We start from the raw sequence: 57,671 nt of genomic DNA, 5'->3' as shown, positions 1-57,671 counted from the left end.
AGGTGTGGGCGAGGCAATCATGGAAAGCTCAGAAATCTCATCAACCTCGGCAAAACCAGCAAAACCAGCAAAACCAGCAAAACCAGCAGAACCAGCAGAACCAGCAGAATCAGCAGAATCAGCAATCTCGGGACAACCCACGATCGACCAAGCCCTCCGTTGATCGGCAACACGCGCCCTCTCACTACCACACACCACCCGATACCGAAAGCACGCGGAGCTCAGCATTCATGACTTGATGCAGTCGTTCAGCTGCGGTATCGCTGCGCTGCCTGACGGCGACAGTCCTGATCTGTTTAGACGAGTAAACAATTCACGGAACCATCAACGACGGCTCGACAGATTGCTTGTTTGAACAGCTTTCCACCACTTGTCCGACTTCAATCCCGGATTGTTTAGACGAGTAAACTCAATGACGCTTTGACTCAATAACCCAATAACCCAATAACCCAATAACCCAATGACTCATTGACTCATTGACTCAATGACCCACAAACTCAATGACCATCCAACCAGCCCACCACCTGAACTCAGGCTCACCCCATATCGAGAAATAAACATTCCTCCCGATTTCGCCTATGCTGAATCAAAATCCAGAACGAGAACGCTTCACCATGTCTCGAGCTCAACGTTTGTTGGCACTGATTCAGATTCTCAGAAGCCATCGCTTTCCAGTCAGTGGAGAGCATCTGGCATCGGAGCTGGGTATCAGCCTGCGTACGCTGTACCGGGATATCGCAACACTGCAGGAGCAAGGCGCCAACATTGTCGGCGAAGCCGGAGTTGGATACGTATTGCAAGCAGGCTTCACGTTGCCACCTCTGATGTTCACCGAAGACGAACTCGAGGCCATTGTGTTGGGCTCTCGCTGGGTAGCCAACAGGGCCGATGAACGCCTGGGAGATTCGGCCGCAAGCGCACTGGCCAAGATCGCATCTGTACTACCGACCCCATTACGCAGGGAACTGGATGATTCGGGCTTGCTGATCGGACCTGCCAGACCACCTCACCAAGAGCAGATTGATCTGCAGGCCATTCGACAGTGCATTCGCCAGCAAAGCAAACTTCTTATCCACTACAGCGATCAGCACGATGCACCCAGTCAACGTATCGTCTGGCCGTTTGCGCTCGGATATTTCGAGCAATTCCGCATCATGGTGGGATGGTGCGAACTGCGTGACGGGTATCGCCATTTCCGCACCGATCGCATCACTCGACAGGAGGTTCTTCAGCAAACCTACTCTCGCCCCCGACAGGTCATGCTGAGAGAATGGCGACAACAGAATCACCCCCAGTCGCAAGCAATCACTACTGACAGAAACTGACAGTTCGTATGGGTACACTGTCTCTCGACAACTCTGGCTCCACCAGCAGCAAATTCAGAAAGCCAACTCAGAAAGCCAATACAGAAAGCCAGTCCAAACAGCCAGCCCAAACAACCTTCCAATGGAGAACCCCATGCACCGACCGACCCTTGGACAGACCACCCGTGCCACTTCAGGGCTGCGTTCATGACTGCCCGTGAAGGTGGTTGCGCCTGTGGCCAGATACGATTCAGGATAGATGCCCCCTTGCTCGGCGTCGGTATCTGCCATTGCCGAGATTGCCAGAAGAGCTCTGGAGGCGCACCGAACTATGTCGCCCTTGCGCCAGAAAGCGGATTTCACGTTCTGCAAGGTGAACCGCGCATCTTCAGCAGCAAGTCCGACAGCGGTACGGATGCGAAACGTGCGTTCTGCCCCGATTGCGGCACTCCCCTGTGGAGCCATCCGCCAGATGCACCGTTTGTTCCGGTCAAACTTGGTGCACTGGATGACAGTAGCGATCTACAACCCGGCGTACATATATTCGTCGACTCCGCGCCACCGTGGCATCTGATGCACGATGGCCTGCCGCAGTTTCCCAAGATGCCGCCCGTGGCACCGCCTGAAAATGAAAGCTGATGCTCCCAATCGGAACCGCATCGCGCCCGATTGACCCGCGTTCGCCGAGCACTATTCATGTCAGTGTGAGCTGCCGATCAATACCTATGGCATCGAGAAACCGCTCATCATGCGATACCACCAGTAACGCACCGTCGTAATGCTGCAAGGCAGCTTCAAGCGCTTCCTGTGCGGCCAGGTCCAGATGATTGGTTGGCTCGTCCAGCATCAGCAATCGAGCCGGCCGATCGTTGCCGATGGTGCACCCCAACGCCACCCGCATCAGCTGTCCGCCGCTCAAACCATGCAGAGGCTGCAGAACACTCTCATCACGAAACTGCAAGCGTGACAGCAGGGTCCTGCTCTCGGTAGCATCGGCGCCAGGATTCAGCTGTTGGAAGTTATCCAACACATTAGTGGTTCGATCCAGAATAGCCAGCTGTTGATCGAGCAGCACATTGTCCGGAATGACTTGTATGGTCCCTGACCATGGAGCGAGGTGACCGCTTATCAACGTCAGTAAAGTCGACTTGCCTGTGCCATTGCCGCCCTGGACAGCGATGCGCTCGGGCCCGACAAGCTGCAGATCTAGACCCTCGATAACCGCCGATCCGCCCGGGTAACCACCTGTGAGTTGCTCAAGCTGCACTACGCACTGGCCTCTGGCGAGACCCGTTGACGGCAATGAGACTGACAGAGGCTTGATCATCTCGACACGACTGCGTGCAGCCTGCAGCTGCTCGGCCGCACTTTCCTGACGTTTTTTCGTGATTCGGCTTTGGTTCGCCGAGGTTTCTTCACTCCGACCTGCCATGGCGTTGAGCAGAATTCTTGGCTGCCCACCCTCATGCCGGCGACGACGACCCGATTTGTCTCTTCGGGATTGACGCTCGGCAACCTGCTGCCGATGCGCCGCCAACTCGGCGCTTTGCCTGGATGCTACCGTCAATGCCTGCTCGGCCTGTGACAGTTCTGCAGCCTTTGCTTCTCGATGAAACGTGCCGTTGCCACCATAACGCTTCGCACCAAAAGCACCGAGTTCGACAACAGCGTCCATCGCGTCGAGCACCTCCCTGTCATGACTGGCAACCAGCGCACCGCCTCTCCAGCCATGCAACAGGCTCAGAACCTGGTCACGACCCTCACGATCAAGATGGTTTGTCGGCTCGTCCAACAGAATGAAATCCGGCCGCTGGAACAGCAGGGCCGCCAGTCTGGCACGTGTGCCCTGCCCGCCGGACAAGGATGACAGCGATTGATCCACAGCAACATCCAGCGAAAATCGCTGCAGACACTGCTCCATCCTGACCGGCAATTCCCAATCAGCCTCGGCCAGTTCGTCCAGACTTGCCGTTCCCGCCGCCGCACGCGCCAGTACGGCCAATGCCTCGGTAGCGCCGAACAGATCGGAGATTGTCTCCACCCCGTGCAGATCCTGACGCAATATGGCCACACGACCGTCACGATGAATATGCCCACCAGCAGGCTGCAGTCTCCCGCCTATGAGTTCGAGCAGTGTGGATTTACCTGCGCCGTTGCGACCGACCAGACCGGTGCGGTTGGGCCCCAGCTGCAGGCTCAATGGAACAAATGGCTGGTAACCGTCAGGTGCAAGCCAGAACAGATCGTTGAGAATGATGGATGAGCGCATGAGCCAGGAACTCCTGATAGACAGTGGAAACGGAACGAACTGTCTTTGCCTGATTCATGACTTTGCCTCCTCTCATCCTGCGCACCGGTTCATGCGTGATTGTCGATGCACGCACGCAGTCTATCGCAATGCAGATCCGGGTGACAAGACGATGGCGATGACCGTTTCCGTTCTCGGCACCGTCCAGACACCCGACTGCATCAACTCATCGACGCCTTCGCCATATCCTGAAAGAACGCATCGCGCGTATCCAGCAGACACTCATCCAGCTCTCGCGCATCGGGACCACACAACCAGGCCATGACACTGGCGGGAATGGCAGGCTCAACCAGTTGTTCCTGCGGAATCTTGCTGATGTCATTGAGTCCGGCTTCCCGAATCTCTCCCTGCATCGCAGTATCCGTAGGCGGTATACCGATGAAGAAGCTCTGTACCCCGCGCGGCCCGAGTTCCTTCTGACACATCTGCGTCAGCATTCTGGCTGCCGCCTTGGAACTGCAATAAGCCGTCCAACCTTCCATCGGTGTGGTGGCCGCACCGGTACCGGCATTGACGATCACGCCCTGACTCGCTTCCAGCATCGGCAGGCTTGCCAGAATCATGCGATGCATGCCCACGACATTCACATCGAATACCCGTCCGAAAGCATCACTGTCGATCTTGTCCACATGTCCGATAGGGCTGATGCTGCCGGCATTGTTCACCAGGGCGTCCAGCTTGCCCGCCTGTTCGGTCACGGTCTGAATGGCCGCCGCAATGCTCGACGGCTGCGTGACATCCAGATCCAGCACAGTGACATTGGGAAATTCCTGCGCAATTTCCGTCGGTGAACCATCCTTTACGCCGGCAAAAACCTGAGCACCACTTTTGGACAGCAGCCCCGCCAGCATCAGCCCGATACCGCGCCCCGCACCCGTGACCAGAATCGACTTTCCAGTCAGGTCCGGCAGCGGCACGGCATAAAGATCGAAAATTTTGCTTGCATTCATGTTCGGTTTGCCTCAATAATTGGTCAGGCCAATTAGACAGGTTGTCCACTTGTCTGTCAACACAGTTATTCAGTCGGAGGGTGCACCATCAAGATTTCAACCATAGAACCCATATCCATTGCCTACCCGGATCCGAATGATTTCGACACCATCCGCCGTACGGTACTGGTTCGGGTCGAAACATCAGACGGCGTGGTTGGCTGGGGTGAATGCATCGGCATGTGGCCGGAAGCCTGCAAAGCCATCACCACCATCATCAATGAAGGTTATGCCCCGTTTCTGATCGGTACGCCGGCAGATGACATCGAGGCCAACTGGCTGGCCATGCGACGACATGTGCACTGGTATGGCGAAGGCGGCATTGCCTCTCTGGCCATCTCCGGCATCGACATGGCCCTGTGGGACATCCGGGGCAAGGTTGCGGGCAAGCCACTGTACGAGTTGCTGGGTGGCCTCAAGCACGAACGGCTACCTGCCAATGCGTCGGCCCATGTCAACAAGAAGGGCGAAGCGGCCTGTGTGGCTGAAGTCGTCGGCTTCTTCGAAGCGGGCTTTCGCTCCACCAAGCTCGGTTTTGCCAAGAAGGGCGAGAGCGATATCGGTGGCAATCCGGAAACGGACGTGCACTTCGTCAAGGAACTGCGCGCAGCGCTTGGCGATGATGCCGAGATTCTCATCGACATCGGCAACGGTGTGCGCTGGGATGTCGCGACCGCCATCGATGTCGCCAATCGCATGGGTGAATATCGCATCGGCTGGTATGAAGAGCCGCTCTACTACACCGATGATGCCGGTTATCGCGAGCTGGCTGCCAGCACCGATGTACGCATCGCCAGCGGTGAGCGCGAATTCACGGAAACCGGCTATCGGCGGCAGATGGAATTCGTTCAGGCTGTCGAAGTGTATGGCATCGACCCCGCGCGAGTCGAAGGCATTACCGGCTTTCGCAAGGCCGATGCACTGGCCACGCAGTACGGCAAGACCATCAATGCCCATGCCTGGTCCACGGCGATTACCACCGCAGCCTCTCTGCATCTGAGCCTGGCCTCCCCGAACGCAGAAATCTTCGAATTCAAGCCCTTCCCCGTTGTCGTGCAGGATGAGTTGGTGGCCGAGAAGCTGTGGCATCGAGACGGCTGGGCCTACCCCATCGAAGCGCCAGGTCTCGGCATCGACGTGCAGGAAGATGTCGTGCGGAGGATTGCCGAATGAGTGATACGTCCCACTTCGGTGTCACTCGGCCGCGCGTCGAGGACATTGTCGAGGGAGGTTTCTCCACGCCCTGGGATGCGCCCAGCATTCCACCCTTCCCGTTCCGGTTTCGCAATGCCGAGATCATGACGCTGTACTGGCGTACCGATCCGGAAGCCATGGCCTTCCTGCTACCACCACCGCTTCAGCCTGTCGGTGACGTCGCCTGCGTTCATATCTACAGAATGAACGACACGGACTGGGTAGGCGCTTATGCCGAAGCCAATGTCATGTTCGGGGCCTGTCTGGGGGATCGTGCAGGTGCCTACTCACCCTATCTTGTCCTGTCGTCCGATGGCGGTGTCAGTCAGGGTCGTGAAGTGCACGGTCAGCCAAAGAAATACGGGCAACCGGCCATGGAGTTTCGTGGTGATCTGATGGTCGGTACCGTGGAGCGCAATGGCATCGATGTCATCACCGGCACTCTGCCCTACAAGCAGGTTCCTGTCGATGCCGAGGCACTGGCACCGCACTTCGATTTCGCCACGAACCTCAATCTCAAGGCCATCGATCATATCGACGGCAGACCGGCCATTCGACAGTTGACCAGTCGCAAGCTGACCGATGTCACCGTGCACGAAGCCTGGACCGGCCCCTGTACGGTCGAATTACGGCCCAACGCACAACTTCCCGTTTTCCGCCTGCCAGTACTCGAACCTCTGCAAGGCTTCTACTGGCGCGCCGACTTCACTCTCGTCCCTGGCGAGATCATCCATGATTATCTGGAGGACTCGCAATGAGTACCAGAGTTGCAATTACTGACTATACCTTCCCTGATGTTGCACAGGAGCGAGCAGCGGCAGAATCTGCCAATGCCATTTTTTCCGCGCATCAGGCCAGAACCGATGCCGAAGTGGCCGAAGCGGTCGCCGGTGCCAATGTGGTTGCCGTGCAGTTCGCGCCCTTCGGGCCACTGGCCTGCCAGGCTGTGGCACCAGGTGCCAGCATCATTCGCTATGGCGTGGGCTACGACAACATCGACCTGAATGCTGCCAGGGCCGCTGGTCTGAAAGTCGGCTATGTGCCGGACTACTGTGCCGATGAAGTGGCGGACCATACGGCGGCCGCTGCTCTGACACTGTTGCGCAAGGTCATACCACTGGACAGTTCGGTTCGGGCCGGTGAGTGGGCAGCGGTCAAGCACGCCCGACCATTGAAGCCATTCTCGGAAACCACCTTCGGTTTCTTCGGCATGGGCCAGATCGGCCAGGCCGTACTGTCACGACTCAAGGCCTTCGGTTTTCGCTTCATCGTGGCCGACCCGGGACTGAGTGCAGAAGAGGCCGAGAAGCTCGGTGCCGGTCTGGTCAGTGCAGAGGAACTGCTGGCCACTGCCGACATTCTGTCACTGCATGCCCCGGCCACCGAGCAGACCACCAACCATTTCAATGCCGAGCGTCTGGCATCGATGCAGCCGCACGCCATGCTGGTCAATTCGGCACGCGGTCAGCTGATTGTCGAAGAAGATCTGGCCGATGCCCTGAGCCGCGGAGTCATTGCGGCGGCAGCACTCGATGTCTTTCACGTCGAACCACTGCCGGCGGACTCGCCATTGCGTAACGCACCCAATCTGTTGTTGACGCCACATGCCGCCTGGTATTCCGAAGCGGCCATTGATCGTCTGCAGGGACTGGTTGCCACGGATATCACCCGAGCGCTGAACGGCGAGGATCCACGCAAACCGGTAAGGCTCTAGGCCCGGTCATCGACCACAAGAATCATCCTGTCTTCAACGACAGGCATACCGTCATACCGCTGGTGAAGGACAAGGGGCAACTCTCCGCCAGTCTTACCGCCCCGGTGACTTGTCGTCACTGGGGCACACATCGACAAGACAGACCGATCCTTGTCTTTGATTCACGCCCGACTTTTCACGACGCACAACGTCATCACAACAAGAACCGACTCAGAGAGAGGAAGACATGAAGAAACTCACTGGTATCACCGCCGCTGCAGCCATGCTGCTGGGCACGACAGGATTCGCAGCTGCCGCAGATGGCGCGGTATCGCTGGAGTCAGGCAAGGACATCGACATGGTTCTGCTGCCAAAATTTCTCGGTATTCTGGTATTCGACCAGGCCAACGAAGGCGCTCAGGAAGCTCATGCCGAACTGGAAAATTCGGGCGAGCTGTTGTTCGTCGGCCCGACACCTGAAAACTCCACCGCCGGCCAGATCGAGATCATGACCACTTCTGCCACGCAAGGCCAGGGTGCGGTAATGCTCTCCAACAATGCAGGCGACCAGATCAGCCCGTCCGCCCTGGCGGCACAGAAGGCCGGTACCAAAGTGGTCACTTGGGACAGCCCCATTCCTTCCGGTGAAGGCGAAGACGTTTTCGTGGCGCAGGTGGACTTCGGCTCCATCGGTGTCGTGATGGCCGACATGGCGCACTCCATTCTCGACGGCGCCGGTGAGATGGCGGTCCTCTCGGCGACACCGGATGCGTCCAACCAGAATGCCTGGATTGCGTCCATGAAGGAAGTTCTGGAGAGCGATGAGAAGTACGCCGAGATCAAGCTGGTTGATGTGGTCTACGGTGATGACCAGGCGGAAGTGAGCTACAACCGTGCGCTGGCGCTGGTGGATCAGTACCCGAATCTGGGCGTCATCATGTCCCCCACCACCGTCGGTATCCAGGCGGCTGCCAAGGCCATGCAGGATGAAGGATTGTGCGATCAGGTGCGCGTCTCCGGTCTCGGTCTGCCATCGGAAATGGTCAGCTACACGATGAACGGTTGTGCCCCGGAATTCACTCTGTGGGACTTTCGTGACCTGGGCTACCTGACCTACTACACAGCCTATGGTCTGGCCAGTGGTCAATTGACCGGTGAAGTCGGTGAGACCTTCACTGCCGGTCGCATGGGTGACTACACCATCGAGGAAGATCCGAGCCGTGAGGGCTCCAAGCGTATTCTGATGGGACCTTTCACGGTCTACACCGCCGACAACGTCGAAGCTGCGGCCCAGTAAGTCGCGCAACCACGGGTTGCAAGCACAGCCGGGGATACTCCCTCGGCTGTGATGCAACTCTGGTAAAGCCAGCGGAGCACAGCGCCAGCCCCTGACTGCTGCACTCCGCTACCTCCGCGCGTACATACGCCAGACACTCACGGAATCCTTCTATGTCAAACGAAGTGCTCAGACTGGACCACGTCAGCCGCCTGTTCGGCATGACCGTCGCACTGGCGGACATGTCCATCGTGCTGCACCCGGGAGAAGTTCACGCCATCGTCGGCGAAAACGGTGCCGGCAAGTCCACCATGATCAAGATCATGACCGGCATCCACCAGCCCAGTGGCGGTACCATTTTCGTGGATGGCGAACCTCGACAGATTTCCGGCCCCCAGGCTGCGCGGGAAGCCGGTATTGCCGCCATCTACCAGGAACCCATGGTATTCCCGGACCTGGACGTTACCGAGAACATCTTCATCAGTGATACCTCAGCCGGTACCTGGGTACGCCCGGCCGTTCAGCGCAAGCGTGCGAAGGCCCTGATAGAACGGATCGGCATGACGCTCGACCCGGATCGCATCGCCAGCGGTCTGACCCTCGCCGAGCAACAGGCCGTGGAAATCGCTCGCGCCCTGAGTCAGGATGTGCGGGTATTGATCATGGACGAACCCACCGCCTCACTGTCAGCCCATGAAGCCTCGCAACTGCGCAAGATTGCCACCACGCTGGCCAGTCAAGGTGTCGCGGTGGTCTATATCTCGCACCGTCTGGAAGAGATCTTCGAGATCTCCGACCGAGTCACGGTCATCCGCGACGGCGCTCATATTTCCACCAAACCGATCAGCGAAGTGACCTCGGATGGCATGATCGCGGAGATGGTCGGGCGCGAGGTCGGCAACTACTTTGCCAAGGCCCCCGGCACGGTCACCGACAAGACCGTACTGCAAGTCAGAGACCTGACGCTCGACAGTGTGTTCGAGAATATTTCCTTCGACCTGCACGCCGGTGAAGTGCTGTGCATGGCAGGTCTTGTCGGTGCACGTCGTACAGACATTGCATTGTCGCTGTTCGGCATCACACCAGCGACCTCCGGCAGCATTCTCTACAAGGACAAGGATGTCTGGTTCACGTCGCCCAGAGCGGCCATCGATGCCGGTATTGCCTATGTATCGGAGGATCGCCGCAAACTCGGGCTGGCCATGCCGATGCCGATCAGATCCAATATGTCCCTGGCGACGCTCGACGAATTCCTGTCACCGAAAGGCTTGCTGGATCGCGAACGCGAGATCAGCGTTGCCCACCAGTACCGTGAACGCCTGAATATTCGCACTGGCAGTGTGGAGACCCCGGTCGGCATGCTCTCGGGTGGCAACCAGCAGAAGGTCATGCTGGCCAAGTGGCTGAACATGAAACCCGACCTTCTGATTTTCGATGAACCCACCCGCGGCATCGATATCGGCGCCAAGGCCGAGGTACACGATCTGATTCGCGACTTCGTCGCCCAGGGGGGAGCGGCGCTGGTCATTTCCTCCGACTTGCCCGAAGTACTCGCCATGGGCGATCGCATCCTCGTCATGCGAGAGGGGCGACAGATGGGCATTCTCGACAATGAGGAGGCCACTCAGGAAACCGTCATGAGCATGGCCACCGGACAAATGGAGCAAGCAGTCTGATGTTGAATAGAATCTCGCCCCAGACACTGCGCATACTGGCGCTGCTGGCGGTACTGGCACTGGTACTGCTTTTCTTCTCGACGCAGGTACCCAATTACCTGAATGGTCGCCTGTTCAACCGAATATCCAGCTCGGTGGCCATCATGGCGATCGTCGCCTGCGCACAGACACTGGTCATCCTGACCAGGAACATCGACCTGTCCATCGGCTCGACGCTGGGTTTCGTCGCCTTTGCCACGGGTAGCCTGATTACCAACAATCCCGAACTCGGCCCAGCCCTGCTGCTTGTCTACTCCATCTGCCTGGGCGCCTGCTTCGGTGTTGTCAACGGTCTGCTGGTAGCATATGCCCGTATCCCGTCCATCATCGTGACGCTGGCAACCATGGCCCTGTTCCGCTCGGCACTGGTCGAGTACTCTGGCGCCAAGTCCATCACCACTGGCAATCTGCCTACCTGGCTGGTCGAATTTCCCAACTACAAGATACTGACCTTCGGCAGTTATCAGCTGCGAGCCAGCTTCCTGCTGGCCGTGGTAGTGGTCATCATCGTGCATATCGCGCTGACCCGTCTGCGGGCAGCCCGCAAGATCTATGCGGTGGGGTCGAACCCGGAAGCGGCCGAGATGGCCGGTATCAACTCGAAGCGCGTCGTACTCACCGCCTTCGTGCTGTCGGGGGCTCTGGCAGGTCTGGCAGGCTTCATGTTCCTGGCCCGATTCGGCACCATCACGGTAGTGGCAGGTCTGGGCTTCGAACTCAAATCAGTAGCAGCCTCGGTGGTTGGCGGTGTGAATATCTTCGGTGGATCGGGGTCGGTCATCGGGGCCTTCATCGGCGCCGTTCTGGTCGATCTGATCGACACGAGTCTGGTGCGCTGGCAACTGGTCAGTGAGTTCTGGCGCGAAGCCGTGCTGGGAGCGCTCATCCTGCTGTCCGTTGCAGCTGACGCCACTCTGATGCGCCGCCTGGTAGCCTGGCGTGTTGCCCGAGAGAAAACCGCAACGAAGAAAGAAACGCAGACGAAACCAGCCGGGAGCACCCCATCATGACAAGCACCATGAAGAACGCCATGCAACGTTTACGCAGCTGGGAAGGCTTTCTGCTTTGCGCGCTGATTTTCATCATCCTGCTCAATACAAGCCTGTCAGATCAGTTCCTCAGCTTCTCCAATGTGATCAATCTGTTCCAGTTGTCCATCGAGAAGATCATCGTGGCCTTGATCATGACTTTCATCATCATCAATGCCGAGATCGATCTGTCGGTAGGCTCCATGATGGGACTATCGGCCTGCGCATTCGGTGTGCTGGTACAACAGGGAGTGCCGGGAGGCTGGGCGATACTGATCTGCCTGAGCATCGGTGTACTCGGTGGCGCGCTGAACGGCTGGTTCATCGCCAAGGTGGGTCTGCCGTCGCTGGTCGTCACGCTGGCCACCCTCATCGGGTTCCGCGGTCTGGCACGGGTTCTGGTCGAGGATCGTGGCATCAATGACTTTCCCGACTGGTTCGACGCTCTGGGACAGAAAGGCATCATCGCTGGCATACCGTTTGCCCTGATCGCCTTCGTTGTGCTGTTCATTGCCTTGTATGTCGTCCTGCAACGCAGCGGGTTCGGTCGCAAGACCTATGTCATCGGAACCAACCGCGATGTGGCCGATTTTGCCGGCATCGACACGGCCCGTCACAAGATGATCCTGTTCATCGCCTCCGGTACCGTCTCCGCCTTTGCAGGCTTGCTCTATGCTGCTCGCGTCGGCGCTGTCCGGGGTGATGTCGCTCTGGGGTTCGAGCTGGATATCATCACGATCGTCCTGCTGGGTGGTGCCAGTATCTTTGGCGGCACCGGTACTCTGACAGGTACACTGCTGGCTGTGCTTATCGTACTCAGCTTGCGAAACGGCATGGCCCTGCTGAACATCACCGGACATATACAAACGGGCGTCATCGGCCTCCTGCTGATCGCATCCGTCATCGCTCCGCGAATCGATCTGTCAAGATTCATTCCTGGAGGCGGACAACCGAGGACACAGTCATGAGCAACAAAGTCACCGATCTCGGCTTCGAAGTACCGGTCAAGCGTGAACTGGTGGCGGAAATGGTGGCCCGCCGCATTCTCGACATGGTCTCGTCAAAGGCCCTGAAACCCGGCGATCAGCTGCCGCCAGAGCGTGACCTGGCCAAGCAACTGAACGTGTCCCGGCCATCGGTGCGAGAGGCCATTCGTGGCCTGTCGATCCTCGGGGTCGTGCAATCTCGCCAGGGAGGCGGAGCCTTCATCAGCGAACTGGACGGTGATGCGCTGCTGGGCCCCATTCGTTTCTTCCTGTCACTGGACACGACCAACATTCGCGAGCTGTACGATGCCCGCTCGTTGATCGAAGGTGATGTCGCCCGGCGCGCGGCAATCAACATGACTGACGAGGAGCTTGCCAATCTGGGCGAGATCCTGCGGCTGCAGGTTGATACGCTCGAGGATGCCAGAGCTTTCCGCCTGTCCGACTTCAAGTTTCACGAGGCCATCTGGATCGGCTCCGGCAACAACTTTCTCAAACGCATCGGTGAAAGCCTGAACTCTCTGGGACTGGAATTTCGTCGCCGAGCCTCCGAACGTCCGGATGTTCTGCGCCAGTCACTGCTGGATCACCGCGTACTGTATGAGGCGCTGTTGTCACGCAATCCGGTCACCGCTGCCGCCGCTGCCGAGAAACACATGCAGAACGTCTACAACTCGACCATTGACCAGACAACGGCTGGAGGAGAATCCGAATGACTGCACGTATCGGTATCGTGGGCACAGGCTGGTGGGCCTGTTTCAACCATATTCCAACGATCAACGACTGCCCCGAAGCAACGGTTGTCGCCATCTGCGATCTGGATCAGAGCCGCCTTGACAAGGTCGGTGAGGAATTCGGCATCGACGCCCGCTATACGGATGTGAATGCCATGATGGCTGCGGAGAATCTGGATGGCGTCATGATCTCCACACCCCACACGGCGCATACGAATCCGGCCATTGCCGCCCTGCAAGGTGGTGCTCATGTGCTGGTGGAAAAACCGATGGCCACCCGGGCTGAAGATGGTCGTGCCATTGCACGGGCGGCCGTCGCCGCCGGTCGGGAAGTCATGGTGCCCACCGGTTTGAACTTCACGCGTTTCTCGCAGCAGGCAGCCCAATGGATTGCCGAAGGACGCATTGGCGAGGTACGCCACGCAGTGTGTCAGATGGGCAGCGCCTTGCACGATCTGTTTGCCGGCGAGCCCATGCAGGAAACCGCCGATCACCTGTTCCGGCCACCCGCCTCTACCTGGGCTGATCCGGCCAAGGCTGGCGGCTATGGCTGGGGACAGATGTCGCACTCACTGGGCTGGTTGCTCTACACCACCGATCTGACCTTCGAAAGCGTCTTCTGCATGGATGGCAAATCACCAACCGGTGTGGATTTCTACGATGCGGCAGTGGCGCGTGCCACCAATGGCGCCACCATCTCCATCTCCGGTGCCTCCACGGTGCCCAAGCACAAGGGCATGCACACCGATATACGCATCTATGGCACCGAGGGCATGGTGGTGTTCGACAATGAACGGGCCCGAATGGAGCTGTACCGGATGGACGGCGAGGATGATGCAGCTACGATCACCTCCGAAGAAGCCGTCTATGACGGCACCTTGCCGGTACGCACATTCGCCAGATTGTGCGCTGGTGAATCCGTGATCAACCCGGCCAATGCCGAGAACGGCGCACGCGTCACCGAAGCGCTGGATGCACTGTATCGATCGGCGGCCTCGGGTGAGGTGGTTCGCATATGAGCATGCCACTGTCGCTGACCGCCTGGTCTCTGCCCGCCTGCACGCTGCAGGAAGCAGCTGACATCTCCCGGGCACTGGGCATCGGCGCACTGGATGTAGGCCTGTTCTACCGTTCGGCGCTGGACAAGGCGCAGCTACTGGCAGACCCCGAGGCTGCCGCGGCCCCCCTGTCACAACTGGGTGTTCGTTTGCCGAACTACTATCACCTGTTTGGCGATGGTCTGGCCGAGCGCAATCTGGCACTACCGGGAACGCTGGAGCAGAATCTGGCTGATCTGCGACAGGTACTGCGCTTTGCCGATGCCGCTGGCATCGCCACCGTCTTCATACTGCCAGGGGTCGTGAACCCTGGCCAATCACGCAGTGATGCCTTCAGGGTCTCGGCGGCCAGCCTTGCCGCCATGATGGAACTTGCCAGCGACTTCAGAACGACGCTCTGCATTGAACCGCATGTTCACTCCTTCGCCGAAAGTCCACAGATCGTTGGCGACCTGGTGGATGCCACGGGAGTCAGACTGGCTCTGGACTATGCACACTTCGTCTGCCTGGGCTACCGTCAGGATGAGATCGATCCACTGGCACCACATGCTGCCCATGTCCATCTGCGACAGGCAAGAATGGGGGAGCTGCAGTCCAAGTACGACCAGGGAACACTGAATTTTCCAGCCATGTTCGGCACGCTGCGCGATACCGGCTACCAGGGCGCACTGTCCATCGAACCGGTGCACCAGGCTTACATGAACACCCTGTTCGACGATGTACTGACTGAAATCATCGCGCTTCGCGATGCCTATCTGACATGGCAAGGAGATAAATGATGGCAAATTATGCATGGGTACTGGAAGTGCGCCCCGGCTACGAAGAGGAGTACCTGAAGCGCCATGATGAAATCTGGCCGGACATGCTGGAGACGCTACAGGTCGCCGGCATCCGCAACTACAATATCTTCAGACATGGGCTCACCCTGTTCGGCTATTTCGAAACCGACGACCTGGACAAGGCCAGAGCTCACCTGAAGGACTGTCCGGTGAATGCGCGCTGGGGACAATGGATGGCCCCGATCATGAAGGTGGAAGTGGACCCCACCACCAGCTTCCCGTACCTGCTGCCTCTGCAGTTTCACATGGACTGACAGCTCTGCCCCTGTCGCCTTCCAGTGTGGTCAGGATGCGAATTCGCCGAGAAAGTGGCGAGTACCGGTTCATGTTTTTCTGACACTGTGGCAAAGAACCGTCACTGAGCCACGATTCTTGCTAATCTGGCTCCGTGAGAAACAAGTCCGCCCATCGGTCTGCCAATCGAGCCCGCTCTGCCTGGGTCATGTTGTGGTGCCTGTGTTTTCTGTCGGTATCCGGTCTCACGCCGGTCAACGCAACCATGATGATGTCAGGCGATGCCAGTGTGTCAGAGGTCACTATCGATGCCGATGATGCCCGCAGCGATGACTCACGGCCCTTGCACGGATCAACCGCAGCCACAGTGACGATACCGCATGAAGAAGCTGCCGCCGCGGGCTCTCATTGCGACAATGCGTCCTGTGCGGATAGCGCTCATGATGTCTGCCCGGGTTTCTGCCTGCATTGCAGCAGCTGCAGTTTCTCTCCCGCCAGTGCCATTGCCCTGACGCCACTGACACAGCGATTCAGGCTTGCCAACCGTATTCAGGATCCACCTTCGGAAAACCTGCTGCCCGGCCGCATCTCTCCCCCATTCCGTCCCCCGATCAGTCGTCTCTAGATTGCCGCGCGTCTGCCTGCGGACGCACTGCCTGAGACGCGCAGCGCGGGGTTGACCCCAGCAACGCTGCCCTTTATTCCGGGAATGCCATTCGTGACCGAACCAGGGTTCGATGCGCTGACTCGACCGAAGGACCTTCGGAGAACGATGATGAAAACCACTGCAATGCACCAGCGATCTCAGCCTCTGGCTGTCATCCTCTACTTGCCACTGGCGCTCTACCTCCTGCTGGGCATCACAATGGCCCGGGCATCCACTGGTACGGATGGCATACTGGTTCAACTGCGCGCTGATGACCTGCAGGTCGTGCAGGCTGGCGAAGTGGTGTATCAGCAACATTGCGCTGCCTGTCACGGAGCCCAGCTCGAAGGTCAACCCGACTGGCGTTCGCGTAGCTCGGAGGGCTTGCTACCCGCGCCTCCACATGATGCCAGTGGTCACACCTGGCACCACGCTGATGATCTGCTGTTCGAGATCACCAAGTACGGTGCCAGCGTGGTCATCAACGACCCGGACTATCGTTCCGCGATGCCCGTATACAAGGACATTCTCAGCGATGAGCAGATAATCGCGGTGCTGTCCTTCATCAAGAATTCCTGGCCTGACGAGGAACGCCAGTGGCAGGAAGAAACCAATGCCAATCAGACGGAAGCCCTGTTGCCGAAACGCAAGGGCAGCAGTTTTCTGGAAAGATTCAGCCAATAGGCGTGATTCGTCACGCACTTCCCCCATTCAAGGAGTATCTCCGACATGACTCATACACTCATCCGCTCCGGACTGCTGTTGTCTGCCGTACTGGCCGTCAGCGCATGCTCCCTCGAGAGCACCGTCATCAGCAACGCCAGCGCACAATCATCCACACCCGAGGCCATGCTGCCGCATATGGTGGTTTACAAGAGTCCCACCTGCGGCTGCTGCCAGAGCTGGGTCGACTATGTCGACAAGGCCGGCTTCAGCGTGGAAACCATCGATCTTGAAAACGTCGATCCCATCAAGGTCGCCCACGGCCTGAGCGATCCTCAGCTGAAATCCTGTCATACCGCCATCGTCGACGGCTATGTCATCGAGGGCCATGTACCGGTGAGCGATATCGAACGCCTGTTGGCGGAGCGTCCGGATGTTACCGGTCTGACGGCCCCGGGCATGCCGATGATGTCACCGGGCATGGGCAGTGAAACGCCGAAGAACTACGACGTTCTGGCTTTTGACAAACAAGGCCGTACACGCGTGTATTCCTCCTACTGAGTCGTGGTGCATGCGAGTGTGAACTCGCATCCTCGAAGTTGAAAACCGCTGGCGGAGACCTCCATTCGACCAGGAGAGCGGCCGACTGACATTTCCCGGCAAGGAGGCCGGAGACAGCGGTGTCAAGCGGCACAACAGGCGCGATATATCTGCTCCATGCGCTCCACGCTGTCATTGCGCATGGGCTTGGCCAGGTAACCCTTGATGATCGACAGCTCCTTGGCACGTTCCTGATCTCTGATATTGAGCGATGAGGTATACATCAGAATCAGTGTATTGTCGGGTCGACCACTCTCACGGACAAGCAGTGATAACTCTTCTATCGTCTGGAAGCCGTCTCTGCCCGGCATGTTGATATCCATCAGAATCAGCAGCGGCAGGTTTCCGGTGTAGACCGACGCGACTCCATTGCTGAACTCGTCCAGAAACCTGTCGCCACTGGAAAATTCGATCAACTCCTCGAATTTCCCGGATCTGGCCAATCGTCGCTTCACCAGATAGCGATCCGCTTCTCCGTCATCAACAATCGCGACAGGAATCATGATGCCCTCCTGACATCCTGAAGAGGCAGACTTACGCTGAATGTGGTTTTCACACCCGGCGTACTGTCCACGGAAATACTGCCTTGCAATCGATCGACGTGTTTCTTCACCAGCGCCAGTCCGAGACCATGATCGCTGCGCTCATCGATTCGGCTGAACAGCTCGAATACCTTTGACTGACTGTCTGTGGGTATCCCGATGCCGTTATCGAGCACATCGATGATGATGCTCTCGTCAGTTGCCTGTGAGCTGACTTCGATGATGTGCTGCGACTTGTCCTGGTCCACATAGCGCACGGCATTGGACAACAGGTTCTCGAGAATGACGTGCAAGGTATTCTTCTCCAGAAAAACGGTATTGTCATGATTGATGGAAACCACAAGCCTGGCAGAGACATCCCGATTACCGGTCAGATCCTCCCAGATGTCGTTTACCATCGATTCCAGATCGATCTGTTCAGCGCTGATCGGGCTGCGTTCGACCCGAGCGATTTCCAGAACCCCCTCTACCTTTTCGGCACTTCGCATACCAATCATGAGCGTTCTGTTCAGAACCTCGCGCACACTGTCCAGATCGCCCTCCTCAAGATCTTCCAGACAGAGTTCCAGCAGACCGGTGATGGTCGTCAGCGGTGCTTTCAGATCGTGACTGGCGCTGTAGGCAAACTGCATCAACTCCTCGTTGAGCGATGCCAGCTCCCGGTGTTTCTCTGCCATGGCATTCTCGGCATCCACCCGCTCGCTCAAGTCGATGATGGTACTGACCACCATCTTGCCGTCGTGTGTATCGACGGGTGTCAACGCAATCTCCACAGGAATCTTGCGACCCGTTCGATGCAGGGCGAACAGCGTTCGCTCCTTGGCCATGGGCCGGGGTTTGCTGGCACGCATGAATCCATTACGGTAAACCGGGTGCGCCTGCTTGATGTCATCAGGTACCAGTTGCTCGATGGGTGAATTCAGTAACTGGGATTCATCGTGGCCGAACAACTGCAAGGCCGCCTTGTTGACGAAAACGATGCGCCCTTCATCATTGACCATGATCATGGCGCTCGCCGCCGCATCCATGGCCAGGTTCATGCGCTGCTCATGCAGTTTGCGCTGGCGTATATCCAGAGCCACCACGAGCGCACATAACGAGCCATCGACCATGACCGTATCCAGACCCAACTCCAGCGGAATGGTCTTCCCCGTTCGGGTGACGCCATTCAGATCACGTCCCTGCCCCATGTTGCGTTTGACGGGGTAAGTGAAATACGCGCCGCGCAGTCCGGGGTGGTGTTGTCTGATCGCCTCGGGGACGAGGATTTCCACCTTCTTGCCAATCAGTTCGCCATGCTCGTATTCGAACAATTCGCTCATCAGTTGATTGGTCAGCAATATATCGCCGGCTTCCGAAACGAGCAGCATGGGCACAGGAGAGACCTCGAAAGCAAACTCGTATTGATAGAACTGATGCATTCCGCTCCTCTCGGTCGAAGGTCTTCTGAGAACTTGCCATGCCGGCGGCCTATCTAGCGGCGGAGGAACCCGTCAAGAAAAGTTCTCTTGCCGAGAAATTGCAACTGCTTGCAATTTTGTCGACTGTCACTCGGTAGCATTCGACTCCGAGAAATTCTCCACGAAAATGCAGTCCGGCAACTCATGCAGCCGAGCACGGGATCCATGCGGAGGAATGGGATTGAGTCAAGGAAGGGCTGGTGCGGCTCGGGGCTCGGGGCTCGGGGCTCTGCGGCTCTGCGGCTCTGGGGCATTGAGCCTGCGACTGGCCATGGTCAGTTCTATCGACTGGCGCTCATTTCCAGTGTGAACCGGTAGCGATCTGACCGATAGGCAATGACGGCGTATTCGATGATTCTGTTGCTGGCATTGCAGGAACGGCGTTTTGCAAGACTGTCGCCTCATCACTGAAGCGCGACGGTGACTGGTGGAACGAAGTCGAGACAGAGCGAGTCAGGAAACTGGTGGCGGCCACGCGTCAGGCATCAGATCCTCGCTAACAACTCGCGCTTCTTGGCACTGAATTCTTCATCGTTGAGAATGCCGGCACCGTGCAACTGTGCCAGTTTTTCAATCAGGGCCAGGATGTCACTGCCCGGCCCCGGATGGGTTCCGCCATTGGCAGCTTGCGCGCCACCTTGATCCGCCGGTGACGATGTGGACGCACCGCCGCCGCCACTGATAGTCGGTGTTTCCACGTCAGCTGCAGCGGAGGCTGAGGCTGACGTGGAAGCTGCCTGCTGGCTTCTATCCGATTCGGCATTCGCGGCCTGCTGACCCGTGATCTGTACAGCTGGATGATCCTGCAGGCTTGGCATCTTGGCGGCACTCTGACTTGTCGACGGCCGTGTCTCCGGGGTGGCAGGCGTCTGCGAGGAGGTCGTAGCAGATTCCGGTCCGGAATCGGAATCGGCATTTTCGCCTTCTGCTTCCGCCATCACCGAGACCACCGGCAGACCATCCACTGAAATCGTGCCCAACTGACTACTGAATGTCAGGGAGTTGCTGCCACCCTGCTGTTGGCTGACGCCACCAATGCGATGACCTCGCGTGTCGTATACGGTCACCTTGCCATCGACATCCACGGCCAATCGATCGGAAAATACGGCGTAGCGACTGTTGTTCTGACTGCCGCTGCTCAGCGGACTTCCCAGGCCGTCGGGCCACCACTGGGCATGCGAGGAACCCTTCTCTGCCGATGTGACCGTGAAGACCTGTGTATGGGTCAGCAGCTCGCTCAGGTCGTTGCATAGCCTGTCGACCGTGGACTTGAGAGTGCTGTTGAACATGTCTCCCACCATGGTCATGCCGCCACGCATCCACTGGCCCGACCCACCCAGCTCCGGGCAGTTGAACTGAGCCATGGTGCCAGCGCCATTGTTGACGGCTACCAGCATGTGCTCGACCGTCTCCGGGCTGAGCTGATAGCGAGCGGCCATGTCAGCTACGGCTTTGCGCCCTTCCTGAGTAAACTGTTGCACACGGAACCTCACTTGAATGATGCCTGACAGCCAATGGGGGCGGGCTTCGATCTTGACCGCACCATCGGGGAGCACTCCGGTGGCAACCACCGGATCAGCTCCAGTCTAATGGATTCAGCAAACAGTACGCTCTCAGGGAAATTATGAGCTATTCCCGTTGGTCACGGCACGCTGAAGCGACGCACCCCGATGTACAGCTGTCCACCCTCGCTCAGTCGGTTATTGGCCACCTGATACAGCTCAGGGTCTGAGGTGCGTGCCAGCACCCGGTAGTACCAGGTGCCCCCCGGCAGGGCGTTCTGACTGATGGAGGATTCCACCCTGTCCGGGCTGTCAGCTATTCCACTGGTATCGACAACGATCGTGCTTGCGGAAAAGTCCGGTGTGGACGCTACCTGCAAGTCATACGTGATCGGTGTTCCGGTCACCTCGAAGGCCGGATTCCACCAGAACGTGATCGTGCCGCCACCCTGGATCGGGTTCTTCAGATAATGCGACAGCGGCATGCTCGGTGAACGCCGGATCTGCTGCAGATTACTGTTCACGATGCCCGGTAACGAGGCGACCCTGGCATCCCAGACACCCATGTTCTCAGCGCCACGGATACCGCCAATCTGGCTGACATCAGGCTCACTACCGATGATGGGCCTCACCAGGGGGCTGTAGGCGTCTGTCAATGAGCGTATGGTAGCCGGCGTCAGATAATCCTGATACAGCTCTTCTGCGGCAGCCATCAGAGTCTGGTGCATGCCCGGCATCTGCAGGTATCGGGAAACGAAGAGGTTGTCCGTGTAGCGCGCATAACCCCAGTAGAGGCGGTTGCGCAAGGTGGCAGCGTCGAAGCCCTGGGAAAGCTGCGGCTCGGTACGAAACGAGCCATCGTAATCCCACGGCAGGAAATAGAATTTCTCTGTGCCCAGCGGGTTGTACAGAAAATAGTTCTGCGTCACCGCATCCTGCTGCCCCAACAGAAGATTGACCGTGAGCCAGGTGAGAACGTTGTTGCGATTGAAATAACGATCCAGCACCGACTCGAAGGACTGCTGAGGATCATGCAGCGCCGCCAGCATTTCCACCACCTTGCTGTGATCATCACCTCGCTCGATCTCCAGACGGCTGTTGAAGCGTGCCTCGTCCACCGGTTCTCCATTGGCATCCACCGCCATCTCGCCCAGGTCGGACGAGGAGAACAGGAAGAAATTTGCCTTGTAGATGTTGTCATCCCGGTTACGGCCGCGATTGATCAGATACTCTTTCTTCACAGCCTCCACATGCGTGTACAGTCCCTGGTCGATCGGGCCAGCCCCGTCATCGATCCAGAGATTGACGAACTGGGTGCGCAGGCTGGGCAGATGCGGGATCGTGGACATCAGGTCGAAGCTCAGCTTGTTCAATATGCGGCTCTGGTCGTAGGGGTGCTTGTTCAATTGCACCCGCTCCTCATTGCGCCACAGCTCCGTATCACCCGTCAGACGTACCCGGAAGGACTTCTGTGGGGCCGCGCGTGACGAGGCACCACGCTGTCGCAGTCCGGCATTGCTGAAAAGCCCGTCATCGGGAAAGTCCTCGGCTATGAACTTGACCGGAATATCCACGGTGAAATCGTCATCTCCGTCGATATCGGCCAACACATCATCCAGTGTGCAGCCGCTATCGTCGTCGGGGGTACAGACACCCGGCGTGGTACGGGTCGCTACATCCATTCGCAGCACGCTGACTGTCTCATAGCCGTCCTGCTGGTAGAACGCGGCCGGGTCCGTGATATCGCTGGGGTGCGGCACGAACACCGAGCCCCCCGGAGGAGGCGTGGACTCCGAAACCTCGAAATCACGTCGAACGGCCCACCAGTTTCGGTTGTTCTGCTGGTCCACGGCGCTGGCGTAGAAACGGTAGCTCCCGGCGGGAAGGTTCAGGGAGACCGACCAATCGGCACGACCATCTGCATACGAAGTCAGATTGGCGTCGCGCAGGACGCGCTCGGATTCGACATTGCCGTTGTCATCCACATAGGCGGATACGGACAGATCCTTGATGACATAAAAGACCTGCGCCACACCCGAGCCGTTGCCGTCGTCAGCCAGACCACTGAATACCTGGCCACTGTCCGACAAGACTTCGACACCTGCCGCTGGCTGAAGCAGAGACAAGGCGGGAGGCGTTTCGTCGACCACAACGTCGTCTACCACCGAGAATGTGGTCCGCACGGCCCAGACAAGCGAATTGCCGGCGATATCACGCACACGTGCGTAAAAACGATATTGGCCCTCCGGCAATGTCATTGGATCCGACGACCAGACGCCCGCATCCTGATTGTCCAGTGACAGCTCTGCCGTGCGCAGAACGCGCGGAGACTCCACGGCCCCGGTGGGGCTGATGAATTCACCGGTGCTCAGATCCTTCAACAGGTATCTGACGTCTCGCACGCCCGAGCCGCCAGTATCGGTGACCGACCCCGAGAACGTGAAATCCCGCTGGAGAGTGGCGTTGTCCCCCGATGGCGATTCAAGCAACAGAACCGGCGCCTCGGTATCCTGCGATTGCGCGTGAGCCAGAGAGGCCAGCAGCAACAGGCAGACACTGACGGAGAATCGCAGCAAGCTGCCAGAGCCTGAACGGCGGATGAGGTGCTTTCGGTAATGGCTCGACATGCAATTTCCTTATGGCGATGATGGATACGGGGCTGCAAAATCAGGACTCGGTGTTCCCGATCGTACGTACAGTTCGATCTGAATACCAGCCGGATCGCTGAAAACACAGAGGACTGACTTCCTCATGCTCTCAGGAAGTCACGCTGATACGCGATGATTCCAGATACGCACAGGCCAGGTCAAGCTCCCGCTGAACGCCTTGACGAATCGGAGGTGGTATTCGTCAGAGCCGGAGTAGCATTATGATGGTGTAGTGGCCGAAAGGCGACGCCATTGCCATGGGCAATTCCTGCGTCCATGTGCACTGAGTTGCAGTATCGAATGTCAGGAAGAAATCTGCTTCATCGGGAAATTGCTTGCATGTGGTGCCATGCCATACCATGCCGTGCCGTGCCGTGCCGTGCCGTGCCGTGCCGTGCCATGCCGTGCCGTGCCAACGACCACTGCCGACACTCCCAAGCGCCAGACTCAGCCTGGCATTTGCACCACCATCTCGATTTCAACCAGCAGTTCCGGCGCAGCAAGAGCGGCGACACCCACCCCGGTCAGGCTTGGCTGGGTACCGTCGAGAAAGGCAGCTATCATCGGCATGGCCACGTCCAGAGACTGCGACGTCAGGTCCACCATGTAGATACGCATCTGCGCGATATTGCAGGGGGCAGCATCTATCGCACTCAGCGCCGACTGCAGGTTTTCCAGGACCACTGACATCTGCCCATTCAGGGTATCCGGCACTGCACTGCCATCGGCGGGCCAGGCAACCTGACCTGAAACGAATGCCAGGCGATTGGCATCAGCGATGGAAATCTGTGAATAGCCCACCGTACCGGCATCCGGCATGGTGGTCGGGTTCAGGCGAGCTGGAGTTGCTGACATGTCGTGCTCCTTTCCTTTTTCGGTGATAGCCGTACTATATGTCCCCGCAATGACGAACAGAATTCGCCTCAGTATCGATACTGAGTCTACAAAGGGACGACAGTATGGCCGGCTCGAAAGTGAACGATATTCTGGTATTTCTGGCCGTGGTGGAGGCCGGCAATTTCGTGGCAGCTGGCAAGGCCTTTGGCCTGTCGCGCTCGACCGCTGGCAAATCCATCACTCGGCTCGAGGACAGCTACGGCGTCAGGTTGCTGAATCGAACCACTCGCACGCTCAATCTGACGGAGGAAGGGCGCAAGCTGTACGAACACGGGCAAACGATTCGCTCGGCCATTGAAGCGGCAGACGCCAGCATCAAGGGTGAACCCGGTGCGCCGAGTGGCATGCTTCGGATTGCGGCACCCGACGCTCTGGGACGCAAGCTCTTTCTGCCGATCGTCCAGCAGTATCTGATCAAATGGCCGGAGGTCAGAATCGAGATGAGTTTCTCCGACAACATGAGTCGCCTGGTGGAGGATGGATTCGACTTGGCCATTCGTGTTGGCATGAGTACACCTGACAACGGTCTGGTCGCGCGCACTGTACTCACTGAGGAGCCATGGCTATGCGCTGCACCGGCCTATTTCCAGCATCGTGCGCGCCCTGCATCGGTAGAGCAACTCGACTCGCACGACCTGATCCAGTTTTCCAGTGGCGGCGAGCGACAAGGCTGGAGCCTCACTGACGAGCACGATATTCCGCTCAGTGCCCGGGGACGTGTGCGCCTGAGAATGGACAGCGCCGAGGCTTTGCGGGAGGCCGCGCTGGCAGAGTTCGGGATCGTCATGCTACCAAGGCTTCTCGTTGAAGAGGACATCACCGCAGGTCGCCTGGAGCGTGTATTACCGCAAGTGCGTGGCGAACACATCCCCATCCTGGTGCTCTATCCGCACAAGCGCCTGCTTGAACCGCGGGTCCGGCACTTCATCGATCTGATGGTCGAGCAACTGGGCCAGCGGCGCGGTACGCTTGGTCAGCAGACGACGGGCGAAAGACGAAAGACGATTTCGAAGTAGCAAACGATCGCAGCGAGCGCTGACAGTACGGACGCTTTCCCGGCACTGACAGTACAGACGCTTCTCCGGCACTGACACCTGTACGGCTGATTGCGCTACTCTCGCCCAGCACTCAACCAGAAACAGCAAGCCATGTTCATACGATGCGCATTTTTCAAAGGCAAGGCAAAGGAAGGACGACAGCAAGAGTTCGATGACTACATCGACTCGGTGCTGGTCCCTACCTGGGCCGCGTTTCCCGGGGCGCAGGAAGTTCGCGTGCTGCGTGAAGTGGAGAGTGACAACCCGGACATTCCGCTGGAGCTGGTCATTTCCATCCGCTTCGAATCCCGCGAAGCCATCGAGAAAGCCCTGGCCTCACCGGAGCGTTTCGAAAGTCGGGAGAAGTCTCAAGCACTGATTGCCATGTTCGACGGCGAAGTCTTTCACACCGTGTTCAAGGCAAATCAGGTGCTGTCGGTTTAGGTCGCTATCGTCAGTTCCGCTTCCCCTGTCGGAAGCGGACACCCACGGAAGGTTGGACCACGCCACTACCCCGCTTTGGTACGGCATTTCCGCGATGCTGCAGGTCCGGCCCCAGATGTCTCGGGACGCCGAAGGCCGACACAGCCGAGACATAAAACAGGCAGTCGGCGCCCATCCAGTGATCGAGTACCCCAGCAGCGGTCTTCGCCGAGAGTTACGACACCGCCCGGAAATCGATCTGCGTCTTCATGGCGCAGCTTCGATCGGAGGCAAGTTCGAAACCGGACTCGGCCTCTGCCAACGGCACGGTCTGCGTGATCAGCGGTTTGACATCGATCAAACCCTTGCGCATCAACTCCACCCCCATGAAGAACTCTTCGTGAAAGCGGAAGGAGCCTCGGAACTGCAGCTCCTTGGCCGTCATGGTCTGTACCGGCACCTGCATGTCGCCACCCAGCCCCAGTTGCACGATGACCCCACGTGGACGCATGGCATTGATGCCGCCTGCCAGCGCCGGGGCGGCACCGGTGCATTCGAACAGCACGTCGAAGTAGCCCTTGTCCGCTTCGTAGGCCTTCAGATCATCGGCCGACGTGCCCATGTTGATGACACGATCGGCACCGTTGCTGGCGGCCATCTGCAGGGTGAAGTCCGTCAGGTCGGTAGCAACGATCTCGGCAGCGCCGGCGCGACGGGCAGCCAGGATGCACAACAGGCCGATGGGCCCACAGCCGGTAACCAGCACTCGCTTGCCCAGCATCTCGCCAGCGTGGCGGGTGGCATGCAGGCAGACCGCCAGAGGCTCTGCCATGGCCGCTTCCCCGGCCGTCAGTCCGGTGGCGTCAGCGCACTGCTCGACATCAGCCACCAGGTACTCGCTGAACGCCCCCTGGATATGCGGGAAAGGCATGGCCGAGCCGTAGAAGCGCATGTTCAGACATTGATTGCGCAAACCCTCTACACAGAAGCGACAGTTGCCGCAGGGCCGGGACGGCGATACCGCGACGAGCTGACCAGTGGACAGACTCTCGACACCCTCACCCAGGGATTCGATATGGCCGGCCACTTCATGACCGAGCACCATCGGCTCTTTGAGACGTACCGCACCAAAGCCACCGTGATTGTAGTAATGCAGATCCGACCCGCAGATGCCACCTGCCGACAAGCGCACAAGCACCTGACCGGGACCGGGCTGAGGAATGTCCTGCTCTTCGATGCGCAGATCCTTGGGGGCGTGGATGACGATGCTTTTCATGATTGGGTGTGCTGGTGACAGTGGGCGACGGCGCAGAGAGGAAGCGTTGGGCTGGTCATGCCAGTGCTGCACTCGACTCGCGCCGACTGCACTTGGATGCTCATGCGCGCAGCAGGCGACCGAATCGTGTCAGGTCGAGGAATGACATAGTCCTTGATATTTTATGTTAACGATAACATACTCAATTCTTCCCAGTTTGTCCAACCCCCAACGAAGAGAATTCAATGACGCAAGGAACGGAATTATTCAGCCTTTCGGGTCGCCGCGCCCTCGTGACAGGCTCCAGTCAAGGCATCGGTTTCGCACTGGCCCGCGGTCTGGCTGAAGCCGGTGCATCCCTGGTGCTGAACGGTCGGGACGAGTCCAAGCTCGAAGCTGCCGCCGCTTCCTTGCGTGAGGAAGGTCATGCGGTGGACACCCTGGTATTCGATGCCACGGACCATGACACCGTACGCCAGTCTGTCGATGACTTCGAAGCCGCTACCGGCGCCATCGACATCCTGATCAACAATGCCGGCATGCAGCACCGAACGCCACTGGAAGACTTTCCGGCCGACGCCTTCGAGAAACTGCTGCAGACCAATATCGCCAGTGTGTTCCACGTCGGTCAGGCCTGTGCCCGTCACATGATCGCGCGCGGCCAGGGCAAGATCATCAATATCGCCAGTGTGCAAAGCTCACTCGCCCGCCCTTCCATAGCTCCCTATACCGCCACCAAGGGAGCCGTGGTGAATCTGACCAAGGGCATGGCCACCGACTGGGCCGCTCACGGACTGCAATGCAATGCCATTGCCCCGGGCTATTTCGATACTCCCTTGAATGCCGCCCTTGTCAGCGATGAGGATTTCTCCGCCTGGCTGGCCAAGCGCACACCGGCGGGTCGCTGGGGATTGGTGAAGGAACTGGTTGGCGCGGCAATCTTTCTCTCCTCCGAGGCCTCCAGCTTCGTCAACGGCCATACGCTGTATGTGGACGGCGGCATCACCGCCTCACTCTGATTAAAAGCGGCACAACCAGGAGACAGACCACATGGGACTCAATGTAGCCTTGATCGGTGCCGGTGCCATGGGCGGCGCCATCGGCACACGCCTGTGCGAGACCGGGCACCAGCTCACCGTGTTCGATCTGGATGCAGACAAAGTTGCCGATCTGGTCGCCAAAGGCGCTCAGGCGGCATCCACGGCCAGCGACGCAGCGGCGCAGTCGGACTTTGTCATCACCAGCCTGAATTCGGCGAAGATCGTTGAACTGGCCGTTTTCGGCAAGGACGGCGTTGCCAGCGGAGCCAGGCCCGGCACCCTGATCATCGACATGTCCTCTATCGATCCGGAGACCACGCGGCAACTGGCTGCCAAGGCGACCGAAGCCGGCCTGCGATGGGTGGACAGTCCACTATCCGGCGGCGCACCCAAAGCGCTGATTGGCGAACTGACCCTGATGGCGGGTGGCGAGGCGCAGGACGTGGAAGATGCTCACACCCTGCTGAAGGACGTCTCCGCCCAGTTCACACACATGGGCCCGTCAGGTTCAGGCCAGGCCACCAAGCTGATCAACCAGGTGCTGTGCGCCATCCAGTTTCTGGGCGTGGCCGAAGCCACTGCACTGGCCGAGGACGCTGGTGTGGATGTGGCGAAGATTCCGCAAGCCCTCAAGGGCGGTCGAGCCGACAGCGCCCTGCTGCAGGAATACATGCCGCGCTTCGCCACCCGCGATTATCGGCGTACCGGGCGAATCGACAACATGGTGAAGGACTTGAACGGAGCACAGGATCTGGCTCGCTCCACCAATACAAGCATGCCCCTGACGGCCGTGAGCGCCGAGGTGCATCGCTTGTTGACCCGTATTGGTCTGGGTGGTGAGGATCAGGCGGCGTTGATGGAGTATTTTTCGAGATCGGGGCAAAGCGAATCCTGACAACGGATGTTCACCGTTCCTCCGATGCGTTCAAGGTCGGATCATCGGCCAGCCAATCCTGGCGCAAGACGCGAAAGACATTCACCAGCTGTTCGATGACATCAGTGTCGGTCACGTTCGCAGAGAAACGATATCGGCTCGCAAGAAGCGTGCGACACCTTCAAGCCGATTGCCTGAATGCTGGAAGCAGTTTAGCATTCAGCCTGCCAGCTCAGTATTCGTCAGGATGCGACGAATGACAGACAGCGAACACCCGGTTCTGGACAAGGATTTCTACACCATGCGCATTGCACCAATCACGCTTCTGCTGCCTACGCCTCTACTGTTGTTGTCACTGCTTTCAGCCTGTGGCGGCGGTGGCAGCGGCGGCCCGATTCAGCCTGCCAACGATGGACAGAGCACGGCTACCGGTGAAAACCCATACCCCAATCTATCACTCAATGGCACTGTGACAGGACGCGTCTTCGAGACCGATGACGCCCGCTACATCGACCTGGAAACCGGGGAGATGGTGCGCCTGCCGGTCTCTGCGGTCTACCCCAGCCACGATGGCCAATACCTGGTTGAACACCGCGAAAGCGCCAGATTCATGCCGGATGGCGGTTGCCTGGATTTTGCCAAATGGTTTGACCGCATCAGCATCCGTGACTCCGTCACTGGTCGTGTCACCGACGAATTCGAGCTGTCCGAATCTGTCTACGGTCCTGTCAGGCTCTCACCTGACGGACAGACACTGGCCCTCGTCTGGGACAAATCGCACGTCTGTTACGACACCGATGCAGCGCTGACCATTTTCTCGCCAGAAGGCGAAGAAATAGTCAGAGCATCGGATACAGTCGGCTCCTATGACTGGCTGCCGGATAACCGCCTTGTATTCACGGTGGGTCAGAAGATCGGCATGGAGGTGGAACGCAACAGCTTCCGGTACAGAACGGTAGTCGACATGAGTGATGTACCCGGCTATCCCAGCCGCCTCGATGTCAGCCCGGATGGCAGTCAGATCCTGTTCGAGATGGTCACGCGAACGAGTCTTTGGCTGGCGGGTGTTCACTATCGAGACGCTACCGTGTGGGCTGTCGACGTGGACGGTACGAACCTGCGACAGGTTGCCACCAGCAGTCGAGAAGACGATCCAGACAGTGATTACGACGATCCGCAAGTGAACATGCCGGTCTGGTCTCCGGATGGTCAGTCCATACTGCTGACCGAGGGCTTCACCAGCGGTGGTGCCGTCTGGGTGGACTACAACTACATGGCCAATGTCTTGCCGATCATCGGCGACTCACTCACCTATGTGCTGCCTGCCGACGCGGTCGCTCAAACACTGCCTCCCGCACAGTACACTGCTGATGGCGCGCGCCCCTTGCTCTCTCTGGGCAGTGGCAGCCGCGTGGGTGCCGTCACCGTAGATCCACTCTCCCCGGTGATGTGGGCACCGGCCTACCCCCAGCCGGAGGTCACCAGCGGCTCCCTGCCTGCACTCGATGGCCGTCCCAATCGAGGCCTGCCCGGATCGATGGCCTTCCTGGCAGATAACGATGATGGCACGGTATCACTGGTGTCGGTAGAGCTTGCCACATCGACGCCCCGCACATTGACCACCATCGAGGACAGTGAGCTGGAAATCTCCTCCTACACCGCTGTTGCAGCGGACAATTCCCGCTCGGCGTATTATGTCTACGACTATGGTGACGACTCGCTACGTGTGTATGACAGCGCTGGCGACATGGTCAGGGATGTGGCGCTGATCACCGGCCGCTACGACTACACCCCGGAATCCGCTTTCCATTTTTCACCGGTGAACAATGACCTGATTGCCTGGGTTCATGATGATGGTGATTTCGGAACGGGTGTCATCGTGCTGAACCTGGCAACCATGGCCTTCGTCGCCCGATGGGAAGATCTGGATTACGACGCGATAGCCTGGACAGCCGAGGGCGATCTGCTGTTGTTCGATGAAGGCCGCGCTTACAAGTCCATAGTGGATGGCGCGACGTCGGCAGACTTTGCACCGCTGCAGAATCTGTTCGACTTCGGAGAAGCCATTTCACTGCCTGCCGTGAGTCCGGTCAACGGGGATGTGGCTTTCTCCGCCGGCGGCCAGCTGTTCGTCATCTCCCAGGATGGACAGAATCCGCGTCGTGTCATTGCCCCCAGCGATGGCAGCTCCGCCCGTCCCGTGTGGTCTCCCGATGGCAACTTCATCAGCGTCGAGCATCGGGGCAACAATTACTTCGTGGCAGCCGATGCACAGAACGTCAGACTCTATGAAGACCATCGCAGCATGGGCGGATTTCAGTTGGGCGAAGGCAGTACCTATAGCCAGCCGGACGATTCACGGCGCTTGAGCTGGTAAGGGAAGCGGCGTTGGGCGGGCGTGGGTTGATAGCGTGGTCTGATGTGACTGAACCGGAAAGATTGAACTCCCGTGGATTGTTCGTGATGTCATGCCACCTCGGATCGAACACGGAAGGGGAAAAATCGGCGGCGGGCTCGCTATTCATCCACGCCGGCGGAATTCCTCTACTGGCCCGATGGAAGGCTCAAGCTGAGCCAACAGGTCGGAGGATTTCGCCGCATGTGTCTGGTAGCCGATACTTTCCGCCTCCGCCTTGATGTCCAGAAGGATCTCAGCCGCAAGCGTTTCATTCTCTCGCTTGACCTGAGTGCTGGCATATAGCCACAGTGCCGATAGTTTACGCAGTTTCAAACCATGCCTCGTGGCAAGCGCAGCCGCCTGAGCCGCTGCAGTTCCCGCCAGACCGAATTCTCCATTATCAAGCATCAATTGAGAATGAGCGAGCTGAGCATCAACACGTAGTCGATACAAGCCCATTCTATTGGCATATGAAAGCGCTCGACGAATGCGACTATTGGCTTCGGGAATTGCATCCCCCATGTCTATGAGCACTCGCGCCTCACTGACCAGCGATAAATGTTGAACATCTCTCTGTTCTGCTTGTGATGCCGCGTTTACCGCCAAACGCGCACAGTGCAGAGCTTCGTCCAACTTCCGTTGCGCTCTATAGAGATCGGAAAGATGGCGATTCATGATTGCTACCATGCGGAGCATTCTCTTATCCACCACCACCTTGAGTGCCGTCTTGTAACCTGACTCCGCACGCTCGAGACTACCGCTCAAGTGATCGCAAACCGCGAGATAGCCAACAGCGAATGTCAGCAAGGGTTCTGGAGTCGAGCCTTTGATATCCTCCGATGACGCCCGAAGCCATTCGAGTTCACTCCTCGCATTGCCAATCTCACCTCGATCAATCAAGGCGATTGATTTGTTCAAGACAATTCTACGCTCAGTAGCGTGATGGGCATATGGATCATCGTCAGGTGTCTGCGCGTGTGCTACAACCAGACGTGCCTGATCAAACATCGGTAACGCATCAAACACTCGTCCCTGGATAAGAGATGTCAGGCCACGTTCGTTGTACAGCCAGGCGATTTCATCGCGATAGAATGGATGTCGAACTCGAATACCATCTTTTTTATCATCAGTACCATTTGCAGCTCCATCATAGACATGCTGACGGAACTCGATACCCAGCGCACGTGCTTTTTCGCTGATTTCCTTGCCACACCTGATAAACCGTTCAACGCGAATTTCGGTCTCATCATCAAATTGTTCGTTAGACTGAGGTGCGAATCGTGGGCGCTTTTTCAGCTCTTGCAAAAGGGTTTCCTTCTGCTTCTGCTCCGCCATCACGCCATTTTCCGCGGTTTCCGAAGGCAGAAACCACTCCTCAAGAATACCTTTGATCTCCTCCTGATTCTGCTGCAGACCGACAGCGAGGTTCATCAGAGAGCGCAACCATCCACGATATGTTTCGTATGGTTTCTTGTTGTCGTCATCTACGTATAGCGTATCAAGCCTTGAAATCGCACCGACGGAAAATGCCCCGCGCAGCAGACTGTAGCTACCCCTCAGTATCTGCGGCATTGCCTGTATTCGACCCAAGGACGTACCCAGTACGCAGGCTCTCCCCTCACCAGCGAAAATCAGAGTGGCAGCCTCCTCCAGATATCGTTTCCGCCTCAAGGCATCCTCGGGACTGCTTGCACAGTCACCATCTTGCTCACTTTGCCTGAAGTCACATTCCTTCAGGTAGTAGAAGACGCGCAGAATCCCCGCTACTTCCTCAATGTGTTCATCAAGAATTCGACTGACCATGCCGTAGTGTTGAATCGAAGGCGTTGGTAGGTCTTTGGGCTGATCGCAGTAGATCGAAAGCTGATGATGGTTACTTTCGCCATGATCCAGCAGAGACAGTTGCATCTGTTCACTAAGGTATTCCCTCAGGCGTGAATGCAATGAATATCGCCTGTTCAAAGTCTGGAACACCCTGTCGCTACTGGTCTGACCAAACGAGCTTGGGGCGACCGGTATGACCAGATCACGTTCGGTCAGGACTTTCAAATGATGTTCCAGCAACTCCAGTGCTTTCGTGCGCACTACTTGCGATGCAGATACTGACTGCTCGTGCTCATCGGCAATGGCACCGTATAGCAACTTCGCAACCTCCGGACAGCCATGGAGTACTCCGATTTCTATCGGCACCGAAAACAATGAGAGATGACGCATGATGCCATCGAATAGATGCGGTGACAGCCGTTTACAATTTTGGGGGGAATCATCGCTATCCGTACCGATACCCGTATCAAGCGCCTTATACCGTTTGAGGACTACAGCAAGCACACCAACATGTCCTCGTGCAGCTGCGGCGCCATCCAACTCATCCAGATACATATATAATGATCTCTTACGCGTTTCCAGCAGCTCCACGTTCGACCGTTTATCTCGTGCGGCGATACAACCTTCACAATCATTCAGCCATTGCGAAATGATCATCACATTGAGCCAGGCGTTGTGTTGCATCGTGGTCAACAAGGCTCGACGTATCGAAGGATCACCAGGCGGGCGTATTGCCATGTGCTGGCTGGTTTGCAGCAACTCCGCAGCAAGTAGTGCCGCGCATAGCCGAAGCGGATGCTCAACAGCAAATGACTGCTCGACGCTCCCGAAATTGGAGACCAGCGCGACGAACGTCTTTCGAGAACCCAGTTTTCTTGCAAATGGTGTCAGAAAAAAGCGATCAAACAGGCTGAAAGGAGCCGGCTGTAACCATTTCCTGAACCAGCTACCCGTTTTGGATCGACGTCCGTAATATTTGTAATCGCCTGTTTTCAGGGATTTCCTTTTCTTTGACGCCAGTCTTTCGCTTAGATAGGCAATTGGCGCATCTTCTCTCCCAGAAATCAACACCAGATCAATTGGCGGCCTGGGCGATTGCAAAGAGGTACGATGATCACCAGTCATCAACCTGAAAAAGGCTCGGTGCATCGGATTGAAGGCGTCTCCATCTACATCACAGATTCTGTCCAGGCCACTCAGACAAACGAACAGTCTTTCACCAGGTTGGGCAAGACTTTGATACTGACCAAGCAAGCCCGCCAGAATGTCCAGGCGATGCGGCCTCGGATTAGGACCTTCCATAGCGGGTATTTCGTGACCGTTCGACGGTTTGTAATCGCGACGTCTGGACGTTTCCGGCAACAAGGCCATTGCAGGCTCTTCCTTCCTGGACTTGCAATACAACTCTAACGCCAGCAGAAAACAATCCTTCCGACTGGGTATTGTTACAGGATCACCAACGGGTTCATTTCTCAGAGTGCGATACAACTCCAACACGGCTCGAAGCGCTTTACTCAGATCGTCATTCGATTTTTCGTCTTCTTTCGGTGCCTCGTCGTGTTGCTTGAGAAACTCGTTGATGTCTTCAGTTGACTTGATCAAATTGCGTATGCCTTGCGTCTGCAAATTGACGATCTGCTGAGCGAGGAATCTCGACAATGCACGCAACACCGAGTTGAATTCCATCGAGAAAGACAGGTGCGCAATGAATGCGGGGTAGTCCTCGCTACTAGTTGACGCGACAGGCGGACCGGAGGCGAACAGTTGCGAGCGTTGTGTGCGAATGGACATCAAATGCACCAAAGAGCCTTTACCGCCGCCCCGAGGTATGTGCAGACGCAGTATTCGCTGATTTCCCTTTAATTCAATTCCGGAATAATGTCTGTTCTTGTTGGCATTCGCTACCTTATCCTTTATGTCCTTGATCATCGACCATTCGATTTCTTCAGCGTCAACGATTGGATTGACATATTCCGGCTGATGACGAACGACCAGCTGTGTTTCCGAGCCAGGCGACTCACCATTGCCTGTTTCACCAGCGGAATTCTTTCTGGCACTGTAGATGGCTTTTCGCTCGACGGGCAACTCACGCCACTGTTTCCACCAGACAGCGGTATCCAAGCTCAGCGCTTCGAGTTCGATCACCAATGCTCGTGACATCAACCTGTTACGGAACTCATCGATCAACGACACGAACGCTGCTTTCGATTCCAGACGCGTATCTTCGATGTTGCCCGTTGAATCTACATCAGGAGACTTGCCAAGGATTTTGCTGAGTGACTGGACAACCTTTTCCAGTGTCTCTATTTCATTCGCATCAAGCAACTGATCGACGGCGTCTCTACCTGCATCGACACCGAGATCACGCAACCATTTGTTGCTGAAATCCGCGTTTCGAGACGGAGTAGAATTCTCAAAGGCATCAGCATCGTTCAGATGTTTTTCCAATCTATCCAGTAGACACATCGTCTTCATATAAGCGCTACCACCAAAGTAGATCGTATAGATGTCATAGTGAACCGCGTGACGAATGGACTTGAGCGTGTCTTCACGTGCATCATCGGATTCGTCGCTCGACTCCTTGTGATTCCTCGGGAGTAGCGCAAACAATCTTCTTCTTGCCTGGTCAGGTAAATTCCCTCGACTGACAAATCTTCGTAATGGCCTCAGCACATCGTCTTCGGTCAATCCGATACCCACGAATAGAATATCGTTACCACCGAACATGACTTCCTGAGCCTCCAGAAATGTTCTCTCGGATTCCACATCTCCCAGATAGACTCGCTGATAGTCCTTTTGTGTCACAACCATGTTGTCAGGATCATCCAGACGCCCGTGCAGATGGAAAATCTGGGTGTCATAGGAACTCGAGAAGGCAGCGAAACTTACAAGGTGACCAACCCCTTCGGAATCCAATGTTGAGCTCAGCGCCGTTTTACGACGACCGGATTCGATGGATACCTGCAATGGATCTTCTCGATCGGTAGGCGCCTCGCGGCACAGATTCCTGAATGCCGTCGCTTCAAAGCCATCCGGCAATAGAGCGTGGCGAAGAACCTCACGTTCAAATTGAACGTCGTAGTTGAGCGTCAATATTCGGGATGCTTTCAGGGTTCTCAATATCGCATGCACAGGATTCCCGGATACTGGCGAACCGTTCTGTGGGACAGAAGGACCGTGGTGCAAGAACGGCTCTACACCGGCATTCTTGTCAGCTTGGCGTGGGGGCTGAGTTGTCGATAAAGACCCTTCACCGCCAGGCACCGTCTCCAGATGACGATTGATATTTCGAACCTTGACCGCGGCTTCCAGAAATACGATCAAGTCATCTCTCCGGTACCCATCCACGATCATGGCCTTCAGAATTTTCAGATAGATATCACCCTCTTTCTCCAGAAATTTACTGGACAAAGAATGGAAATTAGGTTCATCATTCTCCGCCTTGATAGCCTGCATCAGCTCCTCGGCATAATTGAGTAAGAGTTTGGTGGGAAGCTGATTACCGGAAATTCGTTGATACTGCCGCCCGGATACAGCTGGTTCGGAGTCTGGTTTCAACTGGAGCAACTTCAACCTGTCCAGCACAAGATCCATCTCACTCTTTCTGAGCTGACCGGCGATACGTTTTCGTGTCTGCCAGGATCGATCGAAGACGTTCTCATCGCCCTCTGGCAATCCTGAGAGTAGATCCTCACAGAGCTCGATAACGCCAGTAGCGTCGGACAATTTGCCTGCCCGATCAAGGGGCAAATGCAATAGTTCTATCAGTGACTTGACGTTCTCCATTCTTCCTTCTGATTGAAGTAACGCGGATCGATTGCTCCCGTTAAGCGAGCCGCAGACCTCCAACAGCTGCAACAACAGATTTCGCTTGCTTTCGATTGCGTCAATTCCTGCTTTTCCAGTACCGAGTACTTCAATCAGTTCACGCCGTGTTTCTCGAACGTACATTGGAGCCAATTCGCCCCAACTAGGCAAACCAAACGGTCTGGATACTCCCGAGCCGGCCATGACAACCAGCCGTCGGAGATTCAAGGCTCTCCACAGATCTGCACGGGCTCTCTGTTCTATAGAGATACCAGTCAACTCATGTCGAACGTAGGGTTGGAAATACTTCCATGCATTGGTCATGCTGATCATTTCGCTACTCGCTGGCACTGCAACCAAAACCAGGCGCTTCGAAAGACATCCAAGTGGGCTAGCGATTACAGGACAATCAACGCTTCGGTGAATTGCCCGCATTCAAGATCGGTCTTCAGTGTATCGCTCGTCCTTGCACCTGATCCTTGAATATTGATTGAGTACCATGCACGCTCGTAGCATCCCTGTCAATCAGCTCCAGGTTCAGTCAAACACTGACGAACCTGGACTTTCACGAACGCCTCGCAGGATGTTCAATGGACATTCCCGGTGGGATATTCAGCTTTAAATAATCCAGTATTGACACTTGCAACAGCATATAGGAGGATTCTCTGTTGCATTAATGGATCGAGAATTTCAAACGCCTGTTTGAATCGAATGGATCAATTTACAGCAATGGAATCTCAGACAACAGACAATAAAGAAAAATGTGACGAATCAAGCTGCAGCTTGAAACAACAGCGTCGTTGTTTAAGTGCCATCAATGAATTGGACAATGTATTCGAGCTGCGTCGTCACCTGTTGATTATCACCCACCTGGCTATGCCATTTGCGCTGTTGTTCGCATCTCAGTCGAGTTCGTTCCGGGAACCCGAGTGGCTACAACGTCATGCATTGGACTTTGCGGCCATGGGAATGATGATAGTGGCATTGTTCATGTGTACTCTGACGTTGACTTGCCATCGCAATCTTGTCAGATATTCAGCCATCGTCAATCGTAGCCTGTACGAGAAGCCGACGAGCCCTCCCCCATTACATCATTCGCAAAAGACGCTTCGCCAGCGGTTACTGAGGGACCTGAACATATTTGGAGTCGGGACACTGTTTCTCTACCTCTCGACTCTTTCCTTCAGCTTCGCGGCCGGGTTTCTAGGCTACCGACTGTGGACAAGCACCCTGCTTTCATGCCTGATAACGATCACAGTCGTTTTTGCCATGACTGCCATCCTGATTCTGGTGCATCACCGGGCAATTCGCGATATCGCCCAAGACGTAAAACTCATTACCGATGAAAAGATTCGAGAGGAGTTGTGGTTCATACACCGATGCGCTTCGGTGCATCACACGTGGAAGGATATCTCAATTGTCGTCGTCATGGCGACCGCACTATGCCTTGGCATAATAGTGGTAATTGATCCCTTCGAGCAATGGAAACTCAGCAAAGAGATCAAGCCCAAGGGCATAATAGGAATCAGTCTTTACCTGTACGGACTGTTGGTACTGTTCTTTTCGCAAATGATGGTACTGCGTTTGCGATATGCGTTGGCCGAGCATGCCAGCTACCGCGGATTCCTGACCGGAAGGCGAGGAAACGAATGGACGTTCAGCTACCTGGAACCAACGTTCTGCCTCTATATTTTCATACTGATTTTGCTGCTGTCCCTGGTCAATGCTCTATTTCACGGTTCTGTATTCAGCTGGGGATTCTCTGCATTATCCGTACTGCTATCTGTTTACTACTATCGCCAAAAGCTTGGCAGGGAAGGTGAAAGCTTTGCCAACTGCCAGAACTCTCTTGACAGAAGCCGCATCGTAGATGAACGAATGCGACCGTACCCTACCTCGTTTCATGCTCATGATTGATGCGATATAAAAGAGACCCTGAAGGTATTCATGCGATTCCTGCAAACGCTTCTCATCCGGAAGTTCTCATTGGAATCATAGCGTCTGAGCTCGATAGCAGGCAATGGAGAATTTCTAACAGTATTGATGCGCTATTTCTATTGTCACCAGTATGGACCAGTCTGAAAATCAGCCAATGGCTGATGGTCCGTTTGTCCGGTTGAGCTCAGAGCCCCTCCGAAAGGCAATCTGTAACAACAAGAAACCTCAATCGTACTCACACGCCGCTGACTGAAAACAAGCCCCAGGTTGTCAGTGCAGGCACTTGACCAGACAGACTCCGCAATCACCTATTGCCCCGCCTTAACATCCTCCACCACCTCGAACCGCTCACAAACAAGAAGCATCTCTTCATCGAACCCGCCATTGCGTTCGAAGAAATCCCGGTGATCCGACCGCCAACCCTCCAGGCTGTCGTTCTCCCCTTCCAGCAATGCAAATTCCTCATCGACGTCGCAATAGCGCTTGATCTCTACCGCTACTGTCCTGAGTACCAGTTCGGGTGTGCCATCCCAATTCAGGGCAATGTCGCAGCGCCCTACAACCGGCATCTCGTCACCATCGTCCGTGAAGTCATGCAAGGCCCCGCAGGTTGCTGTCTTCTTTCCCTCACGTACCAGCCGGATCAGCAAGGCACACAATGGCGCGCCATCGCCGAACTTGAATGTTGCCGCCTCAGGGTATTTCTTTTTCAGATCTTCCAGTTTCATGTATCACTCACTATGGTTTTGTGTGTCCTGCCCGGAGAGCCGCGCTCTACAAAGAGCACTTCGCGTAGCACTTCACTGAACACTCCTCGGAATACACCAGGAATACACCCCGGTGCACATCACGTTTCGTCGTTCTCTCCGTCAGCCAGATTCGCTGATTCACCCATCATGAGCCGACTCAGATAGATGAACCAGACGATCAGAAGCAAACCGAACAAGGCACCCAGATCACTCAGTGCAGGTATCGCACTGACGATACCTGCCCCACCGGCAACCATGCCGATGATGGAAAGTGCCTTTGCATAGAGCTGTCGTTGCCAATGCACTGCAGAGACAAGCAACACCCACAGACCACCCACGATTTCATTGCTTCCGCCAAGGCCTTGCGTGACGGTCACTACAGACAACCAGAGCGATGGTGCCAGATCGGGCCGAACAGCAGCCAGCTCGACCACTTTCATCAGACCCACATTGGCCAGCATGCCACTGGCAATGACCAGAACCACCCAGACCAGGCCCATGACTGACGAAAGCTGGGTAAGCAAGGTTTGGTCGGGCGAGAATTGCCGGTGCAGAACGATGACAACGATAGCCAGCAAGATACCGAAGAGCACATAGATCACGAAATTCCACACGCTCAGCATGGCATGATTTTCCAGCACGAATTTCACTGCCTCTTCGGGATTGTGCTGAAGATCGATGTAAGGCAGGAGTTGAGTGAGCAGCAATACAAATCCGAACACAAATGTGGCCGCGCAACCCAGTGACGCCAATGCGCCGTTATGCAGTAGTTTGGGGGACATGACGTTGATACTCCACTGTCGATGGCAAAGGTATTGATTCAATCAGAATCACTCAGGCTGGCTTGTCGTCCAATAGCATAGGCGAGAATGCACCTTGCTTCGAACACTACTACAACACCGGGCTGGGCAAACCAAGCACATCAAAAGCCGCATTCAGAGCCGAGTCTTCACCGCGATCTCGCGCCTCCTTGCTGAGCACGGGCACGGATACCGTGGGCGGAATACCGACCGCTTCAAAGACCTGACCGTTGGCATCCGAATATACCTCGTTGGAGAGCGTGAACTCCCCGTCGTTGGGCAGCGCTTTCTCCAGCACATCGGACAAGGCGCCATTGGTCGTCTCCCCCAGATGCGTCACCTGTGGCAAGGAGCGCATCAACAGGGTGAAGGCTTCGGTCGCACTGACGCTGAACCCACTGGTGATCAGGACGACCGGGGTGCTGTAGTTCTGCCTGTCAGAGGGGCGAATCGTGTAATTCTGAGTTTCCTTCAGGCCTTGATGATCCCGTGCGGCCTTGGTGGCCGCCAGACGCTCAGTGTCTGCAAAGCGATTGGCAATGGCGATGGAAACCGCATCTCGCCCACCGGGAGAGAGCCGCACATCGATGACCAGCGCCGAGGTACCTGCAAGGTCAGTCAGTGCCTGATCCAGCGCGTCGTTGAAAATCGCGACATCGGTCGCCTCGGACGCATCCAGTGTCGTGAAGAACTGGTTGATCGACAGATAGCCGACCTCCTGCCCCATGACGCCCCACTGAATCAGATCGGCCAGATCGCCGTCGAGGGTGTTGAAGGGTGCGCCGATGTAGCGGGATTGAATATCGTCACGCCACTGGTTGAGCACGCCCACCACATAGCTTTCCTGGTCGCTGATCTCGGACTGTGCCTCGAACTCCTCGACCAGCATCTTCAGAAAGCCCCTGGGTTGTGCCGGATCGAAGCTGCCTTCACCATCAAATGTCAGACTGACGTGACTGTCGTCAATCGGGGTCAACAGACCGATCAATGCCTGCGCCAGATCCTCTTCGCTACTCTGATCACTCAATGTGGGGCGCCACTGATCGTACTGGCTCATCCAGTCCACGCCCCGCTCGTTGAAGAACGCGTAGTAGTCATTGAAGGTGTGCCAGACGTGATCAAACTGCTCGGTGATGGAGTCGCCGATCGGTTCCTCACACACGGCGGGCAGCGCATCAATGCGACTGAAGATCGCGGGCTGCCCCAGTTCGCTTTCCGACAGCTGAAGCCGGTCCCCGTCGATATCAACCACGGGGAACTCCCCCAGAAACTCCGCCGCCGCGCCGGAATCACGCAGGAAGCAGGTAGCGCGAGTGGCCTCGAAAGCCGTGAGCGCGTTGCCGTCGACTTCCAGCAGCAAACCGTATCCTGGTCGTTCCCAGATGCCTTGAAGGTTCTGCGCCGTGTCGGTTGGAAGCGGCTGCGAATCGCTTTCGCTGCACGCCACGAGCAGGGATGACGCCAGCAGAATGAGACCGGTGCTTGTGGCGGGATGCCATCCCTTGCGCTGTTCAAGGTTCGATTGAAAAATGCTCATAAGGGGTATTTCCTGTCGTTGAGAGGGTTTACCGGGCTGAAAGCACAGCGCCGGTACATGGGTTCATGGCCGAGTCGGTGGCAAAGAAGATGATTCCGATGCCCAGGACAATCGCGACCGCCAGCAGCGCGATGCGAACACCCGTCATCCGAGCCGCGTCGGTTTTCGTGATATCGCCATCGGCTGTGTTCCGGTGGTGATGACTGTGGCCGGAAGCCCATGGGGTGTACGGCCAGCTCAGGTACATCGTTGGCACCGCTGCGCACATGCCGAGCACTTCGATCAGGGACAAGGCCTGCGACATCGGCGTCGGCGAGCGTGGAAAGAGCTGGGCGAGATCGATCGCGTAGACGACGAAGAAGGCAAAGCCTGCGAACCAGGCCGTGCTGATCGCCCAGCGCCGATTCCGGAATACCCCATAGACCAGAGCCACGGTGCCGAGATTGAGCACAGTCAGGAACAGGTTGAACCCGCCCAGGATGCTGACATTGATGTGCGAGAAATCGCGGTTCTCGATCGGTCCGCCCGGAATCAGGGAGGCAAGCAGCACAGCGGATACAGCCAACAGAATGGCCAATGAATGACGGTGTGAAGAGCTCATCAGGTTCTCCCGGAATTGCTTGGTGATATGAATGCGCGCCGGTGGTTGATCGCGTGTTCGCACTGGTCGGAGCAAGCAGCGACGCTCAGTGAGGGGGCGAGATTGCCCCGGGAGAGGCAGCGGGTGGTCCGGCCGTGTACGTTCGACCCGGCGTCAAGAGGTCCGCGTGTCCTGACCTATCCGTCAGGACTGGATGCCGTCTGGGATTCTTATATTTTTCAGTCGGTTAAGACAGGCGCGCGTCAAGGGGCCAGGGAAGTCTCGAGAGCCGTCCTGCTGGATACGACCGGACCGGGAGCGCACCGATTGCGCACCGATTGCGCACCGATTGCGTGCTTGAAGCGTGCTTGAAGCGTGATTGAAGCGAGCGGAAAGCGGACGGAAAGCGGACGGAAAGCGGACGGAAAGCGGACGGAAAGCGGACGGAAAGCGGACGGGATAGCGGACGGGAAACGGACGGAAAGCGCACCGAGAACGAACTGAAAGCGCACCGGATCAGACCAAGAACAGCCAGCGAGAGAACCCTGACCGTGCTGCCAACGAGCTAGCGAATACTCTGCCTATACTGTCCGGGCGTCATGTTCTGATGCTTCTTGAAGGCGGCGTAGAAGGCAGACTTGCTGTTGAAGCCGGAGTCCATCGCCACGTCGATAACGGACGTCTCCTGCTGGCCCAGCAGCTTCATCGAATGGGCGATTCGGTAGCTGTTGACGAAGTCGAAGAAGTTCTGCGCCGTACACTGATTGATGGCTTGCGACAGATAGTTGGTGGAAACCTTGAGCCGCTCGGCGAGGTTTGCCAGAGACAATTTCGAATCCAGATAAAGCTGCTCCTGATCCATCAAGGATTGCGCTTCATCGATAAGGGCTTGGGCCAGCTCCGGCGACAAGGCCGACCGGCTGTATTTGTCCCCACTCTCCGGCGCGTCATCAGGCGGCAAGAGATCCTCACTCTCCATGGGGTCTTCGACGGGCTCAGCCCGGAGCAAGGATGCCTTCTGGTACGTCGAAAAGATATCGGGTTGGCGCAGGCCTACCCAGCCCAAGGTGTAAATCAACAACACCATACTCAGGTGCAGCACCAGCGAATGCCAGCGACCCAGTTCGGCTGACGGCATGGCGAACAGCAGCAATTCACCGGGAACCCAGACGATATACACAAGCAGCGTGCCGATGACCATGTAGCGCAACCAATCGAGGTTGATCTTCTCCGTGTAGGAAAATTGATCGGGAATGCGGCGCCGATGTTCATTCAACAGGCGAACGCCCAGTACCATCAGAACACTGAAATGAATGATCGCCAGTAGTGCTTCCATATCATCCAGCAGGAAATGCCATGCACTCCACGGCGCTGCCAGCCCGTCGCCGCTCCCCATGATCGAGCGTTGCAGCGACTCGGGGAGAAACAGAAGTGCCCAGGAAGCGGCGACATGAAGTATGGCTGGCAGCCACAGGATGCAGCGCAGGCGGCGGGGCTGCGGCAGTTCCGGCAAGGTCAACTCGCGGCAATAGAGATAAATGAAGACGCCGTAGAAGAATTCTCGGGGCCAGAGCAGCGCCTCCAGCCAGGGAAGACGCGCAAGGATGCCGACCTCATCCAGATAGAAATCCAGCAGCGCCACGGTAAACACCAGAACGTAGCCGGCTAGATATCGATTGGCCTGGCGATTCCCGAAACGGCTGAACAACAGCGCAATACCGAGGAAGGCGCCCTGTGCGGCGCCCAGCAGCCCGATGGTGGCAATCAGGCTATTCACGTGGCACCCATCGCCTGCGTCAGAGAGCTTGAAGTCGTGTGCGTCATCGTATTCACTGGCACCGATGATACATCGACCTTCGGCTCGTCAGCTGTTGCTCTTCAGAGCCTGCGGCGCCAGATCACCGATCGATGCCGCCAATGCCTCATCCGAATCGCTTGCCCTGTCATTCTTCGGTGGTGGAACCGGCCTGTCGAACTCATAGCCCGGATCGTGCTGTTGCTGACGATGAATCTTGCGCATCTCTTTCCATGCCCCCACAAGCGATTGCGGTTCCGGCATGTCGTCGGCCAGTTCGCGGGCGAGCGACTTCAGGTGGTAGCAAGGCACGCCCGCATACATATGATGCTCGGTATGCCAGTTCATGTGCCAGTACAGGAACTCGAACGGCCGGGGGAGTTGGATGGATCGCGTGTTCTTGCGAAAATCCGGCACGTTTTCCCGCAGACCGCAGTGCTGAGTGACACCGAAGAAATAGGAACCACAGTTGGCAATGTAGGCCGCAACCGACACCACCAAGGGCAGAACCCATAGCCCGGTTACCAGCGCGAGCAACAACACCGAACCGTGAAAGGCGATCAGTACCCGTGACCAGACCACGGATTGCCGATAGGCTTCGGGTTGATCCTCGTGCAGCCGTTCCAGCCACTCCTGACTGGCAATCGCCGACAGGCCACCCTGCACGCCCAGCGCCCTGCGCACGGTGAGATAGACGGTCCACAGCAGACCGCCCTTGCCGAAGTTCCGCCCGGGCCTGGTGAACAGATTCAGCGTGAACAGTTGCAGCAGCAGGCCGGGACGCAGCGAGGGTTCGAGCGGCAACAGATTTTCCCGATCCGCTTCCGGATAGGTCGTGTAGCGATGATGGTAGGTATGGCTCGATGCATAGTCGAAGGGGTCCCACCAACCGATCAGGCTCAGGAGGTAGAGAAACACGCGATTGAGCCGACGCGAACGGAACACCGTGCCATGCCCCAGTTCATGCACGGACGTGCCCTTGAAGAAACTCGCCACGAAGCCCAGGCACCACAGGGAGACAAAGAACAGCCACCAGAGACCCTTTGTCCAGAACACCACGGTCACTGTGGCAAGCAGCAGGTAGAGCGCAAGGTGCCCACCGGCCTGCACGAATCCCTCGCGGTCTGATCGCTCACAGAGTTCGCGCAGCCTCTGCTTGCCGATCGGGCTTCGATACCAGCGCGGACGTACCGACTTGCGTACCTCTTCCAGCGGCGGATAGACAGTGCTTGATTCACTCATGGCAGGCTTCCCTGGTGGCAGGCTTTGCGGGTATGCATCCCTGGTGGCAGGCTTCCCGGGCACGATTCACAGAAGCGTCGATCCTTGCCATTTCGGTGATCTACTGGCCAGACAGATTATCACCGTCGGCCAGAGCAATCACCTTGCCACCGCCCTGGCGCTGATCAAGCACCTCCCGGCAAATGCAGCAGCCCCGCGCCCACTGTCGTTCCCCAGTGGAAATCATCATGCTCGGCATTGAACTCGTCCAGCGTCACCGGATACCCCCTCGATCCGCAGTAACTGATTCAGATGTCGGTTGGCGCTGAGGAGGCCACTTCAAAGCCATGTGAAATGCCTGCAGACCCAGAATGAACCAGTTCCTCTTCAATGGGCTCGACTCATTAATGCAAATGATATCTATTCGCATTACAATCAACTTGATTCCACGCGAGGCAGATCACCGCATGACTGTAAAGACACGACCCCGGCTCTACCTGGTGCCATCCACGAATGGCAAGACCCCCATTCGCAGCCAGATGCCGCCCTGCCCGTCACACCTTCAGGCCTTGTCACTGGAATGCCGCTTGCTGCTGGCCATACTGCGTCTGTCCAATTCCGACGGTGCGAAGCCGGCACTGTCACTGAACGCGCTCAATACACTCGGACAGGTGATGGATTGCGGGCCTCATCGAACGAGAACCCTTGCAGCGCTCAGTACGATCAATCAGACGGTGCTCGTGCAGACCCATCGACGCCTGGAGATACCGAATACGGTGTCAAATGACATTAGCCCCGATGAAGCCTTGTATATCGACTCGATCAGACGATTGTCCAAGGGTACTTGCGCGAAGAACGAGATCCCTCTATCCGCCGTGATGTCCGATCAGAACCTGGGCCGGTTCTGCCAGGCTGCGGAACATATCCTCGGCGTTCACTCGATGTCGAGATTACGGCACCGCGCGATTCTGCGAGATGCAAGCGCAGCTGAACCCACCGTGCTGAAGAGTCAGCAGCTTGAGCTGACAGAATCGGTCATTCTGGCGCTGATGCGTCTGTGGGTCAGAGGGTCGCTGACGGGCTTCAACAGCTCCGCTGCCGTGCGATTTGCCAGCGCACACCTGGGCGTGGAGCGCCTCGGCAATATCGTCAGTGCCATCATGCAGCGAGTGGACACCAGCTCGCACAGTCCGCTCGATGTGCGCTGCGTCTGCAGTGGTGAGATCACACCCGATGAAGCGCATATGCTGACGCTGATGTCGGCGCTGGGTCATGGCGAACTGCCCGCCTACCGGGATCATCTGCTCAAGTGGCTTGATCCGCAATGGGCCAATGCCGTGTTCATCCAGACATCGGATGCCGTACTGGCGATTGGCGAACTGGGATCGATGCTGCCCCGCCGCCAATGGGATTTCGAAGAGCTGGATACTCGGCAACAACAGCGCGATACATCTGTCTGGTGAGTGCAGGATGCGACCATCGGTCCTCAAGCTCGAATTCAGGCTTGAGGACCTGTACACCTGCGATGGTTTTCCAGGGATCGGCAAGCCGACTGTGCGTCTCGGCTCCCTCGTTATCGGCTTCCGTATCCCGGAGAATCCAGTATGCTTGCAGACAAACAGGCAGAGTCAAATCAGCCTGTCGCCACCCACTCCTGCAATACCGAGTCTGATCCCGTGAATTCATCCGACAAGTCTCTCGACAAGGTCACCATCTACCACAACCCGCGTTGTTCGAAGTCGCGGCAGACGCTGGCGCTGATCGAAGATACCGGCGCAAGCCCCACGGTGATCAAATACCTGGACACCCCCGTCTCACGTGACACGCTGGCCGAGTGGGTTGCTCGCTCCGGCCTGTCCGCCAGTGCATTTCTTCGGCCCGGCGAAAAGCAGGCGAAGGAGTTGGGCATCACGGCGAAATCCGATCCGGATGCCATACTCGATGTCATTGCACAGTACCCTGCCTTGATGGAGCGCCCTGTCGTCGTCACCGAAAAGGGCGTGGTCCTCGGACGGCCGCCAGAGAACGTGAAGGACGTACTGTGACCCCGGATTGTCCTGGAGTGATTTGAACCAGGCAGATGTCAGTGTGCTTGCCTGATGATTCAAGCGGAAGATGGGCGGACCTTTTCAGGCGCAGAATCACCTTGACTGCCAGGTTTTTCTCAATCGTATGGCACCCGAAGCAGGCTCACTCACTCGCTCACCTTTCTGTGTCACGTGCAGCTCGCCTGCGTTTTCCAGCTCCCATGCCGCCTCGATGGTCTGCGGCATGATGTCCCTCCACTGCTCACCCCCGACGACGCGTGCAGCCTCCGATGTGCAGATAGTCTTGCCTTCCTCGCGACTTCGCAACAGGCAGCGGATGGTTGCATCAAGGCGTATCTTCAAGGATTCTTCGGTGGGGGTTTCCCACCAGGGTCGACCTCGTTCACCCAGACTGATTTTCGCGTCGTTGACTCTTGAGCGAGCGAGTGCCATGGCCTCATCATCATCCGTGAACTTTGCTGTTTTCACCGCCCGTCGCGCCGACATCAACTCCCGAACAAGCTGCTTTTCCAGTGTTGGCGGGATCGACGGATCTGTCTTCCGCCAGCGACGTCCCTTGATGACGAAATAACGGGAGGTGTCCGTATCGGCGTTGTCAGGCATGACCTGAAGGTGACATCGGATAGCTATCAGCGAGCATCATCGGCTTGCACCGTCAACGATTTCCAGAGCACGACGGGCGAAAGCCCGCGCCAGCGGAGCCACATCAGCAGCATTCTTGCCGGATGCATTTCCCGCGCGGGCGCGATCGGCAATGCCCACAAAGATCACCGCAAAGCGGAACAGGGAAAACACGATATGGAAATCCTGTAGCGCGCCTGTCGGCCTGGCCGAGTGATGGTAACGCTCGACGAACTCCTGCTTCGTCGGAATACCCAGTGCCTGCCAGTCCAGACCCCGAATCCCGCCATACTCCTCGGGCGTGCAGTGCCAGGTCATGCAACAGAAACCCAGATCGGCCAGAGGATGACCCAGGGTGGACAGCTCCCAGTCAAGAATGGCAATGACTCGCGGCTCGGTCGGATGAAACATCATGTTGCCCAGACGAAAATCCCCGTGCGCAACGGCTACAGCCCCGTCCTCGGGAGGCACCTGCGAAGGGAGCCAGTCAGCCAGGCGCTCCAGCTCCGCAATCGGCTCTCCGGTACTGGCGCGCAACTGACGGGTCCAACGACTTATCTGGCGCTGGAAATAGTCGCCAGGCTTGCCATAATCATCCAGACCGGCAGCCTGCGGGTCGATGCCGTGCATCCTGGCCATGGCATCTGCCATGCCGAAGTAGATCGCGCGACGTTCTTCGGCATCCATTCCCGGCAAGGAACAGTCTTCAAAGACCCGGCCTTCGATGCGCTCCATCAGATAGAACGGTGTTCCGAGGGCTGCCGGGTCTTCATGAAAGAGAACCGTTTCAGGCACCGGCACACCCTGCCCGCCCAATGCCTTCATGACCCGAAACTCACGATCAACCGCGTGCGCCCCTCTCAGAATCGGGCCATTGGGTTGCTTGCGCAGCACCAGGCGCCGGGTACCGTGCGTCACGAAATACGTCGGGTTGGATTGGCCACCGGAGATGCGCTCCAGTTCGACCAAGTCAGCAGTCCCCAGGCGCTCGTCCAGAACGGTTTTCAGCGCTGCCGGGGCAAAATCGATGTCGCTCATGATGGCTTGCCTTCCTCGACATCCCATGACCAGAACTGCGTTCCCGCTGAACGCAACTCACGACTCAGCACCATGCGATGCACCTCGTCGGCACCATCGACCAGCCTGGCCTGACGGGCATAGCGGTACACCCACTCGAGTACCGTATCCTTGGAATAGCCTCTGGCACCATTGATCTGAATGCCCACGTCCGCCGCATCGTGCAGCACATTGGCCACCTGTATCTTTGCCATCGAAATCTCCTTTCTGGCAAATTCGCCACGATCGATGGCGAAGGCTGCCTTCATGACGAGCAAGCGGCCAACTTCTATGCGCATGGCGATATCACCGAGCATCTGCTGCACCGATTCACGCTCGATCAGTAGCTGGCCAAAGCCTTCGCGTTTCTCGGCATAGTCGGTGGCAATTTCCACACAGCGTTTGGCCAGCCCGAGCCAGCGCATGCAATGGGTCAAGCGTGCCGTACCCAGACGTGTCTGCGTCACTCTCATGCCATAGCCCTCTTCCAGCAGCACGTTCTCTACCGATATTTCCAGACCCTCGAACGATAGCTCGCAATGTCCGCCATGTTCCTCGGGCCCCATGATGGGGATACGCCGTGTGATCTCCCAACCCGGATCGTCACGATGGAACAGGAATGCCGTATGACCTCGCCTGACATCATCGGAGGTGCGAGCAAGCAGAATGAAATGATCGGCCGCCTCGGCCCCCGTGATGAACCATTTGTGTCCATTGACGATGTATCGATCACCGTGCCTCACGGCCCGTGTCTGCATCATGCCCGGATCAGAGCCGCCGCCCGGATGCGGCTCGGTCATGGCAAAGGCTGAACGGGCCTCACCACGAACCAGCGGCATCAGCCAGCGTGCCTTTTGCTCGGCAGTGCCCAGCTTCTCCAGTACCATCATGTTGCCGTCATCAGGGGCGGCCGAGTTGAACACCACCGGGCCAAAGATGGAGCGGTTCATCTCTTCATAGACCACCGCCATGCCCGCCTTGTCGAGCCCGCCACCACCGACGTCCTTCGACAATTGCAGACACCACAGACCTTGCTTCCGAGCAGCGGCGCGTTGTTCCTGCAGCACGCCTTCGGCAATATTTTCGTGGGCGTCGTAAGCCTCTGGATCGGCTTCCAGAGGAATCAGCCTCTCGTCCACAAAGGTGGCGATTCGCTTGCGCAAGGCCTCCAGTTCGGGTGTGATCGTGAAATCCATGAACTACTCCTTCCGGGCCCGGGAAACCAGGCGTGCTTTGTCGACGACGATACCCGATCCTGTCATGAAACGCCCCGCGTTCGACGCGCGTGGCAAATCAGTGGCATCGAGTTTCTTCCAGATGGCCCAAGCGCCGCTGCGGTACGCAGCAAATCAAGGCCGATCCGGCTTCGGTGTTGAAACCAATACTGATACCCCGACGAGACATCAAGCACTCCTGCTCAAACCGCTGCTCTGCCACTGCCTGACATGACCCAGCCAGAACGGACGGTTACAACGGGGCCCGAGGTACGGTGGGGGGCATGATTCAGCGCCGAAATCAGACGCAGCACTCACTCTGACATCGCGGACAGAGGGGGTAATCCTGATGCTGGCTGCAGGCCTACCTGGCGACAACGACAAGAGCAAAGCAGGCTACTTCTTTATCAATCGCTAAAAATTTCTGAATTTGCTATTGACATTGTGTAGCGTTCGCTACAGTATACGCATGTCGATTCAGTAGCGAACGCTACACAATGTCATCGGTCAACCCGATATCGAATCAAGTTCAACCGAACGTGCAGGAAAGAACGATGACTCGAGAAACAGCAACCAGGAAAGGCAACAGCATGAAAACAATCGTAATTACAGGCAGCAGCAGTGGCTTTGGCAAAATGTCAGCAAAGCAGTTTGCGGACAAAGGGCACAAGGTTTACGCGGCCATGCGCAATGCAGACGACAAGAATCTGAAAACGAAAAATGAGCTCCAGTCATACTCGGAGAACATTGTCGTGGTTGAGATGGACGTATGCAGTGATGAATCTGTCAACGCAGCGATCGCACACATCATTGAAAAAGAAAGTGCGATTGATGTGCTGATCAACAACGCGGGCATCATGCACATGGGTGTGACGGAGGCATTCAGTGTTGAGCAAGCACAGCAACTGATGGACACCAACTTCTACGGTGTTATCCGCTCAGTTCAAGCTACTGCACCGCACATGCGTAAAGCAGGCAAGGGTCTGATCATCAATACAACGTCTGTTATTGGCCGCGTATCATGGCCATTTACTGGTACCTACAGCGCGAGTAAAGCGGCCGTAGAAGCGTACTCTCAGAGCCTGAAATACGAATTGGCGCCAAGTGGTGTTGAGGTTATTCTGGTTGAGCCGGGTCCATCAGGTACCAACCTGGCAGGCTCATTTACACCGGAAGCTCACACGCAGGTGGTTGCAGAAAACCCTCAGCTGAAAGAGATCATCGACAACATGATTGGCTCTTTTGACCAGGTATTGCAAGACCCTGAAACCGATCCGCAGAACGTGGTTGATGCCTACTTGAAACTGGTGGATATGGAGCACGGCACACGCCCAACGCGCACGGCAATTGGCCTTGTGAACAACGTGGATAAAATCAACGAATTCTTCCAGCCACTTCAAGATCAGGTGATCTCGGATTTCCAACTGGATTTCATGCTGGAAACAAAGGTCAACGGTTAATCACACCGCTATCTCAAGGTTAAAAAAGGGTGTAAGCCAATGTCATTCAACATTTCAAACAAAGTCGTCTTCATCACTGGTGCGAACCGAGGTATTGGTAAAAGCATTACGGAACACTTCATCGAGCAAGGCGCAAAAAAGGTGTATCTGGCGGTTCGAAATACAAGCTCAACCAAGGCTCTGGAAGAAAAATATGGGTCTTCCGGTTTCCGTGTGGGTAAGTTAGCCTTGATGGCATGAATGATAAAGATCTGTACCAGCAAATTCTGGGAATCCCGAAGCCATGGAGCGTCACTGACGTCGGCTTGAAGTTGGACGGCGGCAAGATTGAAGTGCGTGTCAGTGCTCCGTCCTCAGCTGACATGCACTGTCCGGTGTGCCAGAAGGCATGTCCGCGCCATGACAAGCGCGAACGACGGTGGCGTCATCTTGATACATGCCAGTACCAGACGGTTCTGGTTGCGCAGGTGCCGCGCGTGAAGTGCGACGAGCATGGAATCAAGCAGATTGATGTTCCTTGGGCGGAGGAACGTTCTCGATTCACGGCTTTGTTCGAGATACTGGTTATTGACTGGCTCAAGGAGGCCTCTGTCAGCGCTGTTGCCAGACAGCTGGACCTACGATGGGATCATGCAAAGAGCCGTTGCACGTGGTCTCCGGCGTCGAGATGATACGGGTCTGTATCCGGATCTGGATGTTGATGAGACGGCTTTTCGCAAGCGCCACGACTATGTCACTGTCGTCAGCGATCCAGGCACTGGCGCAGTCATACACCTGTGCGACGATCGCAAGAAGCAAAGCCTGAAAGACTTCTATAGCAGTCTGAGCGAAGAGCAACGCACCGGGATCAGGACGATATCGATGGACATGTGGCCAGCGTTCATCAATGCCACGCTGGAGGGCTTTCCGGGTGCTGATAGCAAGATTTGCTTTGATCGTTTTCACGTGGCTCAGCATCTTGGAAAAGCCGTGGACAAGGTTCGTCGAGATGAGCACAAGAAACTCAAGGCAGAAGACAATGCTGTACTGACGGGGACCAAACATGATTGGCTACGTGCCGAACAGAACGTATCGAAGAAACGACTCGGCGCTTTCAGGAAGTTGTGTAATAGCACATTGAAAACAGCCCGTGCCTGGGCATGGAAAGAGGCAGCAGCGTATCTGTGGCAGTATCGATCTCGCGCTTGGGCCATCAAGGCCTGGAATCGCTGGTACGCAGGAGCAATCAGAAGTCGATTGGAGCCCGTGAAAAAGGCTGCCCGAATGATCAAGAAGCATCTCTGGGGAATCGTCAATGCTATCGTCACTGGCACAACCAACGCCGGTGCCGAGAGCATCAATAGTCGCATCAAGATGGTAAAGGTCCGATCACGCGGATTCAGAAACAAGAACCGATTCAAGACAGCGATCTACTTCCATTTGGGCGATCTCGACTTGTATCCGGAAACGGCTCCAAAATGAGCCTACCCACACGGAAACCGGAAGACCCAAAAATATGGCGAAAGAGTCGAGACAATTCAGGTCGATATTACCGATGAAGCGTCTATCCTGGAAGCTGCCGGGAAAGCAACAGATGTAGATGTTGTCATCAATAATGCAGGGATTATCTCGACAGTGCCGCCTTTGGCGGACAATGCACTCGATACCTTGAAAGAAGAGATGGACGTGAATGTGTACGGACTCATGCGTGTTGCAAAAGCATTTGAAGCAACCTTGATTGCCAAGCAAGGTGCTCTGGTGCAATTGAATTCGGTCGCTTCAATCAAGAACTATTTGAATATGACAACATACTGCACATCGAAAGCGGCATCCTATTCTGTGACGCAAGGCTTGCGTGATCATTTCAAGCCACATAATGTGAGCGTGTTGAGTGTTCACCCTGGCGTGGTTGCAACCGATATGGCGGATCTTGCTGGTTTTAGTGATATTGCATCGTCACCACAAGTGGTGCCAGTCGGAATTCTTGCTGCGCTGGATGAAGGGGAATTCCACGTATTCCCGGATGCCGTTGCAAAGCAAATGGAAGCGGGATTTCAATCTTACGCAGACAACGTCATCATGAAGGACTTTTCGGCATGACGACGAAAAGCACCACCTGTTAGTAAATTTGCATACGTTGTACATAGCCTGGTAAGAGAGTCACGGGAATATGTACGTAAGGCGGAGGACTGGCAAACCCAGTCACTTCGATCAAATGAAGCTGAGTTTCTCGGCCAATAGTATTTTGGTATTGACTGTCGTCATTGAATGACCTCTGGTATTTCCGGAGGTCGTTTTTCGTTCTTGTTTCGGATTTTAAAGAGAAAGCCTTACTCTCTTCTCTATTTGTCTTCGCCCCATCATCGTGAACAAGGCTCACTTTGAATCGTGAGATAAAACAAGGGATAGACCCTTATGGGGTTCCCGCTTTTCGGTGCGGTTCTATATAGCGCGTCAGGCTGTGTTACTGCTTGCTGCTCGTCTCAAGCATATTGAGTGCATAGTCCATGATCGATATCGCAGCCTGTCGTGACTCTCCCGCCCGAACCTGAGTGGAAACACCAAAAAGAACTGATAGCAGGTATTTTGCCTGCAGTTCTGCGGTCGCAGACTCGGTAACTACACCTTCAGACTCGATCAAGGCAGTGACCAGGTTTCGGGTTTTCAATCCAAATTGTTGGATGTACGCTGTCGCTTCCTCAGGAAAGCCAACGCTGTCAGACTCATTCACGCTTTTTACCAACAAGCATCCCAGCGGGGTATCAGCATCTGAAAACTCATGAATCAGCTCATGGAAACACGCTCGCAGCCTTTCCATGAAAGGGGCGTCAGAGGGTCCAATGAGATGGCGATAACACGGCTCACTGTGTTTTGCAATGTAGTGCGCGATCGCTTCCTTGAATAGCTGTTCCTTATTGCCAAAAGCGGCATACAAGCTAGGCGTATTGATCCCAAGCTCTGAGGTCAGATTCGCGACAGATGTAGCTGCATAACCGTTGTTCCAGAATATGCGCATTGCCTTGTCGAGTGCGATATCTCTGTCGAACGATCTTTTTCTTCCGGCCATTACCGATGGGTACTCCTACCTGAAACGTCTTGATCGATGCTTATTTTGTAGCATTCACTAAAAAATGTCAATTTCGTTGCTGACCTTGTTATCGATCGACACACAATGCACTCATTGAATAAGCAGTAATAAGCAAAGAAGGTGGATGGTCTTGCAGACGACTTCAAGAATACCCAGCAATTGGCAGGAAAAATAGTCACGATCAAAGTGAGCACGAGCAGTTTCGGCGAGGGGAAACCCGCGTTTCCCTGGCAACCTCAGTACGTTGATGATATGAAAATGGGTGTGACTCTCTACGCATGGCGAATTTTGACAACGGTGACAAGTCTGCTGAGTACACATGTCCGTGTTTGCATGGCAAACCTTGATGACATCACTCTTGTTCATCGGATCTTGCAGGCGCCGTACATACTTCGCTCGGCGGGTCTGCTTGACGCAAGCTGATGGATCGCATCGAGCCAACGATGTATCTGCTCGGAAGCCAGGTTCGCTGGTACGCTGATCTCGGTACCGAAGCGCTCTTGCTCAACCCGCTGCACTGCCACTGCCTGATATGATCCAGCAAGAGCGAACGGTTACGACGAGGGTCCCGTGGTACGGTAGAAGACAGGGTTCAACTGCAGAATCAGAAGGGCACTCACTCTGATATCACTGGCAAAAGGGATGAGTCCTGTTGTTGGCTGCAGGCTACCTAGCGGCGGAGCCTCGGGGTCGATCACCTACCCTACTCTCAATGACCTGCCTGCAAATGATGGCGTACAAGGGAAAAAGATAGAAGATGACACACGGTTATGAACAAGGTCGATTGAATCTGCCATTCGTTGGCATCTGTACCTTTGGAAAGAGCCCGTACATTGAAGACTGGGATGCCATAGAGGCAGACGTCGCCATCATGGGTGCCCCCTTCGATGCGGGTACTCAGTGGCGCGCCGGTGCGCGATTCGGACCGCGAGGAATTCGGGAGGCCTCTACCCTGTTTTCGTTTGGTCACGCAGGCGCCTATGATCATGAGGATGACGAGACCTATCTTGATGATGTGCGTATGGTCGATATCGGCGATGCCGACATCATCCATACCGATACAGAACAGAGTCACGCGAATATAGAATCGGGTGTACGCAAGATTCTGACAGCCGGTGCCTTGCCTGTCGTATTGGGCGGCGACCACTCGATCAATATCCCCTGTATCAGGGCTTTTTCCGATCAGGCTCCGATCCATCTGGTGCAGCTGGATGCACACCTGGATTTTGTTGATGAAAGACACGGGGTGCGTCACGGACACGGTAATCCCATGCGACGTGCTGCGGAACAAGCACATGTCACAGGGCTCAGCCAGTTTGGTATACGCAATGTGTCTTCAACCGCAAAGGAAGGCTATGACTCTGCGCGCGCCATGGGCTCGGATGTTCTGTCGGTAAGGCAATTCCGAGCGTTGGGTACCGATGATGTCATCGCACGCATTCCGGAAGGGGCGAACTATTATCTGACCATTGATATCGATGGCTTCGACCCTTCCATTGCGCCAGGCACAGGCACGCCGAGCCATGGTGGCTTCTTGTATTATGAGATTCTGGAATTCATTGCCGCACTGTCAGCGCGCGGCACTATCGTCGGGATCGATCTGGTTGAGGTGTCGCCTGATCATGACCCGGCGGGTGTTACCTCGATTCTGGCCGCTCAGGTTCTTCTCAATACCATCGGCAGAATCACCAGCAAGACTCGCCGACAGGAGCCGTCCTGACGGCGGTAGCCAGAATCTCTGTTACACCATGACGCAGAGTGGTTCGAACATCAGGGATGCGCCCAACCATGCGGTTGCCCCGTTGGTATCAACGGTGGGGAGACCTCTACCAGGTCGGCCCCGGCAATGGACACGCCCTTGAGTTCCCGAACAACCTGAAGCGCGCCCGGGTTCGACAGTTGCGAGCTGAAATCAGCCAATTTTGGTAGTATTCTTTAGAAGGAATGCGGGCTGCAGAGGTGTTTTTCCAAAATCGCTTGTAGTGGCACGTTTTGATGGATCTACTTTTTTTTCGCACTGGTATTGACAGAGATACCCGGTGTGATAGTGTGTGGGCATGTTTGTCAAGCTCACCAAGTCTGGACCGCGCCGCTATTTGCAGCTGGCTGAGTCGTATCGCGATGAGAACGGGCGCGTAAAACAGCGCACCATTGCAAGTCTGGGTCGCCTGGAGAAAATAGACGCCAACTTCGATTCGCTCATTCGTGGGCTTGAGCGTGCGACGGGTAGAAAAACCGTTACCGATAATCAGTCGCCTTCCGATAATAATGAAAAGCCCGTCATCAGTTTCGAGCCTGCTCGCGCGCATGGTGATGTCTGGACATTGACGCAATTATGGAATGAGCTGGGATTCGATCGCCTGGCAAAGGTTTTCCGATCGTCGAAACGTAAACTCGATGTCGAGACCCTGCTGCGTGTCATAATCTTCAATCGATTATGCGACCCGGAATCAAAACTGGGCGTATTGCGTTGGCTGGAGACAGTGTGCCTGCCTGGTGTGGATAGTAGCGGTATTGCCTATCAGCACCTGCTTCGATCCATGGATGCGCTGATGGATGAGCGCGAGAAAGTGGATGAGGTCGTGTCGTCGCTACTGCGACCATTGATCGA

52 protein-coding genes and 2 pseudogenes (1 of these 54 running past the window's edge) are annotated in these 57,671 nt (G+C 56.4%); 33 read left to right on the top strand and 21 right to left on the bottom strand.

The genetic code is table 11. The annotated features are described in order from the left end of the window. The 3 genes from ACUNV4_RS00270 to ACUNV4_RS00260 all read left to right on the top strand — a co-directional run. Window positions 1-239, top strand: partial view of an HNH endonuclease signature motif containing protein gene (locus tag ACUNV4_RS00270; RefSeq protein ID WP_430876476.1) — the end only. 1,948 nt of this gene lie to the left of the window's left edge; the window shows 239 of its 2,187 coding nt (coding positions 1,949-2,187); its start codon lies beyond the left edge, outside the window; the stop codon is at window positions 237-239. 375 nt (window positions 240-614) lie between these two features. After that, complete coding sequence (locus tag ACUNV4_RS00265) at window positions 615-1,325, top strand: helix-turn-helix transcriptional regulator (protein WP_430876475.1); 711 nt, start codon at window positions 615-617, stop codon at window positions 1,323-1,325. A 186-nt stretch (window positions 1,326-1,511) separates the two neighbouring features. Next, entirely contained in the window at window positions 1,512-1,943 is a 432-nt protein-coding gene (locus ACUNV4_RS00260; RefSeq protein WP_430876474.1) for a GFA family protein, read from the top strand. Between the two features lie 55 nt (window positions 1,944-1,998). On the opposite strand, the gene ACUNV4_RS00255 is transcribed toward ACUNV4_RS00260, so the two are convergent. Next, complete coding sequence (locus tag ACUNV4_RS00255) at window positions 1,999-3,573, bottom strand: ATP-binding cassette domain-containing protein (RefSeq protein ID WP_430876473.1); 1,575 nt, start codon at window positions 3,571-3,573, stop codon at window positions 1,999-2,001. Window positions 3,574-3,773: 200 nt separating this feature from the next. Continuing rightward, a complete protein-coding gene (locus ACUNV4_RS00250; RefSeq protein ID WP_430876472.1) occupies window positions 3,774-4,562 on the bottom strand; it encodes an SDR family NAD(P)-dependent oxidoreductase in 789 nt (262 codons plus the stop codon). Window positions 4,563-4,649: 87 nt separating this feature from the next. Here ACUNV4_RS00250 and ACUNV4_RS00245 point away from each other — a divergent pair, with 87 nt between their 5' ends. The 14 genes from ACUNV4_RS00245 (at window position 4,650) to ACUNV4_RS00180 (ending at window position 17,228) form a co-directional block, all read left to right on the top strand. Next, a complete protein-coding gene (locus tag ACUNV4_RS00245) occupies window positions 4,650-5,774 on the top strand; it encodes a mandelate racemase/muconate lactonizing enzyme family protein (protein WP_430877391.1) in 1,125 nt (374 codons plus the stop codon). Next, the gene (locus tag ACUNV4_RS00240; RefSeq protein WP_430876471.1) at window positions 5,771-6,553 is read left to right on the top strand and encodes an acetoacetate decarboxylase family protein; all 783 of its coding nucleotides are present in this window, start codon (window positions 5,771-5,773) and stop codon (window positions 6,551-6,553) included. The genes ACUNV4_RS00245 and ACUNV4_RS00240 overlap by 4 nt, the downstream gene beginning before the upstream one ends. Beyond that, a complete protein-coding gene (locus ACUNV4_RS00235) occupies window positions 6,550-7,509 on the top strand; it encodes a C-terminal binding protein (protein ID WP_430876470.1) in 960 nt (319 codons plus the stop codon). The genes ACUNV4_RS00240 and ACUNV4_RS00235 overlap by 4 nt, the downstream gene beginning before the upstream one ends. Before the next feature lie 226 nt (window positions 7,510-7,735). Next, window positions 7,736-8,785, top strand: a complete 1,050-nt coding sequence (locus ACUNV4_RS00230) for a rhamnose ABC transporter substrate-binding protein (RefSeq protein ID WP_430876469.1) — start codon at window positions 7,736-7,738, stop codon at window positions 8,783-8,785. Window positions 8,786-8,937: 152 nt separating this feature from the next. Continuing rightward, a complete protein-coding gene (locus tag ACUNV4_RS00225) occupies window positions 8,938-10,440 on the top strand; it encodes a sugar ABC transporter ATP-binding protein (RefSeq protein WP_430876468.1) in 1,503 nt (500 codons plus the stop codon). After that, the gene (locus tag ACUNV4_RS00220; RefSeq protein WP_430876467.1) at window positions 10,440-11,489 is read left to right on the top strand and encodes an ABC transporter permease; all 1,050 of its coding nucleotides are present in this window, start codon (window positions 10,440-10,442) and stop codon (window positions 11,487-11,489) included. The genes ACUNV4_RS00225 and ACUNV4_RS00220 overlap by 1 nt, the downstream gene beginning before the upstream one ends. Beyond that, a complete protein-coding gene (locus ACUNV4_RS00215) occupies window positions 11,486-12,475 on the top strand; it encodes an ABC transporter permease (RefSeq protein ID WP_430876466.1) in 990 nt (329 codons plus the stop codon). The genes ACUNV4_RS00220 and ACUNV4_RS00215 overlap by 4 nt, the downstream gene beginning before the upstream one ends. Next, window positions 12,472-13,209 carry a FadR/GntR family transcriptional regulator gene (locus ACUNV4_RS00210; RefSeq protein ID WP_430876465.1) on the top strand — a complete coding sequence of 246 codons (738 nt, stop codon included), beginning with the start codon at window positions 12,472-12,474 and terminating at the stop codon, window positions 13,207-13,209. Before ACUNV4_RS00215 ends, ACUNV4_RS00210 begins: the two co-directional genes overlap by 4 nt. Next, on the top strand, window positions 13,206-14,246 hold the full coding sequence (locus ACUNV4_RS00205; protein WP_430876464.1) for a Gfo/Idh/MocA family protein: 1,041 nt from the start codon (window positions 13,206-13,208) through the stop codon (window positions 14,244-14,246). The genes ACUNV4_RS00210 and ACUNV4_RS00205 overlap by 4 nt, the downstream gene beginning before the upstream one ends. Next, window positions 14,243-15,064, top strand: coding sequence for a sugar phosphate isomerase/epimerase family protein (locus ACUNV4_RS00200; RefSeq protein WP_430876463.1), 822 nt, complete (start codon window positions 14,243-14,245; stop codon window positions 15,062-15,064). The genes ACUNV4_RS00205 and ACUNV4_RS00200 overlap by 4 nt, the downstream gene beginning before the upstream one ends. Continuing rightward, a complete protein-coding gene (locus ACUNV4_RS00195) occupies window positions 15,064-15,378 on the top strand; it encodes an L-rhamnose mutarotase (protein ID WP_430876462.1) in 315 nt (104 codons plus the stop codon). The genes ACUNV4_RS00200 and ACUNV4_RS00195 overlap by 1 nt, the downstream gene beginning before the upstream one ends. Window positions 15,379-15,512: 134 nt before the next feature. Continuing rightward, on the top strand, window positions 15,513-15,983 hold the full coding sequence (locus ACUNV4_RS00190; protein WP_430876461.1) for a hypothetical protein: 471 nt from the start codon (window positions 15,513-15,515) through the stop codon (window positions 15,981-15,983). Window positions 15,984-16,133: 150 nt separating this feature from the next. After that, window positions 16,134-16,688, top strand: coding sequence for a c-type cytochrome (locus ACUNV4_RS00185; RefSeq protein ID WP_430876460.1), 555 nt, complete (start codon window positions 16,134-16,136; stop codon window positions 16,686-16,688). A 45-nt stretch (window positions 16,689-16,733) separates the two neighbouring features. After that, complete coding sequence (locus tag ACUNV4_RS00180) at window positions 16,734-17,228, top strand: DUF411 domain-containing protein (RefSeq protein WP_430876459.1); 495 nt, start codon at window positions 16,734-16,736, stop codon at window positions 17,226-17,228. A 122-nt stretch (window positions 17,229-17,350) separates the two neighbouring features. Here the strand turns inward: ACUNV4_RS00180 and ACUNV4_RS00175 are convergent, their stop codons facing one another. From ACUNV4_RS00175 to ACUNV4_RS00155, 5 genes are all read right to left on the bottom strand, one after another. Beyond that, window positions 17,351-17,770 carry a response regulator gene (locus tag ACUNV4_RS00175; RefSeq protein ID WP_430876458.1) on the bottom strand — a complete coding sequence of 140 codons (420 nt, stop codon included), beginning with the start codon at window positions 17,768-17,770 and terminating at the stop codon, window positions 17,351-17,353. Next, window positions 17,767-19,230, bottom strand: a complete 1,464-nt coding sequence (locus tag ACUNV4_RS00170) for a PAS domain-containing sensor histidine kinase (RefSeq protein ID WP_430876457.1) — start codon at window positions 19,228-19,230, stop codon at window positions 17,767-17,769. The genes ACUNV4_RS00175 and ACUNV4_RS00170 overlap by 4 nt, the downstream gene beginning before the upstream one ends. 524 nt (window positions 19,231-19,754) lie before the next feature. Beyond that, window positions 19,755-20,840 (bottom strand): SHOCT domain-containing protein, encoded by a 1,086-nt coding sequence (locus tag ACUNV4_RS00165; RefSeq protein ID WP_430876456.1) that lies wholly within the window; start codon window positions 20,838-20,840, stop codon window positions 19,755-19,757. A gap of 71 nt (window positions 20,841-20,911) precedes the next feature. Continuing rightward, window positions 20,912-23,398, bottom strand: a complete 2,487-nt coding sequence (locus ACUNV4_RS00160; RefSeq protein WP_430876455.1) for a CotH kinase family protein — start codon at window positions 23,396-23,398, stop codon at window positions 20,912-20,914. A 468-nt stretch (window positions 23,399-23,866) separates the two neighbouring features. Then, window positions 23,867-24,274, bottom strand: a complete 408-nt coding sequence (locus tag ACUNV4_RS00155) for a RidA family protein (RefSeq protein WP_430876454.1) — start codon at window positions 24,272-24,274, stop codon at window positions 23,867-23,869. Between the two features lie 104 nt (window positions 24,275-24,378). On the opposite strand from ACUNV4_RS00155, the gene ACUNV4_RS00150 reads away from it, so the two are divergent. Together ACUNV4_RS00150 and ACUNV4_RS00145 are read left to right on the top strand one after the other, a co-directional pair. After that, window positions 24,379-25,332, top strand: coding sequence for a LysR family transcriptional regulator (locus ACUNV4_RS00150; protein WP_430876453.1), 954 nt, complete (start codon window positions 24,379-24,381; stop codon window positions 25,330-25,332). A 132-nt stretch (window positions 25,333-25,464) separates the two neighbouring features. Further along, window positions 25,465-25,797, top strand: a complete 333-nt coding sequence (locus ACUNV4_RS00145; protein ID WP_430876452.1) for an antibiotic biosynthesis monooxygenase — start codon at window positions 25,465-25,467, stop codon at window positions 25,795-25,797. A gap of 214 nt (window positions 25,798-26,011) precedes the next feature. On the opposite strand, the gene ACUNV4_RS00140 is transcribed toward ACUNV4_RS00145, so the two are convergent. Next, complete coding sequence (locus ACUNV4_RS00140) at window positions 26,012-27,052, bottom strand: L-idonate 5-dehydrogenase (protein WP_430876451.1); 1,041 nt, start codon at window positions 27,050-27,052, stop codon at window positions 26,012-26,014. A 224-nt stretch (window positions 27,053-27,276) separates the two neighbouring features. On the opposite strand from ACUNV4_RS00140, the gene ACUNV4_RS00135 reads away from it, so the two are divergent. The 3 genes from ACUNV4_RS00135 (at window position 27,277) to ACUNV4_RS00125 (ending at window position 31,322) form a co-directional block, all read left to right on the top strand. Further along, on the top strand, window positions 27,277-28,050 hold the full coding sequence (locus ACUNV4_RS00135; protein ID WP_430876450.1) for an SDR family oxidoreductase: 774 nt from the start codon (window positions 27,277-27,279) through the stop codon (window positions 28,048-28,050). A 31-nt stretch (window positions 28,051-28,081) separates the two neighbouring features. After that, window positions 28,082-28,966, top strand: a complete 885-nt coding sequence (locus ACUNV4_RS00130) for an NAD(P)-dependent oxidoreductase (RefSeq protein WP_430876449.1) — start codon at window positions 28,082-28,084, stop codon at window positions 28,964-28,966. A 235-nt stretch (window positions 28,967-29,201) separates the two neighbouring features. Further along, complete coding sequence (locus ACUNV4_RS00125) at window positions 29,202-31,322, top strand: hypothetical protein (protein ID WP_430876448.1); 2,121 nt, start codon at window positions 29,202-29,204, stop codon at window positions 31,320-31,322. Window positions 31,323-31,466: 144 nt separating this feature from the next. Here the strand turns inward: ACUNV4_RS00125 and ACUNV4_RS00120 are convergent, their stop codons facing one another. Further along, entirely contained in the window at window positions 31,467-37,307 is a 5,841-nt protein-coding gene (locus ACUNV4_RS00120) for an SIR2 family protein (protein WP_430876447.1), read from the bottom strand. Window positions 37,308-37,685: 378 nt separating this feature from the next. Here ACUNV4_RS00120 and ACUNV4_RS00115 point away from each other — a divergent pair, with 378 nt between their 5' ends. Then, window positions 37,686-38,891, top strand: a complete 1,206-nt coding sequence (locus ACUNV4_RS00115) for a hypothetical protein (protein WP_430876446.1) — start codon at window positions 37,686-37,688, stop codon at window positions 38,889-38,891. Between the two features lie 329 nt (window positions 38,892-39,220). Here ACUNV4_RS00115 and ACUNV4_RS00110 read toward each other — a convergent pair whose 3' ends face one another. The 7 genes from ACUNV4_RS00110 to ACUNV4_RS00080 all read right to left on the bottom strand — a co-directional run bounded on the left by ACUNV4_RS00110 (window position 39,221) and on the right by ACUNV4_RS00080 (window position 45,844). Then, window positions 39,221-39,640, bottom strand: coding sequence for an ASCH domain-containing protein (locus ACUNV4_RS00110; protein WP_430876445.1), 420 nt, complete (start codon window positions 39,638-39,640; stop codon window positions 39,221-39,223). Window positions 39,641-39,759: 119 nt separating this feature from the next. Continuing rightward, window positions 39,760-40,443, bottom strand: a complete 684-nt coding sequence (locus ACUNV4_RS00105) for a hypothetical protein (protein ID WP_430876444.1) — start codon at window positions 40,441-40,443, stop codon at window positions 39,760-39,762. A gap of 109 nt (window positions 40,444-40,552) precedes the next feature. Further along, window positions 40,553-41,998 carry a S41 family peptidase gene (locus ACUNV4_RS00100; protein ID WP_430876443.1) on the bottom strand — a complete coding sequence of 482 codons (1,446 nt, stop codon included), beginning with the start codon at window positions 41,996-41,998 and terminating at the stop codon, window positions 40,553-40,555. A gap of 28 nt (window positions 41,999-42,026) precedes the next feature. Further along, window positions 42,027-42,599 (bottom strand): hypothetical protein, encoded by a 573-nt coding sequence (locus ACUNV4_RS00095; RefSeq protein WP_430876442.1) that lies wholly within the window; start codon window positions 42,597-42,599, stop codon window positions 42,027-42,029. Between the two features lie 544 nt (window positions 42,600-43,143). Next, entirely contained in the window at window positions 43,144-44,355 is a 1,212-nt protein-coding gene (locus ACUNV4_RS00090; protein WP_430876441.1) for a helix-turn-helix domain-containing protein, read from the bottom strand. A gap of 87 nt (window positions 44,356-44,442) precedes the next feature. Further along, window positions 44,443-45,615: a fatty acid desaturase gene (locus tag ACUNV4_RS00085; RefSeq protein ID WP_430876440.1), complete on the bottom strand. Its 1,173-nt coding sequence runs from the start codon at window positions 45,613-45,615 to the stop codon at window positions 44,443-44,445. A gap of 100 nt (window positions 45,616-45,715) precedes the next feature. Continuing rightward, window positions 45,716-45,844: a hypothetical protein gene (locus tag ACUNV4_RS00080; RefSeq protein WP_430876439.1), complete on the bottom strand. Its 129-nt coding sequence runs from the start codon at window positions 45,842-45,844 to the stop codon at window positions 45,716-45,718. Between the two features lie 217 nt (window positions 45,845-46,061). Between ACUNV4_RS00080 and ACUNV4_RS00075 the strand changes: the two genes are divergently transcribed. Both ACUNV4_RS00075 and arsC read left to right on the top strand, forming a co-directional pair. Further along, window positions 46,062-47,057 (top strand): hypothetical protein, encoded by a 996-nt coding sequence (locus ACUNV4_RS00075; RefSeq protein WP_430876438.1) that lies wholly within the window; start codon window positions 46,062-46,064, stop codon window positions 47,055-47,057. A 141-nt stretch (window positions 47,058-47,198) separates the two neighbouring features. Beyond that, window positions 47,199-47,639: an arsenate reductase (glutaredoxin) gene (gene arsC / locus ACUNV4_RS00070; RefSeq protein WP_430876437.1), complete on the top strand. Its 441-nt coding sequence runs from the start codon at window positions 47,199-47,201 to the stop codon at window positions 47,637-47,639. Between the two features lie 96 nt (window positions 47,640-47,735). On the opposite strand, the gene ACUNV4_RS00065 is transcribed toward arsC, so the two are convergent. The 3 genes from ACUNV4_RS00065 to ACUNV4_RS00055 are packed head-to-tail and all read right to left on the bottom strand — an operon-like array spanning window position 47,736 to window position 50,515. Continuing rightward, window positions 47,736-48,245, bottom strand: a complete 510-nt coding sequence (locus ACUNV4_RS00065; RefSeq protein ID WP_430876436.1) for a DUF3253 domain-containing protein — start codon at window positions 48,243-48,245, stop codon at window positions 47,736-47,738. Between the two features lie 36 nt (window positions 48,246-48,281). After that, window positions 48,282-49,301, bottom strand: a complete 1,020-nt coding sequence (locus ACUNV4_RS00060) for a phosphotransferase family protein (RefSeq protein ID WP_430876435.1) — start codon at window positions 49,299-49,301, stop codon at window positions 48,282-48,284. After that, window positions 49,298-50,515 (bottom strand): acyl-CoA dehydrogenase family protein, encoded by a 1,218-nt coding sequence (locus tag ACUNV4_RS00055; RefSeq protein WP_430876434.1) that lies wholly within the window; start codon window positions 50,513-50,515, stop codon window positions 49,298-49,300. Before ACUNV4_RS00055 ends, ACUNV4_RS00060 begins: the two co-directional genes overlap by 4 nt. Here ACUNV4_RS00055 and ACUNV4_RS00050 point away from each other — a divergent pair. The 6 genes and pseudogenes from ACUNV4_RS00050 to ACUNV4_RS00025 all read left to right on the top strand — a co-directional run. Next, window positions 50,514-50,768 (top strand): hypothetical protein, encoded by a 255-nt coding sequence (locus ACUNV4_RS00050; protein ID WP_430876433.1) that lies wholly within the window; start codon window positions 50,514-50,516, stop codon window positions 50,766-50,768. The two genes, ACUNV4_RS00055 and ACUNV4_RS00050, sit on opposite strands and share 2 nt — an antisense overlap. A 355-nt stretch (window positions 50,769-51,123) precedes the next feature. Further along, a complete protein-coding gene (locus tag ACUNV4_RS00045; RefSeq protein ID WP_430876432.1) occupies window positions 51,124-51,993 on the top strand; it encodes an SDR family oxidoreductase in 870 nt (289 codons plus the stop codon). A 39-nt stretch (window positions 51,994-52,032) separates the two neighbouring features. Next, window positions 52,033-52,233: an SDR family NAD(P)-dependent oxidoreductase gene (locus ACUNV4_RS00040; protein WP_430876431.1), complete on the top strand. Its 201-nt coding sequence runs from the start codon at window positions 52,033-52,035 to the stop codon at window positions 52,231-52,233. After that, window positions 52,230-52,664 carry a transposase family protein gene (locus ACUNV4_RS00035; RefSeq protein WP_430876430.1) on the top strand — a complete coding sequence of 145 codons (435 nt, stop codon included), beginning with the start codon at window positions 52,230-52,232 and terminating at the stop codon, window positions 52,662-52,664. The genes ACUNV4_RS00040 and ACUNV4_RS00035 overlap by 4 nt, the downstream gene beginning before the upstream one ends. After that, window positions 52,624-53,454: an ISL3 family transposase gene (locus ACUNV4_RS00030; RefSeq protein WP_430876429.1), complete on the top strand. Its 831-nt coding sequence runs from the start codon at window positions 52,624-52,626 to the stop codon at window positions 53,452-53,454. The genes ACUNV4_RS00035 and ACUNV4_RS00030 overlap by 41 nt, the downstream gene beginning before the upstream one ends. A 36-nt stretch (window positions 53,455-53,490) precedes the next feature. Continuing rightward, window positions 53,491-54,072: pseudogene (locus ACUNV4_RS00025) on the top strand (SDR family NAD(P)-dependent oxidoreductase); the annotation flags it as partial. Between the two features lie 364 nt (window positions 54,073-54,436). Here ACUNV4_RS00025 and ACUNV4_RS00020 read toward each other — a convergent pair. Further along, on the bottom strand, window positions 54,437-55,039 hold the full coding sequence (locus ACUNV4_RS00020) for a TetR/AcrR family transcriptional regulator (RefSeq protein WP_430876428.1): 603 nt from the start codon (window positions 55,037-55,039) through the stop codon (window positions 54,437-54,439). Between the two features lie 778 nt (window positions 55,040-55,817). Between ACUNV4_RS00020 and speB the strand changes: the two genes are divergently transcribed. Further along, a complete protein-coding gene (gene speB, locus ACUNV4_RS00015; RefSeq protein ID WP_430876427.1) occupies window positions 55,818-56,780 on the top strand; it encodes an agmatinase in 963 nt (320 codons plus the stop codon). Window positions 56,781-56,830: 50 nt separating this feature from the next. Here the strand turns inward: speB and ACUNV4_RS00010 are convergent, their stop codons facing one another. Continuing rightward, the gene (locus ACUNV4_RS00010; RefSeq protein WP_430876426.1) at window positions 56,831-56,980 is read right to left on the bottom strand and encodes a hypothetical protein; all 150 of its coding nucleotides are present in this window, start codon (window positions 56,978-56,980) and stop codon (window positions 56,831-56,833) included. Between the two features lie 137 nt (window positions 56,981-57,117). Between ACUNV4_RS00010 and ACUNV4_RS00005 the strand changes: the two are divergent. Continuing rightward, a pseudogene (locus ACUNV4_RS00005) lies at window positions 57,118-57,671 on the top strand (IS1634 family transposase); the annotation flags it as partial.

Source organism: Granulosicoccus sp. 3-233 (assembly GCF_052681095.1).
Note: the sequence above shows the minus strand (reverse complement) of the source record. Positions and strands in the feature narration are given on the sequence as shown.

What these genes read in the sequence shown, in the direction of transcription:
- ACUNV4_RS00225 (WP_430876468.1), top strand. Translation starts at nt 8,938, where the DNA reads ATGTCAAACGAAGTGCTCAGACTGGACCACGTCAGCCGCCTGTTCGGC.
- ACUNV4_RS00255 (WP_430876473.1), bottom strand. Translation starts at nt 3,573, where the DNA reads ATGCGCTCATCCATCATTCTCAACGATCTGTTCTGGCTTGCACCTGAC.
- ACUNV4_RS00140 (WP_430876451.1), bottom strand. Translation starts at nt 27,052, where the DNA reads ATGAAAAGCATCGTCATCCACGCCCCCAAGGATCTGCGCATCGAAGAG.
- ACUNV4_RS00155 (WP_430876454.1), bottom strand. Translation starts at nt 24,274, where the DNA reads ATGTCAGCAACTCCAGCTCGCCTGAACCCGACCACCATGCCGGATGCC.
- ACUNV4_RS00050 (WP_430876433.1), top strand. Translation starts at nt 50,514, where the DNA reads ATGAACTACTCCTTCCGGGCCCGGGAAACCAGGCGTGCTTTGTCGACG.
- ACUNV4_RS00075 (WP_430876438.1), top strand. Translation starts at nt 46,062, where the DNA reads ATGACTGTAAAGACACGACCCCGGCTCTACCTGGTGCCATCCACGAAT.
- ACUNV4_RS00185 (WP_430876460.1), top strand. Translation starts at nt 16,134, where the DNA reads ATGAAAACCACTGCAATGCACCAGCGATCTCAGCCTCTGGCTGTCATC.
- ACUNV4_RS00115 (WP_430876446.1), top strand. Translation starts at nt 37,686, where the DNA reads ATGGATCAATTTACAGCAATGGAATCTCAGACAACAGACAATAAAGAA.
- ACUNV4_RS00170 (WP_430876457.1), bottom strand. Translation starts at nt 19,230, where the DNA reads ATGCATCAGTTCTATCAATACGAGTTTGCTTTCGAGGTCTCTCCTGTG.
- ACUNV4_RS00130 (WP_430876449.1), top strand. Translation starts at nt 28,082, where the DNA reads ATGGGACTCAATGTAGCCTTGATCGGTGCCGGTGCCATGGGCGGCGCC.
- ACUNV4_RS00230 (WP_430876469.1), top strand. Translation starts at nt 7,736, where the DNA reads ATGAAGAAACTCACTGGTATCACCGCCGCTGCAGCCATGCTGCTGGGC.
- ACUNV4_RS00040 (WP_430876431.1), top strand. Translation starts at nt 52,033, where the DNA reads ATGTCATTCAACATTTCAAACAAAGTCGTCTTCATCACTGGTGCGAAC.
- speB (WP_430876427.1), top strand. Translation starts at nt 55,818, where the DNA reads ATGACACACGGTTATGAACAAGGTCGATTGAATCTGCCATTCGTTGGC.
- ACUNV4_RS00100 (WP_430876443.1), bottom strand. Translation starts at nt 41,998, where the DNA reads ATGAGCATTTTTCAATCGAACCTTGAACAGCGCAAGGGATGGCATCCC.
- ACUNV4_RS00035 (WP_430876430.1), top strand. Translation starts at nt 52,230, where the DNA reads ATGAATGATAAAGATCTGTACCAGCAAATTCTGGGAATCCCGAAGCCA.
- ACUNV4_RS00125 (WP_430876448.1), top strand. Translation starts at nt 29,202, where the DNA reads ATGACAGACAGCGAACACCCGGTTCTGGACAAGGATTTCTACACCATG.
- ACUNV4_RS00080 (WP_430876439.1), bottom strand. Translation starts at nt 45,844, where the DNA reads ATGATGATTTCCACTGGGGAACGACAGTGGGCGCGGGGCTGCTGCATT.
- ACUNV4_RS00060 (WP_430876435.1), bottom strand. Translation starts at nt 49,301, where the DNA reads ATGAGCGACATCGATTTTGCCCCGGCAGCGCTGAAAACCGTTCTGGAC.
- ACUNV4_RS00120 (WP_430876447.1), bottom strand. Translation starts at nt 37,307, where the DNA reads ATGATCAGCATGACCAATGCATGGAAGTATTTCCAACCCTACGTTCGA.
- ACUNV4_RS00240 (WP_430876471.1), top strand. Translation starts at nt 5,771, where the DNA reads ATGAGTGATACGTCCCACTTCGGTGTCACTCGGCCGCGCGTCGAGGAC.
- ACUNV4_RS00220 (WP_430876467.1), top strand. Translation starts at nt 10,440, where the DNA reads ATGTTGAATAGAATCTCGCCCCAGACACTGCGCATACTGGCGCTGCTG.
- ACUNV4_RS00085 (WP_430876440.1), bottom strand. Translation starts at nt 45,615, where the DNA reads ATGAGTGAATCAAGCACTGTCTATCCGCCGCTGGAAGAGGTACGCAAG.
- ACUNV4_RS00235 (WP_430876470.1), top strand. Translation starts at nt 6,550, where the DNA reads ATGAGTACCAGAGTTGCAATTACTGACTATACCTTCCCTGATGTTGCA.
- ACUNV4_RS00205 (WP_430876464.1), top strand. Translation starts at nt 13,206, where the DNA reads ATGACTGCACGTATCGGTATCGTGGGCACAGGCTGGTGGGCCTGTTTC.
- ACUNV4_RS00105 (WP_430876444.1), bottom strand. Translation starts at nt 40,443, where the DNA reads ATGTCCCCCAAACTACTGCATAACGGCGCATTGGCGTCACTGGGTTGC.
- ACUNV4_RS00065 (WP_430876436.1), bottom strand. Translation starts at nt 48,245, where the DNA reads ATGCCTGACAACGCCGATACGGACACCTCCCGTTATTTCGTCATCAAG.
- ACUNV4_RS00045 (WP_430876432.1), top strand. Translation starts at nt 51,124, where the DNA reads ATGAAAACAATCGTAATTACAGGCAGCAGCAGTGGCTTTGGCAAAATG.
- ACUNV4_RS00160 (WP_430876455.1), bottom strand. Translation starts at nt 23,398, where the DNA reads ATGTCGAGCCATTACCGAAAGCACCTCATCCGCCGTTCAGGCTCTGGC.
- ACUNV4_RS00215 (WP_430876466.1), top strand. Translation starts at nt 11,486, where the DNA reads ATGACAAGCACCATGAAGAACGCCATGCAACGTTTACGCAGCTGGGAA.
- ACUNV4_RS00030 (WP_430876429.1), top strand. Translation starts at nt 52,624, where the DNA reads ATGCAAAGAGCCGTTGCACGTGGTCTCCGGCGTCGAGATGATACGGGT.
- ACUNV4_RS00180 (WP_430876459.1), top strand. Translation starts at nt 16,734, where the DNA reads ATGACTCATACACTCATCCGCTCCGGACTGCTGTTGTCTGCCGTACTG.
- ACUNV4_RS00020 (WP_430876428.1), bottom strand. Translation starts at nt 55,039, where the DNA reads ATGGCCGGAAGAAAAAGATCGTTCGACAGAGATATCGCACTCGACAAG.
- ACUNV4_RS00095 (WP_430876442.1), bottom strand. Translation starts at nt 42,599, where the DNA reads ATGAGCTCTTCACACCGTCATTCATTGGCCATTCTGTTGGCTGTATCC.
- arsC (WP_430876437.1), top strand. Translation starts at nt 47,199, where the DNA reads ATGCTTGCAGACAAACAGGCAGAGTCAAATCAGCCTGTCGCCACCCAC.
- ACUNV4_RS00265 (WP_430876475.1), top strand. Translation starts at nt 615, where the DNA reads ATGTCTCGAGCTCAACGTTTGTTGGCACTGATTCAGATTCTCAGAAGC.
- ACUNV4_RS00135 (WP_430876450.1), top strand. Translation starts at nt 27,277, where the DNA reads ATGACGCAAGGAACGGAATTATTCAGCCTTTCGGGTCGCCGCGCCCTC.
- ACUNV4_RS00260 (WP_430876474.1), top strand. Translation starts at nt 1,512, where the DNA reads ATGACTGCCCGTGAAGGTGGTTGCGCCTGTGGCCAGATACGATTCAGG.
- ACUNV4_RS00150 (WP_430876453.1), top strand. Translation starts at nt 24,379, where the DNA reads ATGGCCGGCTCGAAAGTGAACGATATTCTGGTATTTCTGGCCGTGGTG.
- ACUNV4_RS00250 (WP_430876472.1), bottom strand. Translation starts at nt 4,562, where the DNA reads ATGAATGCAAGCAAAATTTTCGATCTTTATGCCGTGCCGCTGCCGGAC.
- ACUNV4_RS00145 (WP_430876452.1), top strand. Translation starts at nt 25,465, where the DNA reads ATGTTCATACGATGCGCATTTTTCAAAGGCAAGGCAAAGGAAGGACGA.
- ACUNV4_RS00210 (WP_430876465.1), top strand. Translation starts at nt 12,472, where the DNA reads ATGAGCAACAAAGTCACCGATCTCGGCTTCGAAGTACCGGTCAAGCGT.
- ACUNV4_RS00195 (WP_430876462.1), top strand. Translation starts at nt 15,064, where the DNA reads ATGGCAAATTATGCATGGGTACTGGAAGTGCGCCCCGGCTACGAAGAG.
- ACUNV4_RS00200 (WP_430876463.1), top strand. Translation starts at nt 14,243, where the DNA reads ATGAGCATGCCACTGTCGCTGACCGCCTGGTCTCTGCCCGCCTGCACG.
- ACUNV4_RS00175 (WP_430876458.1), bottom strand. Translation starts at nt 17,770, where the DNA reads ATGATTCCTGTCGCGATTGTTGATGACGGAGAAGCGGATCGCTATCTG.
- ACUNV4_RS00055 (WP_430876434.1), bottom strand. Translation starts at nt 50,515, where the DNA reads ATGGATTTCACGATCACACCCGAACTGGAGGCCTTGCGCAAGCGAATC.
- ACUNV4_RS00110 (WP_430876445.1), bottom strand. Translation starts at nt 39,640, where the DNA reads ATGAAACTGGAAGATCTGAAAAAGAAATACCCTGAGGCGGCAACATTC.